This window comes from Pseudomonas sp. E1BtOHC1 (assembly GCF_058744285.1).
The window spans coordinates 169952-227622 of record NZ_CP196023.1 but is presented as its reverse complement, the minus strand read 5'-3'; the positions used below and the strand labels follow the sequence as shown (position 1 = coordinate 227622).

Sequence of the window (57671 nt, the reverse complement as noted above, 5' to 3'; positions counted from 1 at the left end):
CAGCGTGCCCCTGGCGCCCTTGTGCAAGGAACTGCTCGACAGCCAGCACGGGCGTATCGAAGGCAAACAGCTGCAGGTGGAATTGACGGTGCCGGCGGACCTGGCCTGGTCCGGCGAGCCGTTCCTGCTACGCCAGGCCCTGGGCAATCTGCTGACCAACGCCCTGGACTTCAGTCCCGTGGGCGGCCTGCTGCGTTGCAGCGCGCAACGGGTGGAGCAGGGCGTGGAACTGGTCCTGTTCAACCAGGGCGAGCCGATTCCGGACTACGCCCTGCCGCGCCTGTGCGAGCGTTTCTATTCCCTGCCGCGCCCGGACAGCGGGCGCAAGAGTACGGGCCTGGGGCTGAACTTCGTCGAGGAAGTGGTGCAACTGCATGGCGGCCAGATGCACATTGCCAACGTCCCAGGCGGGGTACAGGTGAGCGTGCGCCTGCCCTGATCAAGCGGACTTGAAGGGGGGATGTGACGAGGGAGCAAGCGCCCTCGCCACACAGGCCCTGGGGATTCTCCACAGAGTCTCCACATTGTCCCCATAAAACCCCCATGGCTGCGTCCCAGACTCTCCCCCATTCGAACCGGGAGAGCCTCATGAACCGTAACTTGACCTTTAAACTCGGGGCCATCGGCCTGCTGATCCTGCTGTTGCTGATCCCGCTCTTGATGATCAGTGGCCTGATCGGCGAGCGGCAGTCCCTGCGCGACGGCGTGCTCGACGATATCGCCCGCAGCTCCAGCACCCAGCAGCAGATCAGCGGCCCGGTGATGGTGGTGGATTACCGCCAGACCGTGCGCACCTGGAAGACCGACGAAAAAACCAAGAAACGCTACCAGGAAACCAGCGAGGAGCAAGGGCGGCTGTTCTTCCTGCCGGAGCATTTCGAGCTGGACGGCAAGGCCCAGACCGAGCTGCGGGCCCGGGGCATCTATGAGGCGCGGCTGTTCCATGCCGACAACCACATCAGTGGCCACTTTGTGGTTCCCGAGCAGTACGGCATCAAGGATAACTTCGCCGACTACCAGTTCGACCAGCCATTCCTGGCGGTGGGTATCAGTGATATCCGCGGTATCGAAAACGCCCTGCAACTGCAGCTCAATGGCCAGACCCTGGACTTCGCCCCGGGCACCTTCGTCAGTTGGCTGGATGAAGGCGTGCACGTGATGCTGCCGCCCCTTGACCTGAAGAAAGGCACCCGCCTGGACTTCGCCTTCGACCTGCGCCTGCAGGGCACCGGGCAGTTGCAGGTGCTGCCGGTGGGCAAGACCAGCAAGGTGCTGCTGACGGCCAACTGGCCTCACCCAAGCTTTGTCGGCAACTACCTGCCGGTGCAGCGGGAGGTCACCGAGCAGGGCTTTTCGGCGCTCTGGCAGACCTCGTTCTTCTCCACCAACCTGCAGCAGGCCCTGGATCGTTGCGTGATCACCAGTGAGTGTCGCGACTTTAATGGCCGCAGTTTTGGCGTGAGCTTCATCGACCCGGTGGACCAGTACCTGAAAAGCGATCGGGCGATCAAATATGCGTTGCTGTTCATCGGCCTGACCTTTGCCGGGTTCTTCCTCTTCGAGGTGCTCAAGAGCCTGTCGGTCCACCCGATCCAATACGGCCTGGTGGGCGTGGCCCTGGCGTTCTTCTACCTGTTGCTGCTGTCGCTGTCCGAGCACTTGGGCTTCGAGCTGGCGTATGGCCTGTCGGCGGCGGCCTGTGTCGGCCTGATCGGTTTCTATGTCAGCCATGTGCTGCACAGCTGGCGCAATGGTGCGGCCTTTGCGGCGGGGCTGGCGGCTTTGTATGGCTTGCTCTACGGCCTGCTCAGCGCCGAGGACTACGCGCTGCTGATGGGTTCGCTGCTGCTGTTTGGTCTGTTGGGCGTGTTCATGGTGCTGACTCGCAAGCTGGACTGGTATGGCATTGGCTTGCGCAAGGAGCCGGCACCCTTGCAGTTCGATCTGGAGGTGGTGCGTGAGTAGGTCGTTGGGGTTGCGCGAGGATCAGCGTCTGCGGGAAAGCCTGACGCTGCGCATTGGCGAGTTGTTTCCGCTGGAGGCGTGGTGGCTGGTGCGCCAGCAAGCCACGCCCCGTGCTGTAGGAGCCGGCTTGCCGGCGAAAAGGCCCGATCGCCTGACCGATTAGAGCGGCGGTCGGGTCTCGAGCATCGAAGGCCGCTGACTGACCTCGAAGTACCAGACAGCGAGGCCGGGCTGTTGCTGGCGCCACGCCAGGTCCGGATGGCGGAAGTCCAGGTAAGCCAAGGCACAGGCGACGCTGATGGCGGCCACGTCGAAGTGGCTGGTCAGCTCGGCCAGCGCCTCGGCCTCAAGCACTGCCAGGGCTCGCCGGATCTTGTCACGCTGGCCTTCGAGCCACGGCTCCCAGTGGTGTTCCGGTGGCCGCAGGGTCAGCTCGTAACGCACCAGCACGGCGGCCTCCATGATCCCGTCGGCCAGGGCCGCCAGGGTCAGGCGCCGCCAGCGGGACGAACCCTCTCGGGGAATCAGTGGGTTGCCGACATGTTGCTGGTCCAGGTACTCGAGGATCACCCGACTGTCGTAGAGCACTTGGCCGTTGGCCAGGCGCAGGGCAGGAATCTTGCCCAGGGGGTTGTCCTGGTTCAGCGCGCTGTCCGGGTTTACCGGGGTCAGTTGGCAGGCTTGCAGGGCCACACGGTTGAGCTGCCCGGTTTCGTGCAGCAGCACCATGATTTTGCGTACGTAAGGTGATGCCCGGTTGTGGAACAGCGTCATGCTTGGGGTAGACATGAATATTCCTCGCGGTTGGGAGCGGAGCACAGGCTCGCGGCCCGAGGATCTTAGCGCAGCCTGTGGCACTGGCCACAGGGGCGGCATAAGGGACAGACAAGGAGTGATGAATGCGCAGGTCCTATCTTTTGCACGGGCTGTACAGTCTGGCCCTGACTCTGTTGGGTGGGCTGGCGGTGTACCTGGCCCTGCAATACGAGTTTCGTCGCCATGGCGAGGGTGAGCCCGAGCTGATCATGGCGTTTGCCTATATGGCCTGGTACTGGGCGCTGCCGGCGTTGGCCCTGCCGGCTCTGGTGTGCGGGCTGCTGGGCCTGCGTGGCCCCGAGCCGGTGACCCGGCCCTGGCGTTGGAGCCTGGCGGCGAGCTATGTGCCACTGCTGGGGCTGGCGCTGTTTTGCGTACTGGTCGCGGCTGAGGCGCTGCTGGAAAACCGCGTGTTCATTCCGGTGCTGCTGATCAGCCTGGGGCTGTCGGTGTATCTGTGGCGCGGTTTTCCCTCGGCTGCCGTCAAGCCGCTCGCCCGCGCCTGAACAAGCCCCGAAGGGCGATCAGCGCCGGCAGGCCGAGGCCGAGCCAACTCAGGCTGTCCCAGAACCCATCCCCCAGCAGCGCGGCGAACAGGCCACCGGCGCTGAGCAGGGCCAGGGCCAGCGGCACCCTGAAGACTTTCCAGAAGTTCGATGGCCGAGTCTTCATGGGCGCACCTGCGCAACCGACTTCGCAGCACGCCGGCGGACTGTCCACAGGTACAGGCCACTGCCCAGGACAATGATGGTCAGCCCATCCAGGGTCGCCCACAGCACCTTCATCGGCATGCCGCCGTAGTCACCGAAGTGCAGCGGCTGGGACATGCCCATGGCATCCATGTACCAGGGGCGCGTGCCCACGGCAGTGACCTGCAGGGTGCCGGCGTCGATCAGCACCGGGGTCAGCAGGTGCGAAGTCAGGTGGCTGCTGCCCTTGAGGAACACCGCGTAGTGGTGCTCGCTGGAGAAGCGCGTACCGGGGAAGGCGATGAAGTCCGGCTGCATGCCCGGAGCCGCGTCCCGGGCGATATCCAGCAGGCGGCTGGCCGGTGCCAGTGCGGCCAGCGGCGGGGCGTCGCGGTAGGGTGCGACCATGGCGCTGAGGCTGTCGTTGCGCCAGGCGGCGATGATCAGGTCGGCGCAGGCGCTGATGACCCCGGTCACCCCCACCACCAATGCCCAGGTCAAGGTCACCACGCCAATCAGGTTGTGCAGGTCGAGCCAGCGCAGGCGGGTGGATTTGTCCTGGCGCACGCTGGCGAATTTCAAGCGACGCATGAACGGCAGGTAGAGCACCGTGCCGGAGATGATCGCCAGCACAAACAGCAGGCCCATGAAGGCCAGCAGCAGCTTGCCCGGCAGCCCGGCGAACATGTCCACATGCAGGCGCAGCATGACCATCATCAACCCGCCATTGGCCGAAGGCATGGCCACGGCTTCGCCGGTGCGGGCGTCGAGCATGAAGGTGTGGGAGGAATTGGGCTCGGTGCCGGCGGTCTTGGCCATGATCGCCATCACGCCGTTGGGCTCGTCTTCGTCCCAGCCGAAGTACTGCATGACTTCGCCGGGGCGGTGGGCTTCGGCGGCCTTGACCAGCTGTTGCAGGTCCAGGTGCGGGGTGTCGGCGGGCATTTGCCGCAGCTCGGGGGAGTCCCCCAGCAGGTGGTCGATCTCGTGGTGAAAGATCAGCGGCAGGCCGGTAAGCGCCAGCATCAGCAGGAACACCGTGCAGATCAGGCTGGTCCAGGTGTGGATAAAGGACCAGCGGCGGATTGTCTTGCTTTTCATCAAGGCTCCAACAGGCAAAAGGGCCGCGGTTCAGGCGGCCCTTGGGTGAGGGATTTCCCTTCTTAGAATTTGTAATTCACGCTGGCCATGACGTTGCGGCGGTCGCCGTAGTAGCAATAGGTACCGTCGCAGGTCGACATGTATTCCTTGTCGAATACGTTGTTGGCGTTGAGGGCTACGCTGGCGCCCTTGAGCGAGTTGTCCAGGCGGCCGAGGTCGTAATGCACCGCAGCGTCGTAGACGGTATAGGCCGCGGTATCGCCGTCGGATTTGCGGGCTACATAGGCCAGGTTGCCTGCCGGAACGTTGTTGGTCTCGCCGATGTAGCGGGCTCCGAAGCCTACGCCGAAACCGTCCAGCAGCCCGTTGTGCCAGGTGTAGTCGGCCCAGATCGAGGCCTGGTTTTCCGGGGTCAATGGCAGCGGACGGTTCTTGTCCTGAGGGTCGCCGACCTTGGTCATCTTGCTGTTGGCGTAGGTATAGGCGGCCGTCAGCTTGAGGTTCTCATTGACGTTGCCCACCGCTTCCAGCTCGAAGCCGCGGACCTTGGCCTCACCCAGTGGGCGGCTGACGCCCAGGCTGTCGGTGAGGACGATGTTCTGCCGGGTCAGGTCGTATACCGCGGCAGTGAACAGCATCTCGCTGCCCGGAGGCTGGTACTTGAGGCCCAGCTCGTACTGCTTGCCAGTGCTGGGTTCGAAGGCCTGGCCTTTGGCGTTGCCGCCGGGCTCGGCCTGGAAGGATTCGGCGTAGGAGATGTAGGGGGTGAAGCCGGAGTCGAAGACGTAGCTGAGGGCTGCGTTGCCGGTGAAGGCGTGATCGTCTCGCTCGTCGTGGGGCTTGTTAGTGATGTTGTAGAACCTGGAGTCGGTGTGCAGCCAGTCCTGGCGTCCGCCCAGGGTCAGGCGCCAGTTGTCCAGGGCCATCTGGTCCTGGACATAGAGCCCGGTGCCCTGGCGCTTCTGGTTGTAATCGTTGTAGGCAAAGTAGGCGACTTTGCTGAAGTCCTGGCCGTAGATCGGGTTGATGATGTTGCTGGTGGGCGCTTCACCGTACAGCCACTTGTAGTTGGTGTTGACGCGCTGGTGATCCAGGCCCAGCAACAGGGTGTGCTTGAGCTCACCAGTGTTGAAGTCGGCCTGGAAGTTGTTGTCCACGGCGAACTGGCTGATGTCCTCGTTGACGATGTTGGCGCCACGGCGCACGGTGCCGTCGGCACTCACTGCCTGGTCGGGCTTGTTGGGCCAGAAGCTGCCACCGGCGGTGATGCCCTGGAACGACAGGTCGCTCTTGGTGTAGCGCAGGTTCTGGCGGAACTGCCAGACGTCATCCAGGCGATGCTCGAACGCGTAACCCAGTGCGTAGTAAGTCTTGTCGTAGTATTCCCAGCTCGGGTCGCCAAGGTTCTTGTGGTACTTGATCTCGCCTGCCGGGCTCGCCAGCTTGGTGCCCTGCAACGGCAGGAACTGGCTGGTGATGCCGGTATCGTCGCGGTTGAACTGGCTGAGGAAGGTCAGCTTGGTGTCTTCGTCGATGTTCCAGGTCAGGCTGGGGGCCAGGTTGTAGCGCTTGTCCTGGTTGTGTTCGATGGCGGTGTTGCTGTCGCGGACCACGCCGCTGACGCGATACAGGAAGCGTCCCTGGTCATCGATGGGGCCGGTGCTGTCGAAGCTGATCTGCTTGCGCTGGTAGCTGCCGATCTGCAGTTGCACTTCGTGGCTGCTGCTGTCCTCCGGACGGCGGCTGACCATGTCCAGCAGTCCCCCGGGCGGTGTCTGGCCGTAGACCGAAGACGCCGGGCCACGAAGCAGGGCCACGCGCTCCAGGTCCCAGGTTTCCAGCTTGGGCATGGTGTAGGTGCCTTTGGGCAGGGGCAGGCCATCGAGGAACTGGGTAGGTTCGAAGCCCCGCACTTTCAGCCATTCGGCACGGCTGTCGCTGCCGTAGCTGCTGGCGGTGACGCCGGGCATGTAGCGCACGGCATCGTCGAGGTTCTGCACCGCGCGGTCGCTCATCTGCTCACGGGTAGCCACTGAGATGGAGCGGGGCACTTCGCGCAGTTCGGTATCGGTCTTGGTGCCGACGGCCGTGCGTTTGGCCATGTAACCCTCAACCGGCCCCCAGGCCGTTTCATAACTGCCCTGGCCAGTGATATTGGTTTCCGGCAAGGCCACCACGCCGTCGGGGATGGTCACCAGGCTGTAGCTGCCGGCATCGCTGTGTTCAAGCTGCAGGCCGGTGCCGCGCAGGGCTTCACGCAAGGCGCCCGGGGCATCGAACTGGCCCTTGACCGGGGCCGAGGTCTTGCCCGCCGCCAGGGACGGATTCAGGCTCAGGGCCAGGCCGGCCTGGCTGGCGATCTGGTTCAGGGTGCTGGCCAGGGGCGCGGCCGGCAGGTTGTAGGCGCGCACGCTGGAAGATTGTTCGGCAGCCATCAGCGCCGGGCTGGCCAGGGGGGCGCTGAGGGCGATGGCAACGGCCAAGAGACTGGGGCGCAACAGGGTGTCTAGCGGGCGGGGCATACGGCGGCTCCTGAATGGAAATGTTTCGCAATTGCCTAGGTGCCGGACGAGATTGGAAAAGTGATAGGGCGAATTGAAAATAATTTAGATTTAGATCGGTCGGGGTGGTTCGCTGGCAAGCCTGCTCCTACGGGATCGATGTAGGAGCCAGCTTGCTGGCGAAGGCTGCGACACCAACCTCAGGGCTTGGCGTCGGCCTTGGCCACCACCGTCACCCACCAGGCAGTGTGCCGCTCGATCTTCACGGGTAGGGTCGGCAGCAGGGCATTGAGCGCCAGGTCGGTGTCCTGCAAGGGGAAGCTGCCGGTGATGCGCAGGTCGGCCACTTCCGGGGCCACTCCCAGGTGACCACGGCGATAACGGCCCAGCTCATCAATCAGGTCACCGAGTCGGGCGTTGTCCACCACCAGCATGCCCCGGGTCCAGGCGTCGGCCCCCAGGTTCAGCGCCTGCAGCGGCTCGAGACCGTCCCGGCGCATCAGCACTTGCTGGCCTTCCTTGAACACCTGTTCGTCCTGGCCGGCTTGCGCTCGTGCCGCCACCGCCGATTGCAGTACACCGAGGCGGGTGCCCTGGTCTTCACGCTTGACCAGGAAGCGCGTACCCAAGGCACGCATCCGGCCGTCGCGGGTTTCGACGATGAAGGGGCGGCTGTCGTTGTGCCCGGTCTCGATGAGAATTTCGCCTTCCTGGAGAACGATCCGCCGCTGCTGCTCATCGAAGCGCACATCCAGCGCACTGTGGGTATTGAGATTGATCACCGTGCCGTCCGTGAGGCGCAGGGTACGTTGCTCGCCGGTGGCGGTGCGCTGATCGGCCAACCAGTAGTCCACAGGCAGGTAGCGCTCGGAGGCAAACAGCGCCAGCCCTGCCACCAGCACCACGCTGGCGACCCCGCGTCCAAGCTTGCGCACGCGCCGGCGCAGGCTTTCGCGAGATTGCACCAAGGCATTGCGGGCCGGGCCGACCGCTACGCTGAAACGCTGGTCGAGCATGCCCAACTGGCGCCAGGCGCGGGCGTGTTCTTCATGGGCAGCATGCCATTTGGCGAACTCTTCGCGCTCCAGCGCACTGCCGCCGCCGTCCAGGGATAGTTGCCAGGCAATGGCGGCATCCAGCACCTGGGCGGACACCGGCTTGGAGCTGATAGGGGTCATACCGGCTCCCCGTACAGGGCGATGTAGCACTGGCGGATGCCCTGGGCCAGGTACTGACGTACCCGTGGCACCGAGACTCCAAGACGCTCGGCGATCTGGGCATGGCTCAGGCCGTCGAGGCGGTTATAGAGGAAGGCCGCCCGAGCCTTGCTCGACAGCTTGCCCAGCAGGCGGTCGATGGCCTTGAGGTCTTCGAGGATCATCTGCTGTTGCTCCGGCGAAGGCTGCTCGCCCTCGGGAATCAGCATCAGTTCGCTGAGGTAGGCCTGTTCCAGGGCGGCGCGGCGGAAGTAGTCGTACAGCAGGCCTTTGGCGATGGCCACCAGGAAGGCCCTGGGTTCCCGTGGAGCCTTGAGTTCGTCGCGGCCCAGCAGGCGCACGAAGGTGTCCTGGCTCAGGTCCTCCGCCCGTTGGGCGCAGGCAACGTTGCGCCGCAGCCAAGCCAATAGCCAACTGCGATGGTCGCGATACAGCGCACCAACCAGCTCATTGTGGGGGCTTTGGACTGACGACAACGGGGCTCACCAATCGAGAAGTTTAAAATAACGAGAATTATTCGCGATTGTGGCAGAGGCGAAACAGTGGCGCAATTGACGCTGGTCGGCTGCCTTGTTGCTGAAGCGGGCCGGTGCCGAAGACTTGCGTCTGCAGAGGGCGCCCTCGCCACAGTGATCTGTACTGTCGTGGTGGATCAGAACGAGGGCGCTTGCTGCCGGCGTTTCCATTGGCCGAGACGTTGTTGCAGGTTCAGCGGGCTGTGGATCTGCTGCTGGCGGGCGCGGCTGAACAGGATCAGCGCCAACTCTGCCGTGGCCAGGGCATCGGCCGCTGCGTGGTGACGCTCGGCCACTTGCAGCTTGAACCCGTTGATCCAGTCATCCAGGCCGGCCTCACGGACAGCGGCCTGGGGACAGAGCATGGGGGCCATGTCCGCCACATCGAGGAAGCCATGCTGCAGGCGATAGCCCAGGCTGTCCTTGAGTGCCCGACCGAGCATGTGCTGGTCGAAAGGGGCATGAAACGCCAGAAGCGGGCTGTCGCCGACGAACTCCATGAAGTCCAGCAGGGCCTCCACCGGATCGCAGCCGGCGGCGATGGCGCTGGGCCCCAGGCCATGGATCAGCACGCTGGGGCTGAGCTTGTGGCCTTCGCGCTGTAGGGTGCGCTCGAACTGCTGGCTGAAGTCGATGGCGCCGTCCTCGATCACCACCGCGCCGATGGATAGCACCTGATCGCGGTTCAGGTTGAGGCCGGTGGTTTCCACGTCCACCACCACCCAGCGTTGCTCCCGCAGGCTGCACTCGCCCAGCTCGGTGAAAGCGGGCAGGCGGTCGCGACGTTGTTGCTGCTCGGCAGTCAGGACGCTGACGGCGGGACGGAACCAGGCAAACAGGCTCATAGCTGATAACTCATAGCTGGTACCGCAGGGCCAGACTGCTTTGCAGGCGCTGGGCCTGGCGCAGGGACTCACGCAGGATGCGTCGGTCCAGGTGATTGAGGCTGTCCGGGTCGACCCGATTGGAGTAGGGCTGGTTCTCCCGGGTCTGGCGTTGATGCTGCTGCATGCGGGTCTGCTGGATGAAGTGATAGGCCTCTTCGTACGCTGCGCCGTCCAGGGGTTCTATGACTTGCCTGGACACCAGTTGGCGCAAGCGCTCCAGGGTATTGATCGCACCGATGCCATTGGCCAGGGCCAGCAGCCGGGCGCCGTCGACGAAGGGGGTGAGGCCCTGGACCTTGAGGTCGAGGGTGGCTTTTTCACCGTTCTTTTTGGCCAGGACGAATTCGCGGAAGCGTCCCACCGGTGGCCGCTGACGCAGGGCGTTTTCCGCCAGCATGCGCTGGAACAGGCGGTTGTCGCCGACTTGGTCGAGGATCCCCCGGCGCAGTTGCTCGGCGCCTTGTTCATCGCCCCAGACCACCCGCAGGTCGAAGTAGATGCTCGAACCCAACAGGTTTTCCGGCGTCGCCTCGCGGATGAAGGCGGCAAAGCGTCGGGCCCATTCGGCGCGGGACAGGCACAGCTCGGGATTGCCGGCCATGATGTTGCCCTTGCACAGGGTGAAGCCGCACAGGGCCAGGCTCTGGTTGATCTGCTGGGCAATGGGCAGCAGCTTGCCGCGAATCTCTGCGGCGTGGGCCGCGTCCCGGGCCTCGAACAGAATGCCGTTGTCCTGGTCGGTGTGCAGAGTCTGTTCGCGCCGGCCTTCGCTGCCGAAGCACAACCAGCTGAAGGGCACGCCCGGGTCGCCCTTGTCCGCCAGGGTCAACTCGATCACCCGGCATACGGTGTGATCGTTGAGCAGGGTGATGATGTGGGTGATCTGGGTCGACGACGCACCGTGGGCCAGCATGCGCTCCACCAACTGGCCGATCTCGCCTCGCAGCGCCACCAGGTGTTCCACCCGGGGAGCATTGCGGATGGTGCGCGCCAGGTGCACCAGATCGACCCGTTGCAGGGAAAACAGGTCACGCTCGGAGACAACGCCGCACAGGCGCTGGTCTTTCACCAGGCAGACGTGGGCGATATGGCGCTCGGTCATGGCGATGGCGGCGTCGAAGGCACTGTGGTCCGGGCTGAGGAAAAAAGGGGCCTGGGTCATGTGCCGTTCGATGGGCTGGTTGAGGTCCTGGGTGCAGTCGGCAACTACTTGGCGCAGGTCCCTCAGGGTGAAGATCCCCAGGGGCGCCTTGCGCTCGTCCACGACCACGATGCTGCCCACCTGTTGCTCGTGCATCAGGGCCACGGCCTCACGCAGGGGCATCTGTGGGGAGCAGGCGACGGGATGACGCATGGCCAGATCGCCCAGGCGGGTGTTCAGCGAGTATTGGGTGCCGAGGGTTTCCACGGCCTTTTGCTTGACCTGCTGATTGACCTGATCCAGCAGGCTGCTGACTCCGCGCAGGGCGAAGTCGCGGAACTCGGCGGACAAGGCGAAGAGCTTGATGAAGGCGCTCTTGTTCAGTTGCAGGCAGAAGGTGTCTTCGGCGGCCCGGTGTTCGGTGCGGGTGGCGCGTTCGCCCAGCAACGCGGCCAGGGGGAAGCATTCGCCGGCGGTGATCTCGAAGGTGGTTTCGGTGCTGCCTTTGGCGGCGTGGGTGCGCTCGCCCACCACGCGGCCCTGCTTGACGATGTAGAAGTGCTCAACCGGGCCGTCGGCAGGCTTGATGATGCTGTCGCCGGGGCCGTAGAAACGCAGCTGGCATTGTTCCACCAGATAGGCCAGGTGGAGGTTTTCCATCTGGTTGAAGGGCGGGAACCGCTGCAGGAACTGCACGGTCCCCTGGATGTTCTGCAACACCGCGGTCTTCCCTGCCTGGATGAAGGCGTCCGCTTTAGTCATAACGATTACCGCAGTCTTTTTGGATTTGTTGTGGTCGGATCACGGCAATGGTCGGACTCCCAGCGCGAGGTGCCCATTGGACGTAAGTCTAGGTAGCGGTCGCAGCCCGGACATTTGGCTTTGAGCGGCGTGTAATCGATGCGAAAAAGCTCTGATCAAGGCTCTTGGCAATTTTTCCGACGAAGTGCACATTGGAGGCCTGCTTAGCGATGTCTGACCACTGTGCTAGGGGATTGATCTGTTCATGTAGAGAAATGTATGCCCGACCACGATATTTTGAGTGACGCCGAGCGCGAGGCGCTGAGTGCGGTCATGCTGGAGCCGGATCTGCCGGCCCAGCGGGTGTTGATCGCCGATGACGACAAGGATGCACGGGAACTGCTCGCGGAAATTCTTGGCCTGGATGGTATTCGTTGCCTTACCGCTGCCAGCGGCAAGGCCGCCCTCGAATTGCTCGAATCGAACAAGTCCATCGGCCTGCTGATCACCGATCTGCGCATGGCCCCCTGCAGTGGCCTTGACCTGATCCGCCAGGTGCGGGAATCGGAGCGGGCGGCGCTGCCGATCATCATCATTTCCGGTGACGCCGATGTGCGCGACGCCATTGCTGCCATGCACTTGAGCGTGGTGGACTTCCTGCTCAAGCCCATCGACACCAGCAAGTTGCTGGCCCTGGTCAAGCATGAGCTGGGCGTGGTGTTGTAGCCGGCCCTCGGCACACGGCACAAAAAAAGCCCCGGTTGTTAGACCGGGGCTTTTTCATTGGCGCTGCTGCGAGGTGTTACAGGCCGTTCTTGGCCTTGAACTCGCGACGACGACGGTGCAGGACCGGCTCGGTGTAGCCGTTGGGCTGCTTGGTGCCTTCAATCACCAGCTCCAGGGCGGCCTGGAAGGCGATGTTGCTGTCGAAGTCCGGAGCCAGCGGGCGGTACAGCGGGTCACTGGCGTTCTGCCGGTCAACCACCGGGGCCATGCGCTTGAGGCTTTCCAGCACCTGTTCCTGGGTCACCACACCGTGGCGCAGCCAGTTGGCGATGTGCTGGCTGGAGATGCGCAGGGTGGCGCGGTCTTCCATCAGGCCGACGTCGTTGATGTCCGGCACTTTCGAGCAACCCACGCCCTGGTCGATCCAGCGCACCACGTAACCGAGAATGCCCTGGGCGTTGTTGTCCAGTTCGTTCTTGATCTGCTCGGCCGACCAGTTGGTGTCGCTGGCCAGAGGGATGGTCAGGATGTCGTCCACCGAAGCGCGGGCGCGCTTGGCCAGTTCGGCCTGACGGGCGAACACGTCGACCTTGTGGTAGTGCAGCACGTGCAGGGCGGCGGCGGTCGGTGACGGCACCCAGGCGGTGTTGGCACCGGCCAGCGGGTGGGCGATCTTCTGCTCGAGCATGGCGGCCATCAGGTCCGGCATGGCCCACATGCCCTTGCCGATCTGCGCGCGGCCTTGCAGGCCGGTGGACAGACCGATATCGACGTTCCAGTTCTCGTAGGCGCCGATCCATTTCTCGGCCTTCATGTCGGCCTTGCGCACCATGGCGCCGGCTTCCATGGAGGTGTGAATCTCGTCGCCGGTGCGGTCGAGGAAGCCGGTGTTGATGAACACCACGCGCTCGCTGGCCGCCTTGATGCAGGCCTTGAGGTTGACCGTGGTGCGGCGCTCCTCGTCCATGATCCCGACTTTCAGGGTGTTGCGCGGCAGGTTCAGCACGTCTTCGATGCGGCCGAACAGTTCGTTGGTGAACGCCACTTCTTCAGGGCCGTGCATCTTCGGTTTGACGATGTACATCGAACCGGTGCGGCTGTTCTTGCGCGAGGTATTGCCGTTGAGGTTGTGGATCGCCGCGAGGCTGGTGACCAGGCCGTCAAGGATGCCTTCCGGCACTTCGTTGCCATCCTTGTCGAGGATCGCATCGATGGTCATCAGATGGCCGACGTTACGCACGAACAGCAGCGAACGGCCGTGCAGTTTCACCGGCTCACCGTTGACGCCGGTGTATTCGCGGTCGGCGTTCATGGTGCGGGTGAAGGACTTGCCGCCCTTGGCCACTTCTTCTGCCAGGTCGCCTTTCATCAGGCCGAGCCAGTTGCGGTAGATCACCACCTTGTCGTCGGCGTCGACGGCAGCGACCGAATCTTCGCAGTCCATGATGGTGGTCAGGGCCGCTTCCATCAGCAGGTCCTTGACCCCGGCGGCGTCGGTCTGGCCGACCGGGCTGGTGGCGTCGATCTGGATCTCGAAGTGCAGGCCGTTGTGCTTGAGCAGGATCGCGGTGGGGGCTGCGGCATCGCCCTGATAGCCGATCAGTTGGGCATCGTTGCGCAGGCCGCTGTTGCTGCCGCCCTTGAGGCCCACCACCAGCTTGCCGCCGACGATCTTGTAGCTCACGGAGTCCACGTGGGAGCCGGCAGTCAGTGGGGCCGACTCATCGAGGAAGGCGCGGGCGAAGGCGATGACCTTATCGCCGCGAACCTTGTTGTAGCCTTTGCCTTTCTCCGCGCCATCGGCTTCGCTGATGGCGTCGGTGCCGTACAGGGCGTCGTACAGCGAACCCCAACGGGCGTTGGAAGCGTTGAGGGCGAAGCGCGCGTTCATCACCGGCACTACCAGCTGCGGGCCGGCCATGTGAGCGATTTCTTCATCGACGTTCTGGGTGGTGGCCTGGAAATCCGCCGCTTCTGGCAGCAGGTAGCCGATGTCTTGCAGGAAGGCTTTGTAGGCCACGGCATCGTGGGCCTGGCCGGCACGGGACTGGTGCCAGGCATCGATCCGCGCCTGGAAATCATCGCGCTTGGCGAGTAGGGCTTTGTTCTTCGGCGCCAGGTCGTGAATGACCTTGTCGGCACCGGCCCAGAATGCGTCGGCGGTGAGGCCGGTACCGGGAATGGCTTCGTTGTTCACGAAGTCGAACAGGACTCTGGCGACCTGCAGGCCACCGACTTGAACGTGTTCAGTCATTGCTTGCCTCACTCTGCTCAGCTATTTCGCTTTTCAGCTCTTCAAATTAACAATGAAGCCGGCGGCCATTTAAAGCACAACCCTGTTCACCAGTACATGCCATTGCTGGCGGCTGGGTGCTTCCAATCAACGGCAGAGCCTTGCTGACGGGCAGTTGCGAGGGTTGCGATCAGGCTTTGGCAGACATCGTTCCAACGTTATGTAGTGCGCGCTGCGGCATACTACATGATGAATTGCGGTTGTGAAAATTAGACTAAATACGTCGTTCCGCGACTTAAGAATGCAGTGCGGTCACGCTGGGGAACGTGATGTTCTCAAAAAGCCGGTGGATTGTTCCATATAAATACAAAAAGTTGTACACGATTTGTGTTTTGCCCTATGCACCCTCGTAGGAGCCGGATTGCCGGCGAAAGGGCCTTCGGGGTTTGCGTCGGCCTTGCGGACGCTTTCGCTGGCAAGCCAGCTCCTACACAAGCTGCTGCGATGTGGGCTGGAAGGCGCGGGGAGTGAGGCTGCCTATAATTGCTCTTTCATCATGAAAAGAGGGCTGCGCCATGGACCATCTCGTTCTCACGGTATTCGCCCCGGACAAGGCCGGACAGGTCGAGCGGATTGCCCAGTGCATCGCCGAGCACGGGGGCAACTGGCTGGAAAGCCGTCTGTCGCGTATGGCTGGGCAGTTTGCCGGCATCTTGCGGGTCGGGGTCCCGGCCGAGGCCTACGATGAGTTGGTGGATGCCTTGCAGGGGCTCTCGGCCCAGGGCATCCGGGTATTGATCGCCGAAAGCGGTATCGAGCAGTCCTGCACCTGGAAGCCCATCGCCATGGAACTGGTGGGCAATGATCGCCCGGGAATCGTCCGGGATATCACGCGCTTGCTGGCGGAGCAGGGGGTCAACCTCGAACGGCTGGTGACCGAGGTGCGCCCGGCGCCCATGAGCAGCGAGCCGTTGTTTCATGCCGAGGCGATTCTGGCGGTGCCCCTGACTTTGTCCCTGGATGTGTTGCAGTCGCGCCTGGAAACCCTGGCCGACGATCTGATGGTGGAGTTGGTGCTGCGCAGCGAGGTCTGAACCCCGTCCCGCAGGTTATCCCAGTAATCCGTGCATGCGCCTGTGGATAACCTGTAGAGACCCGTCGCCAGCCCAGTACCGCCGCGGCGTTCCGCGTTCTGATCAAAAAATCAGCAGTTTCAATGGCTTGTGCACAAACGGCGGGGATCAGGTTGTGGATAACCTTGGGAAGAACCGCTGCAGGCCACGAATGGCATGGCCTGCATGGATTTGTACATTTATTGATCAGCGGCGCCCGCGAAGGCTGAACCAGGCATCGACGCTGTACACCGCCAGGCCGGCCCAGATGAACATGAACGCCAGCAAGGTGCTGGAGGACAGATGTTCGCCAAACAACAGCACCGCTTGCAGCAGCACCAGGGTTGGCGCCAGGTACTGGAGGAAGCCCAGGGTGGTGTAGGGCAGGTCCCGGGCGGCGGCGTTGAAACAGACCAACGGGATCAGCGTGACCGGGCCGGCGGCTACCAGCCACCAGGCCTGGGAACTGCTCCAGAATTCAGCATGGGCACTGCTGGCATCGGGATGCAGCAGTAGCCAGCCCAGGGCGATGGGCACCAGCATCCAGGTTTCCACCACCAGGCCGGGCAGGGCCTTGACCGGCGCCTGCTTGCGGATCAGCCCATAGAAACCGAAGCTCAGCGCCAGCATCAGCGAGACCCAGGGCAGGCTGCCTACCTGCCACACTTGTTGGGCCACACCCACCGCCGCCAGGATCACCGCCAGCCACTGCATGCGCCGCAGGCGCTCGCCAAGAATCAGCATGCCCAGTAGCACGTTGACCAGTGGGTTGATGTAGTAGCCGAGGCTGGCTTCGAGCATGCGCCCGTTGTTCACCGACCAGACGTAGGTCAGCCAGTTGGCGGCGATCAGAGTGCCGCTCAGGGCCAGGATGGCCAGGCGCCTGGGGTTTTCCCGCAGTTCGCGCCACCAGCCGGGATGTTTCCACACCATCAGCAACAGAGCGCCGAACAGCGCCGACCAGAGTACCCGGTGGACGATGATTTCCACGGCAGGGACGCTGGCGATGGCTTTGAAGTAGAGCGGAAACAGACCCCAGATAATGTAGGCGGTCAGGCCCAGGATGTACCCGCGACGCGGGTTGGCGGCTTGCATGCAGAGTCCTTGCTTAGGCAGCTAACAAAGACCGGATTGTAAGGACAATTGTCTAGACCTGTCCTGACTTTTGCGCTGCCGGTTTCTGTGGGGGAGGGCTTGTGGGCAATGCGACCTTACGGGCCTCTTCGCTGGCAAGCCAGCTCCTACAGTTAGTGTTGTATCGAGGCGGATTCTTGTAGGAGCCGGCTTGCCGGCGAAGGCGAGCGCATGGGGCCCTTCGCTGGCAAGCCAGTTCCTGCAGGCAGGGTCAGAACAGCTTGAGCGGTTCTTCGTTGAGGGCTGCCAGCTGTTCGCGCAGGGCCAGGACCTGTTCACCCCAGTAACGTTCGCTGCCAAACCAGGGGAAGCTGTGGGGAAAGGCCGGATCGTCCCAGCGTCGTGCCAGCCAGGCGCTGTAGTGCATCAGGCGCAGGGCTCGCAGCGGTTCGATCAGGGCCAATTCCCGCGGGTCGAAATCATGAAACTCGCTGTAGCCGTCCATCAGCTCGGAGAGCTGGCTGAGGCACTCCTGGCGGTCGCCGGCCAGCATCATCCACAGGTCCTGCACCGCCGGGCCCATGCGGCAGTCATCCAGGTCGACGATATGGAACATTTCATCGCGGCACATCATGTTGCCGGGGTGGCAATCGCCGTGCATGCGGATGTTCTGGTGCGGGGTGGCCTGGTAGACCTCTTCCACCCGCTTGAGCAGGTCCCGGGCCACGGACTCGTAGGCCGGCAGCAGGCTCTTGGGAATGAAGTTGCCTTGCAGCAGGGTCGCCAGTGAGTCATGACCGAAGTTTTTCACGGCCAGGGCTTCGCGGTGCTCGAAGGGGCGGGTGGCGCCCACGGCGTGCAGGCGACCGAGCAATTGCCCGAGGCGATAGAGTTGATCCAGGTTGCCCGGTTCAGGTGCGCGTCCGCCACGCCGGGGAAACAGGGCAAAGCGAAAGCCCGCGTGCTCGAACAGGCTGGCGCCGTCGTGGATGATCGGCGCGACCACCGGCACATCGCACTCGGCGAGTTCGAAGGTGAAGCGGTGTTCTTCCAGGATCGCTTCGTTGGTCCAGCGCTGGGGGCGGTAGAACTTGGCGATCAGCGGTTCGCCTTCGTCGATGCCGACTTGATAGACGCGATTTTCGTAGCTGTTGAGCGCCAACACGCGGGCGTCGCTGAGAAAACCGATGCTTTCAACGGCGTCGAGAACCAGGTCGGGGGTCAGTGTTTCAAACGGGTGCGACATGCTTACTCCTGCGCGCAGCAGGCTGCCGCGTCCGGCCAAACATGGTAACGCAGACGGGGAGCCAGTGGGGGGAGGGTTTGCGGGTGGTTCGGCTGGGCGCCGGGTTCGCCAGCGAGCCGGCTCCTACGGGCGTAGGGGCCGGTTTGGCGAGGGGCGGGTTCAGGCGCCGATGATGCCGCCATCTTCCCGGGTGATAGCCATCACCGAGGAACGTGGTTTGCCGTTGGGCAGGTGCTCGGGGAAGGTCGAGCCACCGGTTTCTCCCGGGTGCTGGATGCCGACGAACAAGGTCTTCTGGTCCGGGGCGAAGGCGATCCCGGTGACTTCGCAGCCCACCGGTCCGACCATGAAACGGCGGATTTCACCGCTGTCCGGGTCGGCGCAGAGCATCTGGTTATTGCCCATGCCGGCAAAATCGCCGCTGTTGCTGTAGTCGCCGTCGGTGAGAATCCACAGGCGTCCGGCTTTGTCGAAACCCAGGCCGTCGGGGCTGTTGAACATGTTCTGCGGGGTGATGTTGGACGAGCCGCCCTTGGGCTGGCCGGCATGCACGCCGGGATTGCCGGCCACCACGAACAGGTCCCAGGAAAAGCTCATCGCGCCATGATCGTCGCCGCCGGTGCGCCAGCGCAGGATCTGTCCGTAGACATTCTTCTCCCGGGGGTTGGGGCCGCCCACCGGCTGACCGTCTTCGCCACGTTTGGCGTTGTTGGTCAGGGTGCAATAGACCTGGCCGTCCTTGGGGCTGACCACGATCCATTCCGGGCGGTCCATGCGCGTGGCCTGGACCACGCTGGCGGCCAGTCGAGCCTGGATCAGTACCTGGGCCTGGTCGGCGAAGCCGCTGCTGGCGTCGATGCCGTTCTTGCCGTGAGTCAACTCGATCCACTGACCCTGGCCCTTGGGACGGTCCGGGTTGCCGTCGCCGGCATCGAAGCGCGCCACGTACAAGGTGCCGTGGTCCAGCAGGTCGCGGTTGGCCTTGGGGTTGCGGTGGTTGATCTTGTCGCGGCTGATGAACTTGTAGATGAATTCCCCGCGCTCATCGTCGCCCATGTAGACCACGGCGCGGCCGTCGCGTGTTTGTGCCAGGGCGGCGTTTTCATGTTTGAAGCGGCCCAGGGCGGTGCGTTTGACCGGTGTCGATTGCGGGTCGAAGGGATCGATTTCCACTACCCAGCCGTGACGGTTGAGCTCGTTGGGGTTCTTTGCCAGGTCGAAACGCGGGTCGTGGGGGTGCCAGTTGATGTCCTTGCTGGTCACCACCGCGCCGTAGCGTTTCTGCGCCGCGTCGAACTTCTGCTCAGCGTTACTGCTGCCGAAGCAGTCGGTGAAGTTCTCTTCGCAGGTCAGATAAGTGCCCCAGGGCGTCTTGCCGTTGGCGCAGTTCTGGAAGGTGCCGAGGACTTTCTTGCCCTTGGGGTCGGCGCTGGTCTTGAGCAGGTCGTGGCCGGCGGCGGGGCCACTGAGCCGGATCGGCGTGTTGCCGTGGATGCGTCGGTTGTAGCGTGAACCCTGGACGAACTGCCACTGGCCGTTCTTGCGCTGCACTTCGATGACCGAAACCCCTTCGCTGGCCTGGGCCTTGCGCACGTCCTCGGCGGATTGCGGCTGGCCGCCGTGGGGATAGAGGTAGCGGTAGTTGGTGTATTCGTTGTTGATCGCCATCAGCGCCCGGTGCTTGTCGTCCGGGAAGGCGAACAGGCTCATGCCGTCGTTGTTGTCGCCGAACTGCACTTCCTGAGCCCGGGCGGTACCGTTGCCGCTGGGGTCGAAGGCCGGTCCGTTCTTGGCCAGCGGTTGGCCCCAACTGATCAGCACCGAGGATGTGTAGCCCGCAGGCAGGGTGATCTTGTCGCTGGTGGCGGCCGCAATGCCGGCAAAGCCCAGCAGTTGGCTATTGCCGGCGCTGACACTGGCGGCCAGGGCGCTGCGGCTCAACAGTCCGCCACCGAGAAACAGGGCGGCGCCACACAGGGCGCCGGCGCCGATGAAACCCCGGCGGCTGAGGCCGACCATCTGTTCCAGGTCGGTGGGTTGGTGTTCTTCTAACAGGCTCATATCAGGCTCCCTGCGGGTTTTTGCAGCCACCTTAATGAGCGCCTATGACGAATATGTTGCAGCCAGAAGTCGTTGCGCTCTGGTTACAACGGGGTGCCGAGCAGGACATGGGAGGCAGAGAACTGCACCTGGACCGGTTTGCCTTCGGTCATTTCCAGCGTCTTGAGCCGGTGCGGCTCGGCCAGGGCGCAGAGGGTCTGGCCGTTGGGCAGGCTGATGCGCACCTCGCAGGGGCCATCTTCGGCGTCGAGAATCTGCTCGATGATTCCGCTCAGGCAATTGTGTCCAGTTGTTACCGGAGCGTCGGCAGGATGCAGGTCCAGCCAGCCGGCCTTGATCAAGGCCACCACTTCGGTGCCGGGGGCCAGCTCCAGGCGCTGGGTGCTGTCGTGGGTGATCTGCGCCTTGAGGATCAGGCCTTCTGGCAGTTCCAGGCTGATCAGGTCATTGCAGCCTTGAGGCTCGATCCCGCGGATCTTGCCGTGCAGCTGGTTGCGGGCACTGGTGCGCAGCATCAGGCGCCCCAGCAGATCGAGATCGCTGGCATCTTCTGCGGCTTCCAGCACTTGGGCCTGCAGTGCTTGCAGGCGTTGGTAAAGGCGCAGCACGCGTTCGCCCTCGGCGGAGAGCTTGGCCCCGCCACCGCCCTTGCCGCCGACGCTGCGTTCTACCAGCGGACTCTGGGCCAGGTTGTTCAGCTCATCGATGGCATCCCAGGCGGCCTTGTAGCTCAGGCCGGCGCTTTTGGCCGCGCGGGTGATGGAGCCCTGTTCGGCAATGTGTTGCAGCAGGGCGATGCGTTGCGGGCGGCGGACGATGTGCTGGGTCAACAGAGTGGGCAAGGACATGGCAAGGACGCTTTGGGCACCGAAGATGGACAGGGAGTTTGCGGCTTGAGCGATGAGAGTCAAGTCAGTCGGGGGTGTCGGGTCTTGCGGTCCGGGCCAGGCAATAGACATCCACTTGACGAGCGCCGGCGTTGATCAGCAGCCGGGCCAGGGCCTGGGCGGTGGCACCGGTGGTGAGGACGTCGTCCACCAGGGCCAGGTGCCGGCCGACCACAGGCGCGTCGGCGGTGAGGGCGAAGGCCTGGTTCAGGTTGCGATGACGGGCACGGGCACCCAGGCCTTGTTGCGCCGGGGTGTCCTGGGTACGTAGCAGCAGATGGGGTTCCACCGCCAGTTGCAGTTGCTCTCCCAGCCACTGGGCCAGCATGCCGGCCTGGTTGAAGCCCCGCTGGCGCAGGCGTCGGCGGGACAGCGGCACCGGCAGCAGGCAGTCTGGCCGGGGCAGGCCTTCATCGTAGCGATAGTGAAGGTATTGGCTGAGAAGCTCGGCCATCAGACGGCCAAAAGGCCACTTTTCATGGTGTTTGAAACGGCTGATCAGGCTGTCCACCGGAAAATCGTAACGCCAGGGGGCGATGACCCGTCGAAATGCGGGGAGACGTTGCAGGCACTGGCCACAGGTCAGGTCGGCGGCGGGCAGGGGCAGGGCGCAGACCGAGCATTGGGCGCCGAGCCAGGGCAGTTCGTCCTGACATGAACTGCACAGGGCCAGGGCTGAATCGCTGGGTTCATCGCATAGCAAACAGATCTGTTTGTTTTTTGACCAGATGTAAACCGGTCCTTTGTATTCGGGTTGACAGTGCATGGCTCTTCCTTAAATATGCCGAACATCCGTGTTGCGGCTGTGGACTTTCCCTGTCCCGCGCCGCTTGCCAAGCATAATCAAGGAATCGCCCATGAGCGCCAGCACCACCGCTACCCTGCGTCATGACTGGACTTTGGCTGAAGTCAAAGCCCTGTTCGTCCAGCCGTTCAATGACTTGCTGTTCCAGGCGCAGACGGTGCACCGCGCGCATTTCGATGCCAATCGGGTCCAGGTTTCCACCTTGCTGTCGATCAAGACCGGCGCCTGCCCGGAAGATTGCAAATATTGTCCGCAGTCCGGCCACTACAACACCGGTCTGGAAAAGGAAAAGCTCCTGGAAGTGCAGAAGGTGCTGGAGGAGGCCGCTCGGGCCAAGGCCATCGGCTCTACGCGTTTCTGCATGGGCGCCGCCTGGAAGCACCCTTCGGCCAAGGACATGCCCTATGTGCTGGAGATGGTCAAAGGCGTGAAAGCCATGGGCCTGGAAACCTGCATGACCCTGGGCCGTCTCGATCAGGACCAGACCGAGGCCCTGGCCAAGGCTGGCCTGGACTACTACAACCACAACCTCGACACCTCGCCGGAGTTCTACGGCAACATCATCACCACCCGCACCTACAGCGAGCGTCTGCAAACCCTGGCCTACGTGCGTGACGCCGGGATGAAGATCTGTTCCGGCGGCATTCTCGGCATGGGCGAGTCCCTGGACGACCGTGCCGGCCTGCTGATCCAGCTGGCCAATCTGCCGGAGCACCCGGAGTCGGTGCCTATCAACATGCTGGTGAAGGTGGCCGGTACGCCGCTGGAGAACGCTGAGGACGTGGACCCGTTCGACTTTATCCGCATGCTCGCCGTGGCACGGATCCTCATGCCGCAATCCCACGTGCGCCTGTCCGCCGGCCGCGAAGCGATGAACGAGCAGATGCAGGCCCTGGCATTCTTCGCCGGTGCCAATTCGATTTTCTACGGCGACAAGCTGCTGACCACCGCCAACCCGCAGGCCGACAAGGACATGCAGTTGTTCGCGCGCCTGGGCATCCAGCCCGAAGCCCGGGAAGAACATGCCGACGAAGTGCACCAGGCGGCCATCGAGCAGGCCCTGGTGGAGCAGAAGAGCAGCGAGCAGTTCTACAACGCTGCCGTCTGATCTCCTGTGGTAGGAGCCGGCTTGCCGGCGAATCCCGCGAACTGCGTAAGTCCAACGGGTTTCGCGTCGGCGGTTTCGCTGGCAAGCCAGCTCCTACGGGTAATGTGTCTGTGAGCCAATATCGAGGCCAGCATGTCTTTTGATCTCGCAGCACGGCTTGCAGCCCGTCGTGCTGAACATCTCTATCGCCAGCGTCCGCTGCTTGAAAGCCCTCAGGGGCCGCAAGTGGTGGTGGACGGCCAGCCATTGCTGGCTTTCTGCAACAACGACTACCTGGGCCTGGCCAATCACCCGCAGGTGATCGAAGCCTGGCGCGCCGGTGCCAGCCGCTGGGGCGTGGGCGGCGGTGCTTCTCATCTAGTGATCGGTCATAGCGCTCCCCATCACGCTTTGGAAGAAGCCCTGGCCGAACTCACGGGGCGTCCGCGGGCGTTGCTGTTTACCACGGGCTACATGGCCAATCTCGGTGCGGTCACGGCGTTGGTGGGGCAGGGCGACACGGTGCTGGAAGACCGTCTCAACCATGCTTCCCTGCTGGATGCCGGCCTGCTCTCCGGTGCGCGCTTCAATCGCTATCTACACAACGATGCAGAGAGCCTGGCCAAACGTCTGGAGAAGGCCACCGGCAATACCCTGGTGGTCACCGATGGGGTGTTCAGCATGGACGGCGATGTCGCCGACCTGCCGGCCCTGGCTCGGGAAACCAAGGCCCGCGGTGCCTGGTTGATGGTGGACGATGCCCATGGCTTTGGCCCGCTGGGGGCCAACGGTGCCGGGCTGGTGGAACACTTCGGCCTGGGGCTGGATGAAGTGCCGGTGCTGGTCGGCACCCTGGGCAAGGCCTTCGGTACCGCCGGCGCCTTTGTCGCCGGCAGTGAAGAGCTGATCGAAAGCCTGATCCAGTTCGCCCGCCCCTATATCTACACCACCAGCCAGCCACCGGCGCTGGCCTGCGCCACCCTGAAAAGTCTGGAGTTGCTGCGCAGCGAACACTGGCGGCGTGAGCACCTGGCGAACCTGATCCGTCAGTTCCGTCAGGGCGCCGAGCAGATCGGCCTGGAGCTGATGGACAGCTTTACGCCGATCCAGCCGATCATGGTGGGCGACAGTGCCCGGGCCGTGGAGTTGTCACGGATGCTCCGTTCGCGGGGAATCATGGTCACGGCCATCCGTCCGCCGACTGTACCGGCCGGCAGTGCGCGGCTGCGGGTGACCTTGTCCGCAGCCCACAGCGAGGCGCAGGTCCAGCTATTGTTAAGCGCGTTGGCGGATTGTTTCAGTGAACTGCAAACGGGGCCGAGCCATGCGTGATCGACTGATTCTGTTGCCGGGCTGGGGGCTGGGTGTGTCGCCTCTGCAACCCTTGGCGGCAGCGTTGCAGGGACTGGACGAACACTTGCGGGTAGAGATCGAGCCGCTGCCGGAACTGACCTCCAGTGATCTGCAGGAATGGCTGGACGAACTCGATGACGCGATACCGGACAATGCCTGGCTGGGGGGCTGGTCTCTGGGCGGCATGCTCGCTTCGGAGTTGGCGGCTCGTCGCGGCGAGCGCTGCTGCGGCCTGCTGACCCTGGCCAGCAACCCCAGTTTCGTCGCGCATGAGCAGTGGTCCAGTGCCATGGCTGCGCAAACCTTCGACGGTTTCCTGGCCGGCTGCGCCGCTGATCCGCGAACGACCCTCAAGCGCTTTTCTCTGCTCTGTGCCCAAGGTGCTGCCGACCCACGAGGTTTGTCGCGGTTGCTCCTGGGCGGCGCCCCGACGACCCCAGGGCCGGTGTTGATGGCGGGCTTGGAGTTGCTGGCGCAGCTGGATAGTCGAGCGGCGTTGCAGGAGTTTGGCGGGCCGCAGTTGCACCTGTTCGCCGGGCTTGATGGCTTGGTGCCCGTCGAGGCCGCCAGCGAGCTGCTGGCGTTGTTGCCGGATGTAGAAGTTGGTCTGATTGAGCAGGCCAGCCACGGTTTTCTTCTGGAGGATCCCCACGGAGTGGCGGGGGCAATCCAGGCTTTCTTGCATGAGTCCGGTGATGACTGATTTGTCTGTTCCTGTCTTGCCCGCAGGCCTGCCTGACAAGCGTCAGGTGGCGGCTTCGTTTTCCCGCGCCGCAGCCAGTTACGACAGCGTTGCCGAGTTGCAGCGCACGGTCGGCCAGCAATTGCTGAGCCGTTTGCCTGAAGGCTGGACGCCTGCGCGCTGGCTGGATTTGGGCTGCGGTACGGGCCATTTCAGTCGAGTGCTGGGGGCACGCTTCGCCGGCAGTCAGGGTCTGGCTCTGGATATTGCCGAGGGCATGCTCAAGCACGCGCGGCCTCTGGGTGGCGCCGAGCACTTCTTGGCCGGAGATGCTGAGCGCCTGCCGTTGCAGAGCAGCAGCTGCGAGCTGATTTTCTCCAGCCTGGCGGTGCAATGGTGCGCGGATTTTGCGGCAGTGCTCAGTGAAGCCCGGCGGGTGCTGAAACCGGGAGGCGTGCTGGCGTTCGCCAGTCTGTGTGTCGGCACCTTGCAGGAGCTGCGTGAGAGCTGGGGGCGGGTCGATGGGCAGGTCCACGTCAATCGCTTTCGTGAGTTCGCACGCTATCGCCACTTGTGCGATGCCAGTGGTTTGCAGGTACGTAGCCTGGAGAGTGTTCCCCATGTCCTGCATTACCCGGATGTGCGTAGTCTGACCCATGAGTTGAAAGCCTTGGGGGCACACAATCTGAATCCCGGTCGTCCCGGCGGCCTCACCGGACGGGCGCGTATCGCCGGGTTGATCGAGGCTTACGAGGGTTTTCGTCAGTCCCAGGGACTGCCGGCGACCTATCAGGTGGTGTATGCCGTGTTGGAGAAACCGTTATGAGTGCTGCCTATTTCATTACCGGCACCGACACCGATGTGGGTAAAACCACCATTGCCGCGGGGTTGCTGCATGCAGCGCGGCTGGCCGGGTTGAGTACCGCGGCAGGCAAACCTGTGGCCTCCGGATGCGAGTTGAGCGCCAAGGGCCTGCGCAACGCCGATGCTCTGGCGTTGCTGGCACAGTCGTCGTTGCCATTGAGCTATGAAGAGGTCAATCCGATCGCTTTCGAGCCGCCCATCGCACCGCACCTGGCGGCGCGAGAAGCCGGGGTAGCGCTGACAGTGCAGTCATTGCTGACGCCCATGCGTCACCTTCTGGCCAAGGGCGCGGACTTCACCCTGATCGAAGGCGCGGGTGGCTGGCGAGTGCCTCTGGCGGATCAGGACAATCTGTCGGATCTGGCCATGGCGCTGGGCTTGCCGGTGATTCTGGTGGTGGGTGTGCGTCTGGGTTGCATCAACCATGCATTGTTGACCGCCGAGGCCATTGCCCAGGACGGTCTGCAACTGGCGGGCTGGGTAGCCAATATCATCGATCCGAAGACCTCTCGTCTGGAAGAAAACCTCGCGACTTTGGCCGAGCGCTTGCCCGCGCCGTGCCTGGGTCGGGTGCCGCGACTCAAGCCAGCCAGTGCCGAGGCGGTGGCCGAGCATCTGCAGTTGGATCTGCTGGACTAGATTTTGCCTATGGCAAGGCACATTGCCATTAGTGTTTTTGACGGGTGTTTTTTTGACGGGTCTGCTTCAATAACATCCGTCATTCATTTTCAAGGTCGAGTTCTCCTATGGAAATTTCCGGGAACAGCGCTTTCTACGCCGGACTGAACGCGATTCAGACTGGGCAGAATCGTGTCGATCAAGGTTCCAGCCAGATCGCCAGCAGCGCCGTTGAGCGCTCTGCCGACAGTCAGGCGTCGGTGGATTCGGTCAATCGTCTGCGTGGCGTGGATCGCAGCCAGGATTCGGACCTGGCCAGCAGCATGGTCGATATGTCCATGGGCAAGATCCAGGTGGAACTGGGCGTGAAGGTCGCCAAGGCCTCTGATGAAGTCCTCGGTACGCTGATCGATACCTACGCTTGATACTCCTCTGCTAAAGCCTGCTTTCCATTGAAGGCAGGCTTGTCTTCATGCCTTTCCTTTCTGTAACACGTTTTATTCCTCTGCATCGCTGATCGTCGGCAAGCCGGCTCCTACAATTTCATGGCCGGTGCTGTGGGTGTTCGCCTGGGCGTTGATTTTGTGCTGGTGACGAAAGGCATTTGCGCGACGCTTGACAAGATTTAGGCGTAAACGTATGTTTCAAACAACTGTTTGACCGCCATAAAAATTCGATGCGGTTGTTCATTCCCGGTTACATCAGCAGAGGTTTATCGCTATGCCTGACTACAAGGCCCCCTTGCGTGATATTCGCTTCGTTCGTGACGAGCTGCTCGGCTATGAGGCGCACTATCAGAGCCTCCCGGCTTGCCAGGACGCCACTCCGGACATGGTTGACGCCATTCTCGAGGAAGGTGCGAAGTTTTGTGAGCAGGTACTGGCGCCGCTGAACCGTGTAGGCGACCTGGAAGGTTGTACTTGGAGTGAATCCGGCGTTAAGACCCCGACTGGCTTCAAAGAAGCCTACAAGCAATTCGTCGAAGGCGGCTGGCCTAGCCTGGCCCACGACGTTGAGCACGGTGGTCAGGGCCTGCCTGAATCCCTGGGCCTGGCAGTCAGCGAAATGGTCGGTGAATCCAACTGGTCGTGGGGCATGTACCCAGGCCTGTCCCATGGCGCGATGAACACCATTTCCGAGCACGGGACTCCTGAGCAGCAAGAGGCTTACCTGACCAAACTGGTGTCCGGCGAGTGGACCGGTACCATGTGCCTGACCGAGCCGCACTGTGGCACCGACCTGGGCATGCTGCGCACCAAGGCCGAACCTCAGGCTGATGGTTCCTACAAAGTCACCGGTACCAAGATCTTCATCTCCGCCGGTGAGCACGACATGGCCGACAACATCGTCCATATCGTTCTGGCCCGCCTGCCGGATGCACCGGCCGGCACCAAAGGCATTTCGCTGTTCATCGTGCCCAAATTCCTGCCCAACGCTGATGGCAGCGTCGGTCAGCGCAACGCCGTGAGCTGTGGTTCCCTGGAACACAAGATGGGTATCCATGGCAACGCCACTTGTGTAATGAACTTCGACGCGGCCACCGGTTTCCTCATCGGCCCGGCGAACAAAGGCCTGAACTGCATGTTCACCTTTATGAACACCGCTCGTCTGGGTACTGCTCTGCAAGGCCTGGCCCATGCCGAGATCGGCTTCCAGGGCGGTCTGAAATACGCTCGCGATCGTTTGCAAATGCGCTCCCTGACTGGCCCGAAAGCGCCGGACAAGGCTGCTGATCCGATCATCGTGCACCCTGACGTACGTCGCATGCTGCTGACCATGAAAGCCTTCGCCGAGGGTAACCGGGCGATGGTGTACTTCACCGCCAAGCAGGTCGACATCGTCAAATACGGTGTGGATGAAGAAGAGAAGAAGAAAGCTGATGCACTGCTGGCGTTCATGACTCCAATCGCCAAGGCGTTCATGACTGAAGTTGGCTTCGAGTCCGCCAACCACGGTGTGCAGATCTACGGTGGCCACGGCTTCATCGCTGAGTGGGGCATGGAGCAGAACGTTCGCGACAGCCGTATCTCGATGTTGTACGAAGGCACCACCGGCATCCAGGCCCTGGACCTGCTGGGCCGCAAGGTTCTGATGACGCAAGGCGAAGCCCTCAAGGGGTTCACTAAAATCGTCCACAAGTTCTGCCAGAACAACGAAGGCAATGAGTCCGTGAAGGAGTTCGTTGCACCGCTGGCAGCGCTGAACAAGGAGTGGGGCGAGCTGACCATGAAAGTGGGCATGGCCGCGATGAAGGACCGTGAAGAAGTGGGTGCTGCCTCGGTGGACTACCTGATGTACTCCGGTTATGCCTGCCTGGCCTACTTCTGGGCCGACATGGCCCGTCTGGCGGCTGAAAAGCTGGCAGCCGGCACTACCGAAGAGGCTTTCTACACCGCCAAGCTGCAGACTGCGCGCTTCTACTTCCAGCGCATCCTGCCGCGTACCCGCACTCACGTTGCAACCATGTTGTCGGGTGCCAACAACCTGATGGACATGAAGGAAGAGGACTTCGGCCTGGCCTACTAAGCCTCACCGAACTTTTTCAGAAAGCCGCTCTCCCTTCGGGTCGGGCGGCTTTTTTGTGCCTGCAGAATCTTCATGAAAATTCCCGACTAAATCGCTAAGCAGATGCGATTTCCTGCCGTTAAAGAGATGGCAATGTGATGTCTGTCACACCACGTGTGCTTAACTTCAGCAAATGAAGGCACAATGCCATCTATTGATCAGCCGGGTCGGAGTTTTACCCTTGCCGCGTTCTTCCGCTGTACGTTTCAGTCACTTTCTACCGTCTTTGCTGCTTCTGCTTGCGGGGCTGGCGGCCGCCTACGTCAAAGACCTCAACGTCTTCTTCACTTCGCTGTTCAATGTGCTGCCAACACTGGTGCTATTGCTTGGCGGAGCCTATTGCGCTGTGTACCGACGCCAGCGCGAACTGTTTTTGATGGTCACGGTGTACATCGCCTACTTTCTGCTGGATACCCAGACCGATTTCTACCGGGATAACGGCAGGGTCCGCGAAGATGCCGCGGTGGTATTCCACCTCTGCTGCCTGTTGCTACCCTTGTTATTTGGCCTGTTTGCGGCCTGGCAGGAACGCACCCACCTGTTTCAGGACATGGTGGCGCGTTTTGCCGTGTTATTGGCGTTTGGCAGCGTCGCTCTGGGCCTGGAGCAGAGTTACCCACAGGCGTTGCTGAACTGGTTGGCAGAGATCCGTTGGCCGGCGTTGCATGGCAGTTGGATGAGCCTGATCCAGTTGTCGTATCCAGTATTTTTCGCGGCATTCCTGCTGCTGGCGATCCAGTACTGGCGCAGTCCGCGCCCACTGCACGCAGCGCAGTTGGTGGGCTTGCTGGGTTTGTTCTGGATGCTGCCCAAGACGTTCATCCTGCCATTCACTCTGAACATCATGTGCAGTCAAGTCATGCTGATGATCGCCGCGGCGGTGGCCCATGAGGCTTATCAGATGGCGTTCCGTGACGAGTTGACCGGCTTGCCGGGGCGTCGGGCGCTTAATGAGCGTATGCAGCGTCTGGGACGCAATTATGTGCTGGCCATGACTGACGTCGATCACTTCAAGAAATTCAACGACACCCACGGTCACGATGTCGGGGATCAGGTGCTGCGCCTGGTGGCCAGCAAACTGTCAAAAGTCACTGGCGGTGGGCGTGCCTATCGTTACGGCGGGGAAGAGTTTGCCGTGGTATTTGCCGGCAAGACCCTGGACGAGTGCATGCCGCACCTGGAGATGATTCGCGAGATCATCGCTACCTACAACATTCAGTTGCGCAACCAGGACAATCGCCCCCAGGACGACCAGCAAGGCCGCCAACGCCGTGGCGTTGCGGCGGCTTCCAGTGTTTCGGTAACCATCAGTATCGGTGTCGCCGAGCGGCTGATGGAGCACCGGACTCCCGAGGAAGTGCTCAAGTCCGCCGACCAGGCGCTCTACAGCGCCAAGGGCGCGGGGCGTAACTGCGTCATGGCATTCGGGCAGAATCGCCGTGGTGCAGTGCGCATGGATACGGCTGCGGGTTGAGTGATGATGGCGCATTCAGCGACTGGAGCGTCATTGGCAGGCTGAGGGCGGCGGCAGTAGGTTGGAGAAACCTGCTGCCGGAGAAATCACCATGCCCGAGTATCAAGCTCCCCTGCGCGACATGCGCTTTCTGATCGATCATGTCTTCGACTTTCATGGCGGTTACGCCGCACTGGGAGCCAGCGACGCCAGCCCGGACATGGTCCGCGCGATCCTCGAGGAAGGGGCGAAGTTCTGCGAGAACGTCCTGGCGCCGCTGAACCGCTCCGGTGACGAGGAAGGCTGCCATTTCGACAATGGCGTCGTAACCACCCCCAAAGGTTTCAAACAGGCTTTCGCCCAATACGTCGAAGGCGGCTGGCATGGCTTGGCCGCCGATCCTGCCTATGGTGGCCAGGGTCTGCCCCATTCCCTGGGGCTGGTGATCAGCGAGATGGTGGGTTCCAGCAACACCTCCTGGGGCATGTACCCGGGGCTGACCCATGGTGCGATGTCGGCGATTCATGCCCATGGCACCGCCGAACAGAAGCAGCTGTACCTGAACAAGCTCACCGCAGGGCAGTGGACCGGCACCATGTGCCTGACCGAGGCCCATTGCGGTACCGACCTGGGCATCATCAAGACCCGCGCGGTGCCACAGGCCGATGGCAGTTATGCGTTATCGGGGAGCAAGATTTTCATCTCTGCCGGCGAGCACGACATGAGTGAAAACATTATTCACTTGGTGCTGGCGAAACTGCCGGACGCCCCGGCCGGGACCAAAGGCATTTCCCTGTTCATCGTGCCAAAGTTCCTGCCGGACGCAGCAGGTGAAGTCGGTGAGCGCAATGGTGTGAGTTGCGGCTCCATCGAGCACAAGATGGGAATCAAGGCCTCGGCCACCTGTGTACTGAACTTCGACGGCGCCAAGGGCTTCCTGATCGGCGAGGCCAACAAAGGCCTGAACTGCATGTTCACCATGATGAATCACGCGCGCCTGGGCACCGGAATGCAGGGGCTGTGCCTGGGGGAGGCCAGCTTTCAGGGAGCGATCAAGTACGCCAACGATCGTTTGCAGATGCGCTCTTTGTCCGGGCCCAAGGCGCCGGACAAGGCGGCTGACCCGATCATCGTCCACCCCGACGTGCGGCGCATGCTGCTGACCATGAAGGCGTTCAATGAGGGCAACCGGGCTTTGGCCTATTTCACCGCCCAATTGCTGGATGTGGCTCATCTGAGTCGCGACCAGGCGCAGCGTCAGCAGGCAGAGGACCTCCTGGCGTTCCTCACCCCGATCTGCAAGGCCTTCATGACCGAGACCGGGCTGGAGGTGACCAATCACGGCATGCAGGTGTTTGGCGGCCATGGCTACATTCGTGAGTGGGGCATGGAACAGCTGGTGCGTGACTGTCGCATCGCGCCAATCTATGAGGGCACCAACGGTATCCAGGCCCTGGACCTGCTGGGCCGCAAGGTGCTGGGTAGCCAGGGCAAGCTGTTGCTGGGTTTCACCAGGATCGTGCACAAGTTCTGCGTGGCCAATGCCGAGCATCCGCAGTTGAAGGCCCACGTTGCGCAGCTCGATGGTCTGAATCGTCAATGGGGCGAGTTGACCACCCAGGTGGGCATGGCCGCCATGAAGAACCCGGAGGAAATGGGTGCCGCAGCCCTGGATTACTTGATGTACAGCGGTTACATCGTCCTGGGCTATCTCTGGCTGCGTATGGCCCTGGTGGCTCAGCAACAACTCGATGCGGGTGAAAGCGACGGCGATTTCGCCACCGCCAAGCTGGCCACCTGTGCGTTTTACTTCAAGCGCCTGCTGCCACGTACCGGCGCCCATCTGGCGGCAATCGAAGCAGGCAGTGATTGCCTGATGAGCCTGCCGGCGGAGATGTTCGCCTTGTAAGTACGCTGATGTGCCCTGGACAAGGCCCGCTTCTCGCGGGCTTTTTCTTGCGAGGATCTGGTTGTGACTAAAATTAACAGTAAAGTCATGAGTTGACCCTATGTGTCGCAAAAGTTGTTCGGGTACACTCGGCTTTTCGTAAATGGGCCCGTTGTGGCCCGCTTGTTTAGATCTTGCGAGGTTTGCCATGGCTGACTACAAAGCGCCCCTGCGCGATATGCGCTTCGTCCTCAATGAAGTCTTCGAGGTCGCCAAACTCTGGGCTCAACTGCCAGCTCTGGCCGAAACTGTGGACGCCGAGACGGTTGAGGCGATTCTGGAGGAAGCGGGCAAAGTCACTGCCAGAAGCATCGCTCCGCTGAGCCGTAGCGCCGATGAGGAAGGTTGTCACTGGAAGGACACGGCAGTGACCACTCCGGAAGGTTTTCCACAGGCCTACCAGACGTACGCCGAAGGCGGCTGGGTCGGTGTGGGCGGTGATCCGGAGTTCGGTGGCATGGGGATGCCCAAGGCGGTATCGGCCCAGGTCGAAGAAATGGTCAACTCCGCGAGCCTGGCCTTCGGCCTGTATCCCATGCTGACCGCCGGGGCTTGCCTGTCGATTAACGCCCACGCCAGCGAAGAGCTGAAAACCACCTACCTGCCGAACATGTACGCTGGTGTCTGGGCCGGTTCCATGTGCCTGACCGAGCCCCATGCCGGTACCGACCTGGGGATTATTCGCACCAAGGCCGAGCCTCAGGCTGACGGTTCCTATGCCATCAGCGGGACCAAGATCTTCATTACCGGTGGTGAGCACGACCTGACGGAAAACATCATTCACCTGGTGCTGGCCAAGCTGCCGGATGCGCCGGCCGGGCCCAAGGGGATCTCCCTGTTTCTGGTGCCCAAGTTCATGGTCAACGTCGATGGCAGCCTGGGTGAGCGCAACCCGGTGAGCTGCGGTTCGATCGAACACAAGATGGGTATCCAGGCCTCGGCCACCTGTGTGATGAACTTCGATCAAGCCATAGGTTATCTGGTGGGCGAGCCGAACAAGGGCTTGGCAGCAATGTTCACCATGATGAACTACGAGCGCCTGGGTGTGGGTATCCAGGGGCTGGCCACCGGTGAGCGCTCCTATCAGAACGCTGTGGAATATGCCCGTGACCGTCTGCAGAGCCGTTCGCCGACCGGGCCACAAGCCAAGGACAAGGTCGCCGACCCGATCATCGTGCACCCGGACGTGCGGCGCATGCTGCTGACCATGAAGGCTGCCAACGAAGGTGGCCGGGCATTCTCCACCTATGTGGCGATGCAGCTGGATACCGCCAAGTTCAGCGAAGATGCCGAGACCCGCAAGCGCGCGGAAAGCCTGGTGGCCTTGCTGACTCCCGTGGCCAAGGCGTTCCTTACTGACCTTGGCCTGGAGACCACGGTTCATGGCCAGCAGATCTTCGGCGGCCACGGCTACATCCGTGAGTGGGGCCAGGAGCAGTTGGTGCGCGACGTGCGGATCACCCAGATCTATGAAGGCACCAACGGCATTCAGGCGCTGGACCTGGTGGGGCGCAAGATCGTCGGCAGCGGCGGCGCGTTCTACAGCCTGTTCGCCGATGAAATTCGCCATTTCACCGCCACCGCCGATGGGAAACTGGGCGAATTCACTCGGCCTTTGAATGAGGCTCTGGATAATCTGGATGAGCTGACAGCCTGGCTGTTGGATCGGGCCATCAGTAACCCCAACGAGATCGGAGCGGCTTCGGTGGAGTACCTGCAGGTCTTTGGCTACACCGCCTACGCCTACATGTGGGCCCTGATGGCCAAGGCGGCGCTGGGCAAGGAGCAGGAAGAGGACTTCTATGCCAGCAAACTGGGGACTGCGCGGTTCTATTTTGCCCGTCTGCTGCCGCGTATTCACTCGCTGACCGCCTCGGTGAAAGCGGGTAGTGAATCGCTGTTCCTGTTAGAGGCTGAGCAGTTTTAATTGAGGAGAGCGTTTGTAAGTCATCTCTTACATAACGTGCTGCTGATCGTCCATATCGGTAGATGACGGCTGAGGCTAATCTACTTCACATGGACGTCGCGCAGGAAGCGCAAAGCAACAACATGGACACGTAGGATTCTGCCAGGATGGCGGAGTGAAAAGGATGTCAGGGAAACAGTCTGCAAAGCCCCGCTTCGGCGGGGTTTTCTTTTGTCCGGGTTTTTTATTTTCGCGACTTCAACCCAGGATTTCTGGCACCGCAGTGCCGCCCAAGCGCCCATCTTGGGTATTCATCGAATCCTCCAATAACGTCCTTAGCAGTTCCAGCGTTCCTTGTTGACGCTGCAGATCCCGACAGACCAATCCGACTTTCAATGGCACCCTCGGCTCGCTCAGAGGCTTCCACAGCAGTTCCTTGTTGCCGTGCTGTTGTTGTGAGCGCCCCGGAAGTACGGTGGCCAGTCGTGTATGGGGCAGGCTGTCGAGAATACCGGCCATATTGTTCAGCTCCGCCTGCACCTGGGGGCGCCGCCCCAGGTTGGCCAGCTGCGCTTGCCAGATCTGGCGGATCTGAAACTCCTCGCCCAACAGCAGCATCGGCAACTCTGCAGCCTGGCTCATGGAGACCTTCTTGAACTCGCGCAGTGGATGCTGCTCGGGTATGACCAGTGTCAGCTCATCTTCATACAGCGGGACACCATGCAAACCTGGTTGGCGTGGCGGCAGGTAGCTGATGCCGATGTCCAGCGAGCCATTGAGCAAGCGTCGTTCGATCTCCAGGCCGGTCAATTCGTAGATCTGCACCACCAGGTGGGGCTGGGCCTTGCGCACTCGTTCAAGCATCTGCGGCACCAGGCTGCTATGCACCGTCTGCAGTACGCCGATGGCCAGGGTGCGCAGGGCCTGGCCCTTGAAGTTGCGCAGGGCCTCACGGGCTTGTTGCAGGCCGTCGAGCAAAGGCAGGGCGTGGTTGTACAGCGTATGGGCGGCCAGGGTCGGCAACAGGCGCTTGCTGCTGCGTTCAAACAGGCTGACGTCGAGGTTCTGCTCCAATTGACGGATCTGCTGGGAGAGTGCCGGTTGTGAGATCGACAGGCGCTCCGCTGCACGGCCCACGTGGCCTTCTTCATACACCGCGACGAAATAACGCAGTTGCTTGAAATCCATAAGTATTTCTTATCGAAAAAGCTTAAAAAACGAAATGGCCCGAAGCCCGCAAGACGCCTAGTCTAGCTCCTATTCACAGGGCTTACAGGGCCAAGACGCGCGATGAATACCGTTTACGTCGATGGTGTTTACATAGGCAAGGCAAAAAATCTCGGCCAGGGTCTGGTCATAGACACCGACAAGCACCCGGTTGCAAACCGTCTCTGGTTATGGCCACAAGGCCTGGGCAGCGATGAACAGGGTGATCCGCGCTTCCATACGGGCCCTGAACGAGCCCTGCACCACTATCCCGCTGAGCATTACGCCCACTGGCGCAAACGTTATCCACAGTTCGATTGGACGGCTCCGGCCTTTGGGGAAAATCTCTCGACACGTGGCCTGACCGAAGATCAGGTGTGCCTGGGGGACATGTTCCGTTGGGGCGGTGCGCTGTTGCAGATCAGCCAGCCCCGTTCCCCTTGCTACCGTCTGAGCCAGCGTTGGGGCCTGGTCAATCTGCCCCAGCAAGCCCAGGACAACGGACGCTGCGGCTGGTTCTACCGGGTACTCAAACCCGGCTTTGTCCAGGCGGACGAACCCTTCGAACTGATCCAGCGCAGTTATCCCGGCTTGACCGTGGCCTGGGCCCTGCGCTGTTTTTTCCAGGAGCCTCTGGAGCACACAGGCCTGAAAACCCTGATTGATTGTCCGGCGCTGTCCTCGCGCTGGCGCGATATCGCCATCAAGCGTCTGCGCACCGGCTGTGTCGAGGATTGGTCCTCACGCCTGCTGGGCCTGCCGTTGGAGGGGCTGCGGGCATGAATCTGTTCAATCTGCGCCGTACTCCGCCCAGCCTGGACGATCTGGTTATCGAGCCCTGTGCGAGCGCCTCGGACGATGCCTGCGCCAGTGAGTGCCTGATGCCCAGCGTGCAGCGCCCGCAACCGGTGTTCGTCCGTGGCCAGGGCTCCTGGCTGTGGGACAGCAATGATCGCACCTACCTGGACTTCACTCAGGCCGGGGCCGCCAACAGCCTGGGCCACAGCCCTTCGGTACTGGTCAACGCCATCGCCGCTCAGGCCCAGTCGCTGATCAATCCCGGCTCGGGCTTCTACAACCGCGGCATGCTCAAGCTCGCCGACCGGCTGTGCCGTAGCACTGGTAGCGACCAGGCCTATCTGCTGAGCAGTGGCAGCGAAGCCTGTGAGGCGGCGATCAAGCTGGCACGCAAGTGGGGCCAGCTGCATCGTGGCGGCGCGGCGGGCATCATCACTGCCAGCCGCAGTTGTCATGGCCGTGGTTTTGCCGCGCTATCGGCTGCGGGCAATGGCTCTGCGGGCAATCGTTTCGAACCTCAGCTGCCAGGCTTCAGCCAGGTGCCCTTCAATGATCTGCCTGCTTTGCACGCGGCGGTGGATGCTCAGACCGTGGCCATCATGCTGGAGCCGATCCAGGGTGAAGCGGGGGTCATTCCGGCGACAGAACACTACCTCAAAGGGGTGGAGCGCCTGTGTCGTGAGCTGGGCATTCTGTTGATCCTCGATGAAGTCCAGACCGGCATCGGCCGTTGCGGCACCCTCTTGGCTGAGCAATTGTATGGCGTGCGCGCTGACATCATCACCTTGGGCAAGGGCCTCGGCGGCGGGGTGCCCCTGGCGGCGTTGCTGGCACGGGGCAAGGCCTGTTGTTTCGAACAGGGCGAGCTGGACGGCACCCACCACGGCAATGCATTGATGACCTCCGCCGGCCTGGCCGTGTTGGACAGTCTGCAGGAGCATGGTTTTCTGCAGCAAGTGCGCAGCAACGGTCAGTACCTGGGACAGCAGTTGACCCAACTGGCGGGCCGTTATGCCCAGGGCGAGGTACGAGGGCATGGATTGTTCTGGGGTATGAGCCTGGCGGACGACTCAGCGCAGGAGGTACTCAAGGCAGCGTTGCACGAGGGCCTGTTGCTCAGTGCTGCGCAATCGGACTGTTTGCGTTTCACCCCGGCCCTGAGTGTCAGCAAGGGCAATATCGACGAAATGCTCCTGCGCCTGACCCGGGCCTTTTCCCGCGTGCGGACCGCGCAGTTGCAATGCCGCAAGGGAGTAGCTGTCTGAAATCTGTGCTGATCCTGAAGCATTCTCTGACGATCGGTGCCGAGCACATCCGACTTTACGTTGACTGAATTCCTGAACCGTCTCGCGGTATAACGCGTCGCCCCGTGTCCGATTTTTCGCACGGGGCGTTTTTTTGTCTCCGGGCTGTTCAGGAGGGCAAGATTTGCGGTGAACCCTGGCACGCGGCCAGGGTCGATTGCTGGTGAGGCTCAGCCGAGCCCGACTTCTATCAGGAGCTGCCCTATGGACTTGATTCGCATCATCTTCGCCATTCTCTTGCCGCCCTTGGGGGTCTTTCTGCAAGTGGGCTTTGGCGGCGCTTTCTGGCTGAACATCCTGCTGACCCTGTGCGGATACATCCCCGGTATCGTGCACGCGGTGTATATCATCGCTAAACGCTGATTATCCAAGCTGCCCGTTCCAACGGAACGGGCAGCACCCGCTCAGCATTGCGCTTGCAGCACCTTCTGATAAAACCGCCATTCCTGTTCCAGCGCATGAGCCTGATTGTCCGCCTTGCGAAAGCCGTGGCGCTCATCCGGGTAGTAATGGGCCTCGGCGGCGATGCCCTGGTCCTGGAGCGCCTTGAGCATGTCGCGGGTTTGCTGGGGCACCACCACGGCGTCCAACTCACCCTGAAAAAACACCACGGGCACGCTGATGTTGCTGGCGTACAGCAGTGGCGTGCGCGCCAGATAGCGCTCGTTATCCTGCTCTGGATCGCCAATCAGCCAGTCCAGATAATCCCCCTCGAACTTGTGCGTGGAGCGGGTCAGGGCAATGGGATCGCTGACCCCGTATAGGCTGGCGCCGGCACAGAAGACCTTGGCGAAGGCCAGGGCGCAAAGGGTGGTGTAGCCCCCGGCGCTGCCGCCACGGATGAACGCCAGCTTTGGGTCGATCAGCCCTTGTTGGTCCAGATAGGACACCACCGCACAGGCATCTTCCACGTCCACTTCGCCCCAGCGCAGATGCAGGGCCTGGCGATAGGCCCGGCCATAACCGCTGCTGCCCCGGTAGTTCAGGTCGGCCACGGCAAAACCGCGCTGGGTCCAGAACTGGATGCGCGGGTCCAGGATCGGATAGCAGGCAGAGGTCGGGCCGCCGTGAATGAACACCACCAGAGGTGGTCTGTTGACGCCATTCATGGCCGGGTAGAAGAAACCGTGGGCCTGTCCTTCGCCGCTGGGATAGCACAGGGGTTGCGGTCGGCTGATGCGCTCCTTCGGCAGTGGCGCGACACCGCCGGCCAACACATGCACCTGCCGGGTTTCACGTTCGATGGCGATGATGGCCGAAGGACTGACAGGGGACGCCGCGATGCAATACAGGTAGCGCTTATCCAGCGCCAGGCCGCGAAAGCGGCTGTAGTTGCCGCTGAAGTCCTGTTGCGAACCGTCGGCGTGACGCAGTCCGAGACGGCCAAACCCTTCCTCGGTCCAACTGCCGAACCAGGAGTCCCCGCCAAGGGGCATCCAGGTGCGACACCCCAACTGCCAGGGGGCAGGGGCATGATCAGCTGCGGCACAGGGCAGCGGCCGCAAGCCGCTGGCCGATTCGGCCCAGGGTTGCCAGAAACCCTGGCGATCCGTGAGGCAATAGAGTTGGTTGTGCTGATCGAAGCGCGGTTGTTGCAGGGACTCTTCCTGGCCATCACCGGCCATGCAACGGGGATCACCCCAAGTGCTATCGGCCAGGCGTTCGACGAGCATCAGGCGAGTGCTGGTCCAGGGCTGATGGGGGCGATCCCATTCGATCCAGGCCAGGCGTTGGCCATTGGGGCTCAAGGTCGGAGCGGCATAGAAGTCGGCTCCGGCGGCGAGCAGGTGGCGCTGGCCGCCGTGGATGTCGATGGCCACCAGCCGGTGTTCTTTGGCGCGTTCTTCCACGGCCAGTACTTGATCTGCGTGAGCGTGCAGGTCCCCATAGCGACAGTCGCCTTGGGTCAGGGCCACTGGCGCGCCGCCTGCCAGGGGTTGCCGATACAGTTGCTGGTCCGCTTCATTGACGAACAGCAGGAAGTCGCCGCTGAGGCAGAAGGCGCCCCCGCCGTATTCATAGACGCGGCTGCGGACGCTGAACCCTGGTGGCGTCAGGCAGCGGGCCTGGCCTTTCTGCCAATGCCAGATCCGGCAGCTGGCGTCCGCAGGACGGTATTCATTCCAGAACACGCCATCGGGTGTCAGTTGCAGCTCGGCAAAATCGATCCCGGCGGTGGTGGCCTGGTTGGCGCTGAAGGGCTCAACCCTTGGCGATGAGGCGTGAGTTTCGTTCATTGCGAAAGGCCAGTTGTTCAATGGTTTGGGTGGCCGTTTCGGATTCTTCGCGGGCCTTGAGAATCATCCCGTGGTGTTCCGATTTACTGCACACCGGGTCGGCATTGCTGGCGTCCCCCGTGAGCATGAAGGCTTGGCAGCGGCAGCCGCCGAAGTCCTTTTCTTTCTCGTCGCAGGAGCGGCATGGCTCCGGCATCCAATCGTAACCGCGAAAGCGGTTGAAGCCGAAGGAGTCGTACCAGATGTGCTGCATGCTGTGGTCGCGCACATTGGGGAACTTCACCGGCATTTGCCGCGCACCGTGGCAGGGCAGGGCGGTGCCGTCCGGGGTGACGGTGAGGAAGATGCTGCCCCAGCCGTTCATGCAGGCCTTGGGACGCTCCTCGTAGTAGTCCGGGGTGACGAAAATCAGCTTGCAGGGGTGCCCCTGGGCTTCCAGCTTGGCGCGGTATTCGTTAGTGATGCGTTCCGCGCGCACCAGTTGCTCCCGGGTGGGCAGCAGGCCGACGCGGTTGAGCTGGGCCCAGCCGTAGAACTGGCAGGTGGCGAGTTCGACGAAGTCGGCTTCCAAGGCAATGCACAGCTCGATGATGCGGTCGATCTTGTCGATGTTGTGCCGGTGGGTGACGAAATTCAGCACCATCGGATAGCCGTGAGCCTTGACCGCACGGGCCATCTCCAGCTTCTGGGCGAAGGCTTTCCTGGAACCGGCCAGCAGGTTGTTCACTTGCTCGTCGCTGGCCTGGAAGCTGATCTGGATATGGTCCAGGCCGGCTTTCTTGAAGTCGCTGATCTTCTGCTCGGTCAGGCCGATGCCGGAGGTGATCAAGTTGGTATAGAAGCCCAGCTTGCGCGCCTCGCCGATCAGTTCGGCGAGGTCCTGGCGCACCAACGGCTCGCCCCCAGAGAAGCCCAACTGCGCCGCGCCCATCTCCCGCGCTTCACGGAACACCTTGATCCACTGTTCGGTGCTCAGCTCCTTGCCCTGCTCGGCAAAGTCCAGCGGATTGGAACAGTAGGGGCATTGCAGTGGGCAGCGATAGGTCAGCTCGGCCAGCAGCCACAGTGGCAGGCCGACTTCCGGTTTGTCGGGCAGCAGCACCGACTCAGCCGAGTTCGATCCAGTGCTGGGCACGGGCGACCTCCATGAACTGCTCGATGTCGTCACCGAGCTCGGCCACGCCTGGGAACTGCAGCTGAAGTTCCTTGATGATCGCCGCCACGTCGCGCTCGCCGTCGATCAGGCCGCCAATCAGCGCGGCGCTGTCATTGAGCTTGATCATGCCTTCCGGGTAGAGCAATACATGGCCCTTTTGTGCCGGCTCGTACTGGAAGCGGTAGCCGGGACGCCAGCGTGGGGTTTTGCTGCGGTCGAAACTCATAGGGTGATCCCCTTATGCCAGACCCGCTGATCGGTGACGCTGTGATAGGGCGGGCGGTTCAATTCATAGGCCATGCTCATGGCGTCGAGCATGCTCCAAAGGATGTCCAGTTTGAACTGGAGAATTTCCAGCATGCGTTCCTGACCGGCACGGGTGGTGTAGTGCTGCAGGGTGATCGCCAGGCCGTGCTCGACATCGCGACGGGCCTGGCCCAGACGGGTACGGAAGTACTCGTAGCCGGTCGGGTCGATCCACGGGTAATGCTGGGGCCAGCTGTCCAGGCGCGACTGGTGGATCTGCGGGGCGAAGAGCTCGGTCAGCGAACTGCTGGCGGCTTCCTGCCAGCTGGCGCGGCGGGCGAAGTTGACGTAGGCGTCCACGGCAAAACGTACGCCGGGCAGCACCAGCTCCTGGGAGCGCAGCTGGTCCGGGTCCAGGCCCACGGCCTGGCCCAGACGCAGCCAGGCTTCGATGCCACCGTCTTCACCCGGGGCGCCGTCATGGTCCAGCAGGCGCTGGATCCACTCGCGGCGAATTTCCCGGTCCGGGCAGTTGGCGAGGATCGCCGCATCCTTCATGGGGATGTTCACCTGGTAGTAGAAGCGGTTGGCGACCCAGCCCTGGATCTGCTCGCGGCTCGCCCGGCCTTCATACATCGCCACGTGATAGGGGTGATGGATGTGGTAGTAGGCGCCCTTGGCGCGCAGTGCCTGCTCGAATTCGGCGGGGGACAGCGGGGTGTCGGTCATGTGTGTTCTCCGGGGGGCTGCCCTTTCGTGGGCAAGCCCGCCCCTACGCAAAGGGGCCAAGGCTCTTGGGTCGAGCTTGTGGGCGATACGGCCTACAGCTCAATACTCATTCCGTCGTAAGCCACTTCCACCTTTCGGCGTACCAGTTCGGCACGTTCGGCGGAGTCTTCGTCGAGGATCGGGTTGGTGTTGTTGATGTGGATCAGCACCTTGCGCTGGCGGGGCAGCTGTTCCAGCACTTCTAGCATGCCGCCGGGGCCGTTCTGGGCCAGGTGGCCCATTTCCCGGCCGGTGCGGGTACCGACGCCACGGCGCTGCATTTCATCGTCTTCCCACAGGGTGCCGTCCAACAGCAGGCAATTGCTGGCGGACATGATCTCCAGCAGCGGCGCGTCCACCTTGCCCAGGCCCGGCGCGTAGAAGAGCTTACCGCCGCTGCGCAGGTCTTCGACGATCAGGCCGATGTTGTCTCCTGGGTGCGGGTCGAAACGATGGGGCGAATAGGGCGGTGCGGCACTGCGCAGGGGCAGGGGGGTGAAGCGCAGGTTGGGGCAGGCCGGAACCGTGAAACTCTGGTCGAGCTCGATGCGGTTCCAGTTCAGGCCGCCGTTCCAGTGGCTGAGCATCTTGAACAGGGGGAAACCGGAGCTCAGGTCTTCGTGGACCATGTCGGTGCACCAGACTTGATGCGGGCAGCCTTCGCGCAGGCTGAGCAGGCCGGTGGTGTGATCGATCTGGCTGTCCATGAGGATGATGGCGCTGATCCCGCTGTCCCGCAGTGCGCGGCCCGGTTGCATGGGGGCAAAACCCTGCAGTTGGGCGCGGATGTCCGGGGAGGCATTGCACAGTACCCAGTTCACCCCGTCATCGGAAATTGCGATGGACGATTGGGTGCGAGCCTGGGCCCGCAGGCTGCCGTCGCGAAACCCTGCGCAGTTCACGCAGTTGCAGTTCCACTGCGGAAAACCACCGCCGGCGGCGGAACCTAGAATCTGGACAAACATGGACGCTCCCTGGGATGAAGGCATGAAAAAGACGGAGAACTGAAAATAAAAACGCCCCGGACGGGCCGAGGCGTTGCGCTGCGTTTTCTGGCCAGAGGCAGAAATCAGCGGCTGGCGAAGTACATGGTGACTTCGAAGCCGATACGCAGGTCGGTGTAAGCAGGTTTGGACCAGGTCATAAAAATGCTCCTTTGAGGTGGGTGGGACGGGTATTGCCTATACATATAGTCCACCTCCGGCGGGAGATGTTCAGATGCTTAGGGGGCTATCTTACTAAATTCCCGCAAAAGGTTGCCCGCAATTCTGAAGAAAGCTCGTTGCAGTACCCGTAATGATCATTCTGCCGCTTGCCAGGGCGCTCCAGGACAAGGTCCGTTCGCCAGCACTGTCCAGCCTCCTGTCGCCGAATGCAGGGCCGTGGCGGCCTGGGTCACGGCTAAGGGCGTGAGGGCCAGGATGCTGTCGTGCAGCCGCTCCAGATAATCCGACGGATGGCCGGCCAGTTTCGCCTGCCACAGCAGTTCAGCGGCTTGCTCCAGGGGCAGGAGCGAGGCTTGGAACTGTTGAGCCAGAGCCTGTCGCTGCTCGTTCCAGAGCTGCTCGCTGAGCGCCTGGAGCTGTTCCGGCAACTGCTGGAGGAACTGTTCCAGGTGCTGAAGTATTTCCGTGAGCGTCGCCTTGGGGGATTGCACGCCGAACAGCAGGCCGGTCTGGCCATTGCGTTGGCGGATGCCGCTGAACACCGCATAGCCCAACTGCAATTCCACCCGCAGGCGCTGATAGAACGGCGTCTGGCAGAGTTGGCCCAGCAGGCGCCAGGCCGCCTCATCGGCCAGGCGGGTGCCGGGCGTCGGGCAAAACAGCAGCAGAGCCTGTTCGCTGGATGTCCCGGGGTTCGTCTGCCAACGATAGGCGGCGTCTGGCGGTGAGGGTTGGCACAGGGTCGTCTCTGCTGTTCCCGGCATCTTTTGCAGCGCTTGGCCAAGGGCTTCCTGAGTGCCGGCTGATAGCGCCAGGGCCAGGCCATCCCATCGAGCCCCGGCCCACAGCGCTTGCAGGGTTTGGGGTTGTGCAACTGTCGGCTCGCCGGGTTGTGGCTGCTCGCTGAAGGCCTTGAGCAACTGACGGATCGGCATCAAGGGGGCATCGTCTGTCGTAGCTGCGCGCTCCAGCCAGAACGATTCGGCGGGCTGGTTCAGTTGTTTCAGCGCCTGTTGCAGCACCGCGGGCATGGGTTGCTGCAGGCCACTGAGTCTGAGCAACCAATCAGCGCCACTGTTGGAGAAACTCAGGGCTACTCCGGCCTGGCCGGCGTCGTCGCGCAAGGGTGCCAGGCTGCGCAGCAGGCGTTCGTGCAAGCCGGTCGGAGCGGGTGAAGCCAGGCGCCAGCGCAGAATCAAGGCCCCTTCGCGGTTATCCGCAGGCAGCGCCTGGCTGAGGTTCAACGCCGAGCTCTCTCGCCGGCTTCGCGAGCGATCCTGGGCGAAGGTGCGTAGTCCCCGGTGTGCGCTGGTCTGCCCGCGAATCAGTCCTGCCCGCGGTGCCTCGGCGGTGCTGCGCAGGAAAGGATTACCCGGTGGCAGGCGCCACTCGCTGCTGAAGTTATCCACAACCTGCGGCTGCAACTGCGCCAGCAGCACCTTGAGGGCCTTGAGTCCTTGCACATCCAGCTCGCCGACGGTCTGCCGGCTGTCCCGTTGGGCCAACTCCAGGGCGCTGCCGACTTGCAGCTGGCGTTGTTGCAGCAAGGCATATTCTGTTCGCAGCGCTGGCCAATCGTCCTGGGCGCTGAAGAAACCCAGCCAATCCGCTAGCTGTTCGCGGACCTGGGCCGGGGCCGTCGCCTCTGTTGTGCTCAGGTTCAACTGCAGATGCAGCAGGGCTTGCCCGGCAAACTCGTACAGCGTCTGCGCCTTCAGGCTTTGGGCCAGTTGGCGTTGCTGGAGTCCGGCAAGCAGCCCGCCCGGCTTGGCGGACTGCAGCCAGGTGCAGAGAAAGTCCAGTGCGGGCGTTGCGCCCTCGGGCAGCTGTTCAAGGGTGAACAGCAGGTCCAGACGGTGAGCATCGAGCTGTTGATAAGTGCCGATGCCGGTAGTGGACAGTGCAGGAGGCGCGCTCTGCTCAAGACGCTGGCCCTCCGGTAGATCTGCGCCATAGCGTGTGGCCAGGGCGCGGAGTTCTTCCAGAGACTGTGGCCCGGCGAGGCTCAGGGTCATTTGCCTGGCCTGGTAAAAGTCTCGGTGAAATTGCTGCAGCGCTTGCTGAAAAGCCTGGCTGGGCAGATTGAGGCTGTAGCGGTTGCCAGCATGGAAGGCCCGCAGCGGGTGAGCGGCGGACAGGCCGTCGAACAGTGCGAACTGACGTTGCGCCGCCCCATCCCGGGACCAGGCGATAAATTCCGCATGCAGCACTTCTCGCTCCCGGCGCTGGTCCTCAAGGCTCATCCGCGGTCGGACGAGCATGTCGCACAGACGCTCCAGGCCGCCGGCCAGGGCGCTGACCGGCAGCTCGAAAAAGAACTCGGTCGCGCGCTCACAGGTCTTGGCGTTCAGTTGTCCTCCTTGGCCCCGCACATAGGCCATCAATCCCTGTTCGACGGGGAAGCGCTCGGTGCCGAGAAACAGCAGGTGTTCCAGGAAGTGCGCCAGCCCGGGCCAGGCCGATGGTACATCGTGGCTGCCGGCAGATACCCGCAGTGCAGCGGCGCAACGTTTCAAATGAGGGGCATGACGCAAGGACACCCGCAGGCCATTGGCCAGGGTTTCCACGTGAGGCAGAGGGTGGTTCAGCGCGGGCATGAGCACTTCCAGAACAGAGAAGCGCCCATGCTAGCGGATATCCCCGGATCAGCGCTTGCTCAGGTCGTCGTATAGCTCGGGACGGCGATCGGCAAGATAGCGGTTCAGTGCCCGGGATTCGTGCATCAGCTGACGGTCCAGGGTGCCGATGATCAGGGCCTCGTCCAGTCCGGCCAGGGCGATCCGGCTACCGTCGGGGGCGGCGATGCTGCTTTGGCCGCAATAGCGGATCTGATCTTCCCGGCCGCAGTAGTTGGCGTAGGCCACGTAACATTGGTTTTCGAATGCCCGTGCGCGAATGGTCACATCGGCGACGAAGTCGTAGGGAATCATGTTCGCTGTCGGCACCAGGATCAGCTCGGCACCGGCCAGGGCCAGACGCCGGGCGTTCTCCGGGAACTCGATGTCGTAGCAGATCAGGAAACCGAGCTTCCAGCCGTTGAGTTCCACCAGGGGGAAGTCATCCGCGCCGGCGCTGAACATCGAGTGATCAAGGTCGCCGAACAGATGGGTCTTGCGGTAGTTGCACAGGCGCTGGCCGTGGGCGTCGATCAGTTGCACGGCGTTGTAGATCTGGCCGTCGGCGCTGCGTTCCGGATAGCCGTAGAGAATGGCCGTACCCGCCGCCTGGGCGATGGCGGCAATGCGCTGGGCCGAGGGGCCGTCCTGGGCCTCGGCCAGGGCGCCGACCGCTTCCACGCCGATGTTGTAGCCGCTGAGGAACATTTCCGGCAGCACCAGCAGATCGGCATCGGTGGCCTCCATGGCCACCTGATGCAAGCGTTGCAGATTGGCCGCCACGTCCAACGGCAATGGCGGGCACTGATACAGGGCGACACGCATGGTCCTCACTCCTCTGACTGGCTGACCGGGCACTGTAGCCGATGTCTCGGTCTTGGCGTACGGTCCGGCGCCAAGCCCCGCAAGGGCTTCTCGTCGTTATCCGATGCAGCCGTGATCAGTATTGTTCAATCCGCCAGGGCAATAGGCCCGATCTCATGGAACACATCCCCTGGTCCCGGGTTCTCGGCATGGGTGGCACCGCCGAAGTGTTTCATGATCCCCCACACCGCGTTGAGCGACGTTTGCACCGCGCCCTCGACCCAGGCCGGGGTCCAGGACACATCGTCACCCGCAATGAAGATGCCGCGCTGTTCGGCAGGCATGTCGTCCTGCATGAAGTGCGCGTACATCCGCTGGTTGTAGCGGTAGTGGCCCGGCAGTGCGCCCTTGAAGGCGCCGAGGAAGTGCGGGTCGGCTTCCCAGGACACGGTGATCGGATCGCCGATGATGCGGCTGGCGATGTCCACTTTGGGGTAGATCTTCTTCAGTGCGTCCAGGGCCAGCTTCACGCGCTTTTCCACGGGCTGAGGGAGCATCTTCAGGGCATCGCTCATCCACGAGTAGGACAGGCAGATCACCCCCGGCTTGTCGTCGCCGTTGTCGAACAGGTAGGTGCCGCGGGTCAGGCGATCGGTGAGGGTCATGCTCATCAGGTCGCGGCCGGTTTCCGGGTCCTTGTCCTTCCAGAACGGTCGGTCGACCATGACGAAAGTCTTCGAAGATTGCATGTAGCGGGTGCGGTCCAGGGCCATCCACATCTTCTGCGAGAACAGCGACTCCTCGCATTCGATCTGGGTGGTCAGCAGCCAGCTCTGGCAGGTGGTCAACACCGCCGCGTATTCCCGTGTGTCGCCCCAGTTGTCGGTGACGCTGAAGCGCCCGTCGGCGGCCCGGGCAATGCGCTTGACCCCGGTGCGTGGCGCACCGTTGTGCAGCGAACTGAGGCTGGTACCGGCCGGCCAGTGGGCACAACGCTCCGGCACGTGGCGCCAGATGCCCAGGGGCACCTGCTCGACGCCACCCACCACCAGATGCTGGTGGTCGTCGCAGTTGGTCATCACCACGCGGAAGATTTCCAGCATCGAGTTGGGGAAGTCCGAGTCCCAGCCGCCGGTGCCGAAGCCCACCTGGCCGAACACTTCACGGTGGTGGAACGACAGCTTGGCGAAGGCCTTGGAGGTGGCGACGAAGTCGTAGAACGTGCGGTCGTCCCACAGCGGCACCAGGGTGTTCCACAGCTCCTTGAGGCGCGGCACATCGCGATCGCGGATGGCTTGCTGGATCTCGCTGAAGCGCGAGCCGTCCTCCAGGGCGTCGGCCCAGGCGTCGGCGACTTCCTGGAACAAGGCCGGCAGGTCGGCCAGTTTCTGTGCGTAGTGGGTCTGCCCTTCCAGATCGATGACGGTGCTGCCCGAAGCCGGGGTCAGCGGGTTGGGAAAGGGCTTGGTCTGCAGGCCGAGCTTGTCGACATAGTGATAGAAGGCCGTGGACGATACCGGGAAGCGCATGCCGCCCAGCTCGGCGATGATCCCTTCGGCGCCTTCGAAGGCCTGGGAGCGCAGGCGGCCGCCCATCTTCGACGCTTCATAGACCACCGGCTTGAGGCCCAGCTTCATCAGTTCGTAGGCGGCTACCAGTCCGGCGATACCGGCGCCGACAATCGCCACTTCGGTGCCGTGCTGGGCTTGGGGAATGCTGCCCAGGCCGGCGGGATGCTCGATCCAGTCGTCGAAGGCGAAAGGGAAGTCCGGGCCGAAAATGGTGATCGGCTTTTTACCGTCTGCAGGATGGCGATTGTTCTTGTTCATGGCTGACCTTGGCGGGCGGCTCAGCAGAGTGCTGAGTATAGGAAAAGATGGCAGCCATTCTAGGGAGGATGAAACACGTAAATAAGACGCAAACTGTCGTCGTTATGCGTTGTTATTTATCAGTATGACGAATTTATGAGGCAGATTGACGAGGTGGCATTATCAGGCCATGCGCCTCATAGCGCATGCCCGCGATCGATCTTGCTGCTGAGGATGATCGAAGTGGTGGTCTTTTCCACGCCATCGACGCTGCCGATCTGGTCCAGCAGTTGGTCCAGCTGTTCTGGCGATTCGGTGCGCAGCCAGGCTACGTAGTCGAATTCGCCACTGACTGCGCACAGTTGCTGGACCTGAGCCATGCCGCTCAGGCGGCGCAGCACTTCCTTGCCGGAGCGCGGCTGAACCTTGATGCCCACATAAGCCTGCAAGCCGCCGTCGACCACCCTTTGGCCCAGGCGCACGCCATAGCCGGTAATGACCCGGGTCTTTTCCAGACGCGCCAGGCGCGAGGTCACGGTGGTACGGGCGATACCCAACTGCCGGGCCAGCATTGCCACGCTTTCGCGGGCGTTGATCTGCAGGGCGGCGATCAACTGACGGTCGACTTCGTCAAGAACGGGAGGGCGGCTATCGAACAAGATGGGCTCCAGCACGGCTATCGAGGGAGCGCACATGTTACAGCCTCGCGCCAACCCTGGCTGCTGGTCCCGGCGCTTGTCTGGATCGGGTCTACGCTCACGCGGTCAGAAGTTTTTTGAAACAAATGACCTGCGACAAGTTGTCATAAGTAACTGGTTAGTACATTCTCGCGACCTGGTTTTAAAGATGGCTGAGGTTTGACGATGAAAAACACAGGGGCTGCCCCAGGCAGCAAATGGCTGCTCGGGGGACTGGGCATTCTCATTGCCTTGATCGGGTTGGGTCTGGCCGGCGGCGGGGGTTACCTCCTCAGCCTGGGAGGCAGTGCCTATTTTCTGCTGATGGGCCTGGCGATGGTGGCTTCCGGCGTAATGATCGCTCGGCGTAACCCCCGTGGCGCCTGGTTGTACGCGGTGGCCTTGGTGCTGACTGCGATCTGGGCGGTCTGGGATGCGGGCCTGGAGTACTGGCCCCTGGTTTCGCGGGTGCTGACCTTCGCCGTGATCGGCCTGGTGGTGGCGTTGATCTACCCGAGCCTGGTGCGGGCTTCCGGTGCTCGTGCCGGACGCGGCGCCTATGGGCTGGCGGGGCTTTTGGCGGTTGGCGTGGTGGCTACCCTGGCCTACATGTTCGTGCCGACCCATGTGGTCAAGGCGAGCAGCGTGCCGGCGATCCAGCCAGTGGCGCCAGGTACTGAACAGAAGGATTGGGCGCATTGGGGCAATACCCCGGCGGGCAACCGCTTCGCGGCCCTGGACCAGATCAACAAGGGCAATGTCGATCAACTGCAGGTGGCCTGGACCTTCCGCACCGGCGATCTGCCTGAAAGCAACGGCGCAGGTGCCGAAGACCAGAACACGCCTTTGCAGATCGGCGATACCGTCTACACCTGTACCGCCTATGGCAAGGTGTTCGCCCTGGACGCCGACACCGGCACCGAGCGCTGGAAGTTCGATCCTCAAGGCTTTGCGCCGAACTGGCAGCGTTGCCGCGGCCTGGGTTACTTCGATGCCTCCGCGACCCCCGCGAGTGCACCAGCCACCGCACCGGCCGCTTGCACCAAGCGCCTGTTCCTGCCCACCGGCGATGCGCGCTTGATCGCCATCAACGCCGAAACCGGCAAGCCCTGTGAAGACTTTGGCGACCGGGGCACTGTCGACCTGAAAACCGACATGGGCGAAATCAAGCCGGGTTACTACCAGCAGACTTCCACTCCGCTGGTAGCCGGGTCCGTCGTGATCGTGGGCGGCCGGGTGGCGGACAACTTCTCCACTGGGGAACCGCCGGGTGTGGTACGTGCCTTCGATGTGCGCAGTGGCGAGCTGATGTGGGCCTGGGACCCCGGTAATCCCAACACCACCAAGCGCCCGCCTGCGGGTGAAACCTATACCCGTGGCACCCCGAACGTCTGGTCGGCGATGTCCTATGACGCCAAGCTGGGCCTGGTGTACCTGCCTACCGGTAATGCCACCCCGGACTTCTTCGGCGGCCAACGCACCGAGTTCGATGACCAGTGGAACTCCTCCATCGTCGCCCTCGATGTGAAGACCGGCCAGGTGCGCTGGCACTTCCAGACCACCCACCACGACCTCTGGGATTTCGACCTGCCGGCGCAGCCGCTGCTGTACGACATCCCGGACGACAAGGGCGGTGTACAGCCGGCGCTGGCGCAAGTCACCAAGCAGGGCGAGATCTTCGTGCTCAATCGCGAGACCGGCAAGCCCATTGCTCGGGTGGAAGAGCGGCCGGTGCCCCAGGGCAATGTGCCGGGCGAGCGTTATTCGCCGACCCAGCCGTTCTCGGTGGAAATGCCGTCCATTGGCAACCAGACCCTGACCGAATCCGATATGTGGGGCGCTACTCCCTTCGATCAACTGATGTGCCGCATTCAGTTCAAAGGCATGCGCCATGAAGGTGTGTACACCCCGCCAGGGTTGGATCACGCACTGCAGTTCCCAGGCTCCCTGGGGGGCATGAACTGGGGCAGCGTGTCGGTGGACCCCACCAGCAACTACATGTTCGTCAACGACATGCGTTTGGGCCTGGCCAACTACATGATCCCCCGGGATCAGATCGCTGCCGGTGCCAGTGGCATCGAAATGGGCGTGGTGCCCCAGGAAGGCACGCCGTTCGGCGCCATGCGCCAGCGCTTCCTCTCGGCGGCGGGCATTCCTTGCCAGAAGCCACCGTTTGGCACCATGTCGGCCATCGATCTGAAGACCCGCAAGCTGGTATGGCAAGTACCGGTGGGTACCGTGCAGGACACCGGGCCGCTGGGGATTCGCATGCACCTGCCGATCCCTATCGGCATGCCGACCCTGGGCGCTTCCCTGGCGACCCAATCCGGCCTGTTGTTCTTCGCCGGCACCCAGGACTTCTACCTGCGGGCCTTCGATACCGGCAATGGCAACGAAATCTGGAAGGCGCGCTTGCCGGTCGGTAGTCAGTCGGGGCCGATGACATACGTTTCGCCCAAGACCGGCCGCCAGTACATCCTGCTCACGGCAGGCGGTGCTCGTCAGTCGACGGACCGTGGCGACTATGTAATTGCCTACGCGCTGCCGAAATAGACACCGCGTCACGGCACTCTAAAAAAGCCGCGCCCTGCGCGGCTTTTTCATGGGTGAAGACAAGACGCGTCAGCTTAGGGTGACCTTGGCGAAGGCTGTACGGAAACGCTGCATGTCCTGCTCCGAACCGACACTGACCCGGGCCCAGTTCGGCCAGTTGTCCCAGACCCGACCAATCTTCACGTGCTGCGCGGCCAGGGCATCGACGAGTTCCTGGGCCGGCCGCCTGACATCGATCATGAAGCAGTTGGCCTGTGAGGCGGTGCAACGGAACCCGCGGTTTTTCAGCCAGGCGATGGTCTGGTCACGCAACTGGTTGTTGAGTCGCTTGCGTTCGGCCAGTAGCCCTGGCTCCTCCAGGCTGGCGATGCCGCCGAGCAAGGTCGAAGCGGCCGGGACGTTGTAGCCGCCAAAGATTTCCAGGCGTTCCAGCAGTGCTGGCTGGCCGACGGCGAAACCCAGTCGCGCCCCGGCCATGCCGTAGATCTTGGAAAACGTCCGCAGTACCAGCAGTTCCGGGTGCTCCTTGACCAGGGGAATGCAGGTGCTGGCGTCGGAAAAATCGATATAGGCTTCGTCGATCACCAGCACTGTGCCTTTGGCTTTGCGGGCCAGGGCCTGTTCGATGTCTTGCCGTGGCGTCAGGGTGCCAGTGGGGTTGTTGGGGTTGCACAGATAGATCAGTCCGGGACTGCGGTCGATGGCGAGCATCGCCGGCAGGTCGTGGCGGTGATCGGCCCCGAGAGGGACTTCGTGCACCATGACCTGACGGCTTTCGGCAGCTTCCCTGGGGGCCTCGTATGAGGGACTGGCCATCACCAGACTGCCGCTCTGGGTGAAGGCCATGACCGCATGCTGCAACGCGCTCTTGGAACCACAGAAACTCTGGACATGATCCTCTGCAATGCCTTGTTGCCGGGCGAAGAGCGCGTTGAGCCGGTACTGGATCTTGTAGGGATAGCGACCGCTGAGGGCGATGCCCTGTTGCATGGCCTGGCGGGCGGCGGGAGAAGGGCCCCAGGGGCTTTCGTTGAAGTTGATCAAAACATCGTCGGAGGGAGAGGGGATAGGCGGTGGAGCGGGTTCGGCCGCCTGACTCCAGCCAGGCAATGAAAGCAGCGGCAGGGCTGTCGCGAGCCCCACCAATGATCGGCGCGTGATCTCAACCATCGATAAATCCTTTTCTTATCGAGAAAGACGCCCAGGCGTCTTTTGTCCGGTTGGACAGGGTTATGACGGTGAGTGGTGAGCGGGATTTACGGTGGCGGTTTAGTAGCAGGTGTTGATTGACGCCGATCGTCAGGCACAAAAAAGCCGCGCATTGCGCGGCTTTCTGGTTTGGTGGGCCCACACGGACTTGAACCGTGGACCAAAGGATTATGAGTCCTCTGCTCTAACCAACTGAGCTATAGGCCCTCAGTAGGCGGCGGATTATAACGATGGTTTCTCAGCTGTGCTATCCGAAAAGTCGGAAACCCGGATCTGCAGGAAGGTTGCGCAGAACTCCTCGGCTTCCAGGGGCAGGCTGACGATGTAGCCCTGGATCTGCTCGCAGCCTTCGAGAGTGAGGAAGGTCTGCTGGGCCTGGTTTTCAACACCTTCGGCAATGACCGTGAATTGCATGCTGCGCCCCAGGGCGATGATCGCGCGAACTATCGCCACATCGTGAGGGTCGTCCGGCAAGCCGCGGACGAATGACTGGTCGATCTTGAGAAAATCCAGAGGCAGGCGCTTGAGATAGCTCAAGGACGAGTAGCCGGTACCGAAGTCGTCGATGGCCAGTTGCATCCCCAGGCGTTTGAGCTGATGCAGCACCTCCAGGGCTTCTTCGGCCTGGCTCATGATGAAGTTCTCGGTGATTTCCAACTGCAGCAACCCAGGCTGCAGGTCATAGTCGCGCAGCAGTTGTTCGATGCGGCCCAGCAGGTTGGGTTGGCGCAACTGGGCCCCTGCGAGGTTCACTGACAGTGGCCCGAAATTTTCGTAGCGCTGACCCCAGGTATGGAGTTGCTGGCAGGCCCGTTCCAGTACCCAGTCCCCGATCAGCAGGATCATGCCGTTCTCTTCCGCCAGCGGAATGAAGTGCTCGGGGGGAACGTCGCCGAAGTTGGGGTGGTGCCAGCGAATCAGGGCTTCGGCCCCCACCAGTTCGTGGTTGCTGAGGCTGATCTTGGGCTGGAAATAAAGAGACAGCTCCCCGCGTTCGATGGCTCGTCGCAGTTCGTGCTCCAGGGCGACACGTTCGCTGGCCTGGGCGGTCAGGTCGCGGGTGTAGCGCTCGACCCGGTTGCGCCCCTTGGCCTTGGAGCGATACATGGCGGCGTCGGCGTTCTTGATCAGCGTGGCAACGTCGCAGCCGTCCTTGGGGTACAGGCTGGTGCCGATGCTGGCGCTGATGAAGAACTCGTGCTCGCCGGCCTGGAAGGGGGCGGTAAAGCAGTTCAGCAGCTTGGTGGCGATATGGTCGGCGTCGCTGGCCTGATGCAGGCCCGGGAGCAAGATGATGAACTCGTCCCCGCCCAGGCGGGCGACAGTATCGATGTCTCGCAACTGCTCCTTGAGACGCACCGCGATGCCTTTGAGCAGCAGGTCGCCCACCGGGTGGCCAAGGCTGTCGTTGATGTGCTTGAAGCGGTCCAGGTCGAGAAACAGCACGGCGCCCTGGCTGCCGTTTTCCTCCTGGCTGTTGAGCGCGGTCAGTAAGCGGCTTTCGAACAGGGTGCGGTTCGGCAGTCCGGTGAGAGGGTCGTGGTGGGCCTGGTAGTCGAGGCGTGCCTGGGCATGCTTGAGGCTGGATATGTCGGCGAATACCGCAACGAAATGGGTGATCTGCCGATCCTTGTTGCGCACTGCGTTGATCGTCAGCCAGTTGGGGTAGAGCTCGCCGTTCTTGCGACGGTTGGAAATCTCGCCCTGCCAGTGGCCTTCCAGGGTCAGTTGGTGCCACATCGCCGCATAGAAGGCGCTGTCATGCAGGCCAGAGGCCAACAGGCGCGGTGTATGCCCCAAAGTTTCACTTTCGCTGTAACCGGTGATCTCGCTGAAGGCTCGATTGACGGCGCTGATGCGCTGCTGGGTATCGGTGATCATTACGCCTTCGGCGGTGCTCTCAAACACCGTGGCGGCCTGCTGCAGTTTTTCCTGCATCAACTGGCGGTCGGTGATGTCCCGGGCAATGGTCAGCATGCAGTCGTCGTCGCCAATGGGCAGCGGTCGGCTCGACAGCTCACAGAGACGGATCTGGCCATCGTTGCGTCGGATATGGCAGCTGAAATCACGGACAAAACCGTCCCGCTGCAACAGGTCGAGCATCTGCTTGCGTTCGTTGAGGTTGACCCAGATCCCCAGGTCCAGAGTCGAACGATCCAGGGACATGGCACTGTTGAAGCCGGTGATTCGGCTGAAGCCCTCGTTGACCTCGATCAGCAGTCCGTCCCGCTGTCGTGTCAGCAGTAGCCCATCTGGCGAGGCATGGAAGGCTTTGGCGAACTTCTCCTCGGAGGTCTGCAACTGTTGCTGGGTTTCCTTGAGCTGGCTGATGTCTCGGACCACCACCACCAGCGCCGGGGTGGTGTCGAGGTCGAAGGGTTCGGCGGAGATCAGGCCGGTGAAGAGCTGGCCATTGTGACGGCGGAATGGCATTTCCAGGTTGCGGATGCTGCCGGCCTGCAAGCGTTGCAAGAGGCTCGGGCCGACGCCCGGGATGCCCCAGATATTCAGCTCGGTGGCGGTCTGGCCCACCACGGTTTCGGCGCTCAGGCCGATCTGCTCCTCGAAGGCCTTGTTGACCTCCAGCAGGCAGCCGTCGGACAGGCGCGCTATGACCAGAATGTCCGGGCACTGCTGGAACACCGAGGCGAACTTCTGCTCGGAAAGGCGCAGGGCTTCTTCAGTGTGTTTTGTCTCGCTGATATCGATCATCAGGCCGCGCATCACCGGTTCGTGGCCGTGTTCGATCAGGCTGACGATATCGCGTACCCAGAGGCATCGGCCGTCGGCGGCGATCACTCGATAGTCGAGGCTGTGGTCGCGTCCGGCCTGTACTTCGTGGTCGCAGAAGGCCTGGGCGCGAGTCAGGTCGGCGGGGTGGATGATGTTGCGCCAGAACCCCGGAATCAGCCAGTGGGCCAGGGGGTAGCCCAGCAGGGCCTCGGCATGGGGGGAGACATAGCTGTAGGTGAAGTCGCTGACACGCGCCTCCCAGGCGATGGCCGAGAGGCTCTCCACCAGGCTGCGGTAATGGTATTCACTGCTGCGCAACTCTTGTTCCAGCGCCACTCTGCGGGAGATCTCCGAGCTCAGGCGACGATTGATGCGGATCACCACTGCCAGCACTGTGACCAATAGCAGGAGGCCGGGTAGGCCGTAGATCAGGACATCCGACCAGAACGTCCGATGGTCGAGGACGCTGCCGACCCAATGCTGTTGAATCGCGCTGATTTCCTCGGGACTGAGGTCCGCCAGGACCTTGTCGAGTATGCCCACCAGGATCTTGCTGTCCCGTGGGACGCCCATGGCCAACTGGTAGCGATATGGGGTTTCACCGCTGACGTAGAGGCCCTCAAGCTTGAGCTGGCGCAGGCTCCAGACACTGGAGGCCAGATCGCCCACCACGGCGTCCACCTCGTCGGTGGCCAGCGCTTGCAGGGCTGAGCTGATGTTGGGCAGGGCCACCAGGTTCAGGTCTGGGTGGTGGGTGCGCAGTAACTCGTGGGGAGCGTAGTTCTCCACCACCGCCACCTTGAGACCGTAGAGGTCCTTGAGGTTGCGGGGTTGTGCGCCACCTGCATGGGCGAGGATGACGATGGGGAAGTCGAGATAGGGGCGGGTGAAAGCCATGTAACTCTGGCGTTCCGGGGTCGACATGATGCCGGGCAGCAGGTCCAGCTTGCCTTGCTTGGCATCTTCGAGCACGGCGGTCCAACTGGCCGGTTCGACGGGCGTCAGGGTGACTGACAGGCGTTCCTGGATCAGGTGGATGTAGTCCGCTGCCAGGCCCTGGTAACGGCCTTCCTCGTCTCGATACTCAAAGGGCGGCCAGGACGCATCCACACCCAGGCGCAGTTGCGGGTGGGTCTTGAGCCAGCCACGTTCTTCATCGGTGAGAGTCAACGCGCCAGCCGTTGCGGTCCAGGTAAGCAGTGCCAGCAGGAGCATGGCCGACAGTCTGGGCATAACCGTCTCGTTATGGCACGGGGAATGTTTCGAGTGTAGACGGGCTATGGGGCGGGAGAGGGGGGATCTGCAAAAAGCAAAACCCCCAGCAGGGCTGGGGGTTTTGGGCTTACTCGTCGAGGAAGGAGCGCAGATGCTCGCTTCGCGTCGGGTGGCGCAGCTTGCGCAGCGCCTTGGCTTCGATCTGACGAATCCGTTCACGGGTCACGTCGAACTGCTTACCAACCTCCTCAAGGGTGTGGTCGGTATTCATGTCGATGCCGAAGCGCATGCGCAGAACCTTGGCTTCACGGGCAGTGAGGCCGGAGAGTACTTCGCGAGTCGCTTCTTTCAGGCTCTCAACGGTGGCTACATCGATTGGCGACTGCATGGTCGAGTCTTCGATGAAGTCGCCCAGATGGGAGTCTTCGTCATCACCGATCGGGGTTTCCATGGAGATCGGCTCTTTAGCGATCTTCAATACCTTGCGGATCTTGTCCTCAGGCATTTCCATGCGTTCGCCCAGCTCTTCCGGAGTCGGTTCACGACCCATTTCCTGCAGCATCTGCCGGGAAATACGGTTGAGCTTGTTGATTGTCTCGATCATGTGCACCGGAATACGGATGGTGCGGGCCTGGTCGGCGATCGAGCGAGTGATCGCCTGACGGATCCACCAGGTGGCATAGGTCGAGAACTTGTAGCCGCGACGGTATTCGAACTTGTCCACCGCTTTCATCAAGCCGATGTTGCCTTCCTGGATCAGATCGAGGAACTGCAGGCCACGGTTGGTGTACTTCTTGGCGATGGAGATCACCAGGCGCAAGTTGGCTTCAACCATCTCTTTCTTCGCGCGGCGGGCCTTGGCCTCACCGATCGACATGCGACGGTTGATGTCCTTGATCTCGGCAATCTTCAAGCCGGTTTCGACTTCAAGAGCGGTCAGCTTCTGCTGGCAACGGATGATATCCGGCTGCAGACGGGCAATG

At 62.4% G+C, this 57671-nt stretch carries 48 protein-coding genes and 1 tRNA gene (2 of these 49 running past the window's edge); 20 read left to right on the top strand and 29 right to left on the bottom strand.

The window, feature by feature from the left end; translation table 11 throughout:
• From creC to ACSSVC_RS01055, 3 genes are all read left to right on the top strand, one after another.
• Positions 1-439, top strand: partial view of a two-component system sensor histidine kinase CreC gene (gene creC / locus ACSSVC_RS01065; RefSeq protein ID WP_404937806.1) — the end only. 980 nt of this gene lie to the left of the window's left edge; only the last 439 of its 1419 coding nucleotides appear in the window; its start codon lies off the left edge, out of view; its stop codon occupies positions 437-439.
• 149 nt (positions 440-588) lie between these two features.
• The gene (gene creD, locus ACSSVC_RS01060; protein WP_492611910.1) at positions 589-1965 is read left to right on the top strand and encodes a cell envelope integrity protein CreD; all 1377 of its coding nucleotides are present in this window, start codon (positions 589-591) and stop codon (positions 1963-1965) included.
• The gene (locus ACSSVC_RS01055) at positions 1958-2128 is read left to right on the top strand and encodes a hypothetical protein (protein WP_346633140.1); all 171 of its coding nucleotides are present in this window, start codon (positions 1958-1960) and stop codon (positions 2126-2128) included. Before creD ends, ACSSVC_RS01055 begins: the two co-directional genes overlap by 8 nt.
• Here ACSSVC_RS01055 and ACSSVC_RS01050 read toward each other — a convergent pair.
• The gene (locus ACSSVC_RS01050) at positions 2125-2754 is read right to left on the bottom strand and encodes a glutathione S-transferase (RefSeq protein WP_492611909.1); all 630 of its coding nucleotides are present in this window, start codon (positions 2752-2754) and stop codon (positions 2125-2127) included. The genes ACSSVC_RS01055 and ACSSVC_RS01050 overlap by 4 nt on opposite strands.
• A 110-nt stretch (positions 2755-2864) precedes the next feature.
• On the opposite strand from ACSSVC_RS01050, the gene ACSSVC_RS01045 reads away from it, so the two are divergent.
• Positions 2865-3287: a hypothetical protein gene (locus ACSSVC_RS01045; RefSeq protein WP_346633138.1), complete on the top strand. Its 423-nt coding sequence runs from the start codon at positions 2865-2867 to the stop codon at positions 3285-3287.
• On the opposite strand, the gene ACSSVC_RS01040 is transcribed toward ACSSVC_RS01045, so the two are convergent.
• The 7 genes from ACSSVC_RS01040 to ACSSVC_RS01010 form a co-directional block, all read right to left on the bottom strand.
• On the bottom strand, positions 3265-3453 hold the full coding sequence (locus ACSSVC_RS01040; RefSeq protein ID WP_492611908.1) for a hypothetical protein: 189 nt from the start codon (positions 3451-3453) through the stop codon (positions 3265-3267). The two genes, ACSSVC_RS01045 and ACSSVC_RS01040, sit on opposite strands and share 23 nt — an antisense overlap.
• Positions 3450-4571: a PepSY-associated TM helix domain-containing protein gene (locus ACSSVC_RS01035; protein WP_346633136.1), complete on the bottom strand. Its 1122-nt coding sequence runs from the start codon at positions 4569-4571 to the stop codon at positions 3450-3452. Before ACSSVC_RS01035 ends, ACSSVC_RS01040 begins: the two co-directional genes overlap by 4 nt.
• Before the next feature lie 62 nt (positions 4572-4633).
• Positions 4634-7093, bottom strand: a complete 2460-nt coding sequence (locus ACSSVC_RS01030; protein WP_350403795.1) for a TonB-dependent siderophore receptor — start codon at positions 7091-7093, stop codon at positions 4634-4636.
• Positions 7094-7272: 179 nt separating this feature from the next.
• Positions 7273-8250, bottom strand: a complete 978-nt coding sequence (locus tag ACSSVC_RS01025) for a FecR domain-containing protein (RefSeq protein ID WP_346633134.1) — start codon at positions 8248-8250, stop codon at positions 7273-7275.
• Entirely contained in the window at positions 8247-8765 is a 519-nt protein-coding gene (locus tag ACSSVC_RS01020) for an RNA polymerase sigma factor (protein WP_346633133.1), read from the bottom strand. The genes ACSSVC_RS01025 and ACSSVC_RS01020 overlap by 4 nt, the downstream gene beginning before the upstream one ends.
• A gap of 176 nt (positions 8766-8941) precedes the next feature.
• Entirely contained in the window at positions 8942-9649 is a 708-nt protein-coding gene (locus tag ACSSVC_RS01015) for a 3'-5' exonuclease (RefSeq protein WP_346633132.1), read from the bottom strand.
• Between the two features lie 10 nt (positions 9650-9659).
• A complete protein-coding gene (locus tag ACSSVC_RS01010; protein ID WP_346633131.1) occupies positions 9660-11594 on the bottom strand; it encodes a putative nucleotidyltransferase substrate binding domain-containing protein in 1935 nt (644 codons plus the stop codon).
• 258 nt (positions 11595-11852) lie between these two features.
• On the opposite strand from ACSSVC_RS01010, the gene ACSSVC_RS01005 reads away from it, so the two are divergent.
• Positions 11853-12299, top strand: coding sequence for a response regulator (locus tag ACSSVC_RS01005; RefSeq protein ID WP_346633130.1), 447 nt, complete (start codon positions 11853-11855; stop codon positions 12297-12299).
• Positions 12300-12375: 76 nt separating this feature from the next.
• On the opposite strand, the gene ACSSVC_RS01000 is transcribed toward ACSSVC_RS01005, so the two are convergent.
• Positions 12376-14553, bottom strand: coding sequence for a malate synthase G (locus ACSSVC_RS01000; RefSeq protein ID WP_492611907.1), 2178 nt, complete (start codon positions 14551-14553; stop codon positions 12376-12378).
• Between the two features lie 554 nt (positions 14554-15107).
• On the opposite strand from ACSSVC_RS01000, the gene ACSSVC_RS00995 reads away from it, so the two are divergent.
• Entirely contained in the window at positions 15108-15626 is a 519-nt protein-coding gene (locus ACSSVC_RS00995; protein WP_060841413.1) for a glycine cleavage system transcriptional repressor, read from the top strand.
• A 225-nt stretch (positions 15627-15851) separates the two neighbouring features.
• On the opposite strand, the gene rarD is transcribed toward ACSSVC_RS00995, so the two are convergent.
• The 5 genes from rarD to ACSSVC_RS00970 form a co-directional block, all read right to left on the bottom strand.
• Positions 15852-16739, bottom strand: coding sequence for an EamA family transporter RarD (gene rarD, locus ACSSVC_RS00990; protein ID WP_346633128.1), 888 nt, complete (start codon positions 16737-16739; stop codon positions 15852-15854).
• Between the two features lie 250 nt (positions 16740-16989).
• On the bottom strand, positions 16990-17964 hold the full coding sequence (locus ACSSVC_RS00985) for a serine/threonine protein kinase (RefSeq protein ID WP_346633127.1): 975 nt from the start codon (positions 17962-17964) through the stop codon (positions 16990-16992).
• Between the two features lie 159 nt (positions 17965-18123).
• A complete protein-coding gene (locus ACSSVC_RS00980; protein WP_346633126.1) occupies positions 18124-20025 on the bottom strand; it encodes a PhoX family protein in 1902 nt (633 codons plus the stop codon).
• Between the two features lie 83 nt (positions 20026-20108).
• Positions 20109-20873 (bottom strand): TOBE domain-containing protein, encoded by a 765-nt coding sequence (locus tag ACSSVC_RS00975; protein WP_446439330.1) that lies wholly within the window; start codon positions 20871-20873, stop codon positions 20109-20111.
• 64 nt (positions 20874-20937) lie between these two features.
• The gene (locus ACSSVC_RS00970; protein WP_446439329.1) at positions 20938-21678 is read right to left on the bottom strand and encodes a ComFC family protein; all 741 of its coding nucleotides are present in this window, start codon (positions 21676-21678) and stop codon (positions 20938-20940) included.
• A 91-nt stretch (positions 21679-21769) separates the two neighbouring features.
• Between ACSSVC_RS00970 and bioB the strand changes: the two genes are divergently transcribed.
• From bioB to ACSSVC_RS00920, 10 genes are all read left to right on the top strand, one after another.
• The gene (gene bioB / locus ACSSVC_RS00965; protein WP_346633123.1) at positions 21770-22825 is read left to right on the top strand and encodes a biotin synthase BioB; all 1056 of its coding nucleotides are present in this window, start codon (positions 21770-21772) and stop codon (positions 22823-22825) included.
• Positions 22826-22957: 132 nt separating this feature from the next.
• Positions 22958-24136 (top strand): 8-amino-7-oxononanoate synthase, encoded by a 1179-nt coding sequence (gene bioF, locus ACSSVC_RS00960; protein WP_346633122.1) that lies wholly within the window; start codon positions 22958-22960, stop codon positions 24134-24136.
• Complete coding sequence (locus ACSSVC_RS00955) at positions 24129-24860, top strand: alpha/beta fold hydrolase (protein ID WP_404937800.1); 732 nt, start codon at positions 24129-24131, stop codon at positions 24858-24860. Before bioF ends, ACSSVC_RS00955 begins: the two co-directional genes overlap by 8 nt.
• Positions 24853-25665 carry a malonyl-ACP O-methyltransferase BioC gene (gene bioC, locus ACSSVC_RS00950; RefSeq protein ID WP_404937799.1) on the top strand — a complete coding sequence of 271 codons (813 nt, stop codon included), beginning with the start codon at positions 24853-24855 and terminating at the stop codon, positions 25663-25665. Before ACSSVC_RS00955 ends, bioC begins: the two co-directional genes overlap by 8 nt.
• Positions 25662-26342, top strand: a complete 681-nt coding sequence (gene bioD / locus ACSSVC_RS00945; protein ID WP_346633119.1) for a dethiobiotin synthase — start codon at positions 25662-25664, stop codon at positions 26340-26342. The genes bioC and bioD overlap by 4 nt, the downstream gene beginning before the upstream one ends.
• A gap of 107 nt (positions 26343-26449) precedes the next feature.
• Positions 26450-26746: a pyrroloquinoline quinone biosynthesis protein PqqE gene (locus ACSSVC_RS00940; protein WP_346633118.1), complete on the top strand. Its 297-nt coding sequence runs from the start codon at positions 26450-26452 to the stop codon at positions 26744-26746.
• 295 nt (positions 26747-27041) lie between these two features.
• On the top strand, positions 27042-28847 hold the full coding sequence (locus ACSSVC_RS00935) for a phenylacyl-CoA dehydrogenase (protein WP_346633117.1): 1806 nt from the start codon (positions 27042-27044) through the stop codon (positions 28845-28847).
• A 220-nt stretch (positions 28848-29067) separates the two neighbouring features.
• Positions 29068-30360 carry a GGDEF domain-containing protein gene (locus ACSSVC_RS00930; RefSeq protein ID WP_102861949.1) on the top strand — a complete coding sequence of 431 codons (1293 nt, stop codon included), beginning with the start codon at positions 29068-29070 and terminating at the stop codon, positions 30358-30360.
• A 91-nt stretch (positions 30361-30451) separates the two neighbouring features.
• The gene (locus tag ACSSVC_RS00925; protein WP_492611906.1) at positions 30452-32248 is read left to right on the top strand and encodes an acyl-CoA dehydrogenase C-terminal domain-containing protein; all 1797 of its coding nucleotides are present in this window, start codon (positions 30452-30454) and stop codon (positions 32246-32248) included.
• A 187-nt stretch (positions 32249-32435) separates the two neighbouring features.
• On the top strand, positions 32436-34214 hold the full coding sequence (locus ACSSVC_RS00920; RefSeq protein WP_346633115.1) for an acyl-CoA dehydrogenase C-terminal domain-containing protein: 1779 nt from the start codon (positions 32436-32438) through the stop codon (positions 34212-34214).
• 237 nt (positions 34215-34451) lie between these two features.
• On the opposite strand, the gene ACSSVC_RS00915 is transcribed toward ACSSVC_RS00920, so the two are convergent.
• Complete coding sequence (locus ACSSVC_RS00915) at positions 34452-35381, bottom strand: LysR family transcriptional regulator (RefSeq protein WP_346633114.1); 930 nt, start codon at positions 35379-35381, stop codon at positions 34452-34454.
• 102 nt (positions 35382-35483) lie between these two features.
• Here ACSSVC_RS00915 and ACSSVC_RS00910 point away from each other — a divergent pair, with 102 nt between their 5' ends.
• From ACSSVC_RS00910 to ACSSVC_RS00900, 3 genes are all read left to right on the top strand, one after another.
• Entirely contained in the window at positions 35484-36182 is a 699-nt protein-coding gene (locus tag ACSSVC_RS00910; protein WP_404937796.1) for an MOSC domain-containing protein, read from the top strand.
• Entirely contained in the window at positions 36179-37462 is a 1284-nt protein-coding gene (locus ACSSVC_RS00905; RefSeq protein ID WP_346633112.1) for an aspartate aminotransferase family protein, read from the top strand. The genes ACSSVC_RS00910 and ACSSVC_RS00905 overlap by 4 nt, the downstream gene beginning before the upstream one ends.
• 243 nt (positions 37463-37705) lie before the next feature.
• Positions 37706-37864, top strand: a complete 159-nt coding sequence (locus ACSSVC_RS00900) for a YqaE/Pmp3 family membrane protein (RefSeq protein ID WP_011063854.1) — start codon at positions 37706-37708, stop codon at positions 37862-37864.
• A 41-nt stretch (positions 37865-37905) separates the two neighbouring features.
• On the opposite strand, the gene ACSSVC_RS00895 is transcribed toward ACSSVC_RS00900, so the two are convergent.
• The 10 genes from ACSSVC_RS00895 to ACSSVC_RS00850 all read right to left on the bottom strand — a co-directional run bounded on the left by ACSSVC_RS00895 (position 37906) and on the right by ACSSVC_RS00850 (position 48960).
• A complete protein-coding gene (locus ACSSVC_RS00895) occupies positions 37906-39738 on the bottom strand; it encodes a S9 family peptidase (RefSeq protein WP_492611905.1) in 1833 nt (610 codons plus the stop codon).
• Positions 39704-40873 (bottom strand): pyrroloquinoline quinone biosynthesis protein PqqE, encoded by a 1170-nt coding sequence (pqqE, locus tag ACSSVC_RS00890; RefSeq protein WP_346633110.1) that lies wholly within the window; start codon positions 40871-40873, stop codon positions 39704-39706. The genes ACSSVC_RS00895 and pqqE overlap by 35 nt, the downstream gene beginning before the upstream one ends.
• Complete coding sequence (gene pqqD, locus ACSSVC_RS00885; protein WP_346633109.1) at positions 40845-41120, bottom strand: pyrroloquinoline quinone biosynthesis peptide chaperone PqqD; 276 nt, start codon at positions 41118-41120, stop codon at positions 40845-40847. The genes pqqE and pqqD overlap by 29 nt, the downstream gene beginning before the upstream one ends.
• Positions 41117-41869: a pyrroloquinoline-quinone synthase PqqC gene (gene pqqC / locus ACSSVC_RS00880; RefSeq protein ID WP_346633108.1), complete on the bottom strand. Its 753-nt coding sequence runs from the start codon at positions 41867-41869 to the stop codon at positions 41117-41119. Before pqqC ends, pqqD begins: the two co-directional genes overlap by 4 nt.
• Before the next feature lie 92 nt (positions 41870-41961).
• A complete protein-coding gene (gene pqqB / locus ACSSVC_RS00875; protein WP_492611904.1) occupies positions 41962-42873 on the bottom strand; it encodes a pyrroloquinoline quinone biosynthesis protein PqqB in 912 nt (303 codons plus the stop codon).
• Between the two features lie 104 nt (positions 42874-42977).
• Positions 42978-43052 (bottom strand): pyrroloquinoline quinone precursor peptide PqqA, encoded by a 75-nt coding sequence (gene pqqA / locus ACSSVC_RS00870; protein ID WP_003194766.1) that lies wholly within the window; start codon positions 43050-43052, stop codon positions 42978-42980.
• Between the two features lie 156 nt (positions 43053-43208).
• On the bottom strand, positions 43209-45671 hold the full coding sequence (pqqF, locus tag ACSSVC_RS00865; RefSeq protein ID WP_492611903.1) for a pyrroloquinoline quinone biosynthesis protein PqqF: 2463 nt from the start codon (positions 45669-45671) through the stop codon (positions 43209-43211).
• A 48-nt stretch (positions 45672-45719) separates the two neighbouring features.
• A complete protein-coding gene (locus ACSSVC_RS00860) occupies positions 45720-46514 on the bottom strand; it encodes a carbon-nitrogen hydrolase family protein (protein WP_346633105.1) in 795 nt (264 codons plus the stop codon).
• Positions 46515-46639: 125 nt separating this feature from the next.
• Positions 46640-48322 (bottom strand): flavin monoamine oxidase family protein, encoded by a 1683-nt coding sequence (locus ACSSVC_RS00855; protein WP_346633104.1) that lies wholly within the window; start codon positions 48320-48322, stop codon positions 46640-46642.
• A gap of 176 nt (positions 48323-48498) precedes the next feature.
• A complete protein-coding gene (locus ACSSVC_RS00850; protein WP_346633103.1) occupies positions 48499-48960 on the bottom strand; it encodes an Lrp/AsnC family transcriptional regulator in 462 nt (153 codons plus the stop codon).
• Positions 48961-49164: 204 nt separating this feature from the next.
• Between ACSSVC_RS00850 and ACSSVC_RS00845 the strand changes: the two genes are divergently transcribed.
• Positions 49165-51531 carry a glucose/quinate/shikimate family membrane-bound PQQ-dependent dehydrogenase gene (locus ACSSVC_RS00845; protein ID WP_492611902.1) on the top strand — a complete coding sequence of 789 codons (2367 nt, stop codon included), beginning with the start codon at positions 49165-49167 and terminating at the stop codon, positions 51529-51531.
• A gap of 69 nt (positions 51532-51600) precedes the next feature.
• Here ACSSVC_RS00845 and ptaA read toward each other — a convergent pair whose 3' ends face one another.
• From ptaA to rpoD, 4 genes are all read right to left on the bottom strand, one after another.
• Positions 51601-52701, bottom strand: a complete 1101-nt coding sequence (gene ptaA / locus ACSSVC_RS00840) for a pyoverdine biosynthesis transaminase PtaA (protein WP_346633101.1) — start codon at positions 52699-52701, stop codon at positions 51601-51603.
• Positions 52702-52870: 169 nt separating this feature from the next.
• Positions 52871-52947 (bottom strand) — tRNA-Ile (locus tag ACSSVC_RS00835).
• A 15-nt stretch (positions 52948-52962) separates the two neighbouring features.
• On the bottom strand, positions 52963-56706 hold the full coding sequence (locus ACSSVC_RS00830) for a bifunctional diguanylate cyclase/phosphodiesterase (protein ID WP_404937789.1): 3744 nt from the start codon (positions 56704-56706) through the stop codon (positions 52963-52965).
• A gap of 109 nt (positions 56707-56815) precedes the next feature.
• Positions 56816-57671, bottom strand: the final stretch of a protein-coding gene (gene rpoD, locus ACSSVC_RS00825; protein WP_123726509.1) for an RNA polymerase sigma factor RpoD. 992 nt of this gene lie beyond the right edge of the window; the window shows 856 of its 1848 coding nt (coding positions 993-1848); the start codon falls outside the window, past its right edge — the gene reads right to left on this strand; it ends in the stop codon at positions 56816-56818.

Bases quoted from the DNA above. Each gene is read 5' to 3' on its own strand.
- creD (WP_492611910.1), top strand. From the start codon at position 589: ATGAACCGTAACTTGACCTTTAAACTCGGGGCCATCGGCCTGCTGATC.
- ACSSVC_RS01050 (WP_492611909.1), bottom strand. From the start codon at position 2,754: ATGTCTACCCCAAGCATGACGCTGTTCCACAACCGGGCATCACCTTAC.
- ACSSVC_RS01045 (WP_346633138.1), top strand. From the start codon at position 2,865: ATGCGCAGGTCCTATCTTTTGCACGGGCTGTACAGTCTGGCCCTGACT.
- ACSSVC_RS01040 (WP_492611908.1), bottom strand. From the start codon at position 3,453: ATGAAGACTCGGCCATCGAACTTCTGGAAAGTCTTCAGGGTGCCGCTG.
- ACSSVC_RS01035 (WP_346633136.1), bottom strand. From the start codon at position 4,571: ATGAAAAGCAAGACAATCCGCCGCTGGTCCTTTATCCACACCTGGACC.
- ACSSVC_RS01030 (WP_350403795.1), bottom strand. From the start codon at position 7,093: ATGCCCCGCCCGCTAGACACCCTGTTGCGCCCCAGTCTCTTGGCCGTT.
- ACSSVC_RS01025 (WP_346633134.1), bottom strand. From the start codon at position 8,250: ATGACCCCTATCAGCTCCAAGCCGGTGTCCGCCCAGGTGCTGGATGCC.
- ACSSVC_RS01015 (WP_346633132.1), bottom strand. From the start codon at position 9,649: ATGAGCCTGTTTGCCTGGTTCCGTCCCGCCGTCAGCGTCCTGACTGCC.
- ACSSVC_RS01010 (WP_346633131.1), bottom strand. From the start codon at position 11,594: ATGACTAAAGCGGACGCCTTCATCCAGGCAGGGAAGACCGCGGTGTTG.
- ACSSVC_RS01005 (WP_346633130.1), top strand. From the start codon at position 11,853: ATGCCCGACCACGATATTTTGAGTGACGCCGAGCGCGAGGCGCTGAGT.
- ACSSVC_RS01000 (WP_492611907.1), bottom strand. From the start codon at position 14,553: ATGACTGAACACGTTCAAGTCGGTGGCCTGCAGGTCGCCAGAGTCCTG.
- ACSSVC_RS00995 (WP_060841413.1), top strand. From the start codon at position 15,108: ATGGACCATCTCGTTCTCACGGTATTCGCCCCGGACAAGGCCGGACAG.
- rarD (WP_346633128.1), bottom strand. From the start codon at position 16,739: ATGCAAGCCGCCAACCCGCGTCGCGGGTACATCCTGGGCCTGACCGCC.
- ACSSVC_RS00985 (WP_346633127.1), bottom strand. From the start codon at position 17,964: ATGTCGCACCCGTTTGAAACACTGACCCCCGACCTGGTTCTCGACGCC.
- ACSSVC_RS00980 (WP_346633126.1), bottom strand. From the start codon at position 20,025: ATGAGCCTGTTAGAAGAACACCAACCCACCGACCTGGAACAGATGGTC.
- ACSSVC_RS00975 (WP_446439330.1), bottom strand. From the start codon at position 20,873: ATGTCCTTGCCCACTCTGTTGACCCAGCACATCGTCCGCCGCCCGCAA.
- ACSSVC_RS00970 (WP_446439329.1), bottom strand. From the start codon at position 21,678: ATGCACTGTCAACCCGAATACAAAGGACCGGTTTACATCTGGTCAAAA.
- bioB (WP_346633123.1), top strand. From the start codon at position 21,770: ATGAGCGCCAGCACCACCGCTACCCTGCGTCATGACTGGACTTTGGCT.
- bioF (WP_346633122.1), top strand. From the start codon at position 22,958: ATGTCTTTTGATCTCGCAGCACGGCTTGCAGCCCGTCGTGCTGAACAT.
- ACSSVC_RS00955 (WP_404937800.1), top strand. From the start codon at position 24,129: ATGCGTGATCGACTGATTCTGTTGCCGGGCTGGGGGCTGGGTGTGTCG.
- bioC (WP_404937799.1), top strand. From the start codon at position 24,853: ATGACTGATTTGTCTGTTCCTGTCTTGCCCGCAGGCCTGCCTGACAAG.
- bioD (WP_346633119.1), top strand. From the start codon at position 25,662: ATGAGTGCTGCCTATTTCATTACCGGCACCGACACCGATGTGGGTAAA.
- ACSSVC_RS00940 (WP_346633118.1), top strand. From the start codon at position 26,450: ATGGAAATTTCCGGGAACAGCGCTTTCTACGCCGGACTGAACGCGATT.
- ACSSVC_RS00935 (WP_346633117.1), top strand. From the start codon at position 27,042: ATGCCTGACTACAAGGCCCCCTTGCGTGATATTCGCTTCGTTCGTGAC.
- ACSSVC_RS00925 (WP_492611906.1), top strand. From the start codon at position 30,452: ATGCCCGAGTATCAAGCTCCCCTGCGCGACATGCGCTTTCTGATCGAT.
- ACSSVC_RS00920 (WP_346633115.1), top strand. From the start codon at position 32,436: ATGGCTGACTACAAAGCGCCCCTGCGCGATATGCGCTTCGTCCTCAAT.
- ACSSVC_RS00915 (WP_346633114.1), bottom strand. From the start codon at position 35,381: ATGGATTTCAAGCAACTGCGTTATTTCGTCGCGGTGTATGAAGAAGGC.
- ACSSVC_RS00910 (WP_404937796.1), top strand. From the start codon at position 35,484: ATGAATACCGTTTACGTCGATGGTGTTTACATAGGCAAGGCAAAAAAT.
- ACSSVC_RS00905 (WP_346633112.1), top strand. From the start codon at position 36,179: ATGAATCTGTTCAATCTGCGCCGTACTCCGCCCAGCCTGGACGATCTG.
- ACSSVC_RS00900 (WP_011063854.1), top strand. From the start codon at position 37,706: ATGGACTTGATTCGCATCATCTTCGCCATTCTCTTGCCGCCCTTGGGG.
- ACSSVC_RS00895 (WP_492611905.1), bottom strand. From the start codon at position 39,738: ATGAACGAAACTCACGCCTCATCGCCAAGGGTTGAGCCCTTCAGCGCC.
- pqqD (WP_346633109.1), bottom strand. From the start codon at position 41,120: ATGAGTTTCGACCGCAGCAAAACCCCACGCTGGCGTCCCGGCTACCGC.
- pqqC (WP_346633108.1), bottom strand. From the start codon at position 41,869: ATGACCGACACCCCGCTGTCCCCCGCCGAATTCGAGCAGGCACTGCGC.
- pqqB (WP_492611904.1), bottom strand. From the start codon at position 42,873: ATGTTTGTCCAGATTCTAGGTTCCGCCGCCGGCGGTGGTTTTCCGCAG.
- pqqF (WP_492611903.1), bottom strand. From the start codon at position 45,671: ATGCCCGCGCTGAACCACCCTCTGCCTCACGTGGAAACCCTGGCCAAT.
- ACSSVC_RS00860 (WP_346633105.1), bottom strand. From the start codon at position 46,514: ATGCGTGTCGCCCTGTATCAGTGCCCGCCATTGCCGTTGGACGTGGCG.
- ACSSVC_RS00855 (WP_346633104.1), bottom strand. From the start codon at position 48,322: ATGAACAAGAACAATCGCCATCCTGCAGACGGTAAAAAGCCGATCACC.
- ACSSVC_RS00845 (WP_492611902.1), top strand. From the start codon at position 49,165: ATGAAAAACACAGGGGCTGCCCCAGGCAGCAAATGGCTGCTCGGGGGA.
- ptaA (WP_346633101.1), bottom strand. From the start codon at position 52,701: ATGGTTGAGATCACGCGCCGATCATTGGTGGGGCTCGCGACAGCCCTG.
- ACSSVC_RS00830 (WP_404937789.1), bottom strand. From the start codon at position 56,706: ATGCCCAGACTGTCGGCCATGCTCCTGCTGGCACTGCTTACCTGGACC.